Genomic DNA, 46,040 nt, shown 5'->3' with positions numbered 1-46,040 from the left:
CTCAGGCGTATCGGAGCCAGAACCTTCGACCAGATGTTCGACGCGCTTGCCGAAGTCTGCGACCTCTTCACCCCAGACGAATGCTACAACTACTTCTGCGATGCAGGATATGCCTCAACATAAGGGCTCAATGCATTAGGCTAACCGGTGTTTCTGGCGGCCCGGTGTTTATGACGGCTCTGTGCCGCCTGTCACTTTTCCAAAAAATACTCCCGCCCGATGCCCGGCAGGCGGCTTTGCCGCTGAGGGGGCAGCCGACGGGAGCAAATCATATGTGCCACGGCAATGGGCCGTGGCGGGAAAGACTTAGGCAGTCAGGCCTTCGGGCTCTTCCAGACCGTTGGCACGGCAGCAGGCGGTGACGGTGTTGGCCAGCAGGCAGGCAATGGTCATCGGACCAACGCCACCCGGCACCGGGGTGATGGCCCCTGCCCGTTCGGCGCAGCTTGCGAAATCGACATCGCCAACCAGCTTGTTCTTGCCGTCGCGTTCGATCCGGTTGATGCCCACGTCGATCACGGTGGCGCCTTCCTTGATCCAGTCGCCCGGCACCATTTCAGGGCGGCCCACAGCGGCAACCACGATATCGGCCCGGCGCACCACCTCTGGCAGATCCTTGGTGCGGGAATGCGCGATGGTCACGGTGCAGCTGTCGCCTAGCAGCAATTGCGCCATCGGCTTGCCGACGATGTTGGAGCGACCGATCACAACCGCATCCATGCCGGACAGCGACCCGTGGTAGTCGCGCAGCATCATCAGACAGCCCAACGGTGTGCAGGGCACCATGGACTTCTGACCGGTGCCCAACAGGCCCACGTTGGAGATGTGGAAGCCATCCACGTCCTTTTCAGGCGCGATGGAGTTGATGATCAGATCTTCGTTCAAATGGCCCGGCAGCGGCAGCTGAACCAGAATACCGTGCACCGCAGGGTCGTTGTTCAACTGATCAACAATCGCCAGCAGATCCGCTTCGGATGTATCCGCGTCCAGTTTGTGCTCAAAGGAGTTCATGCCCGCTTCAACGGTCTGTTTGCCCTTGGAGCGCACATAGACCTGGCTTGCGGGGTCTTCGCCCACCAGAACCACCGCAAGACCCGGGGTGATGCCGTGATCATCCTTCAGGCGGGCAACGTGACCTGCCACCTTGTCACGCACGCTGGCGGCAAACGCCTTACCATCAATAATGTTAGCTGCCATTGATTTAGTCCTCTTTTTGCGACCCGCTGCCGGTGACGCCTTACTCCTCGCGGATCACCCGTGCTTCACGGGCAATCGACCATTCCACCAGTTGCCGCCAGATCACTTCGATCAAATCAGGATCGAGCCCTTTGGCAGCTGCAGCGGTCCGGGCATTCATAACCACCTCTTCGACACGATCCGGGATCCGGGCTGGCCAGCCATTCTCCGTCTTCAGCGCGATGGCGCGATCGATATAGCTGGCCCGTTCAACCAGCAATGCAATCAAATCGCGGTCCAACCGGTCGATCTGTCGCCGCAAAGCCGCCATGTCGGCGCAGGCCTGCGGTGGGTGTCGTTCAGTCATCTCTCAAAACTCCTACGGCCCGAGGAACTCCCCGGGCCGCAGATTGCGCATATTGCGCTTTAGAACAAGCCTTCGATCTGGCCTGCGTCATTCAGTCGGATCGATTCCGAAGCTGGTTTGCGCGGCAGACCCGGCATGGTCATGATTTCACCGCAGACAACCACGATGAAGCCCGCACCAGCGGACAGGCGCACTTCGCGAACCGGAACCGAATGGCCGGTGGGCGCGCCGCGCAGGTTTGGATCGGTGGAGAAGGAGTATTGGGTCTTCGCCATGCAGACCGGCAGGTTGCCGTAGCCCGCGTCTTCCCATTCCTTCAGCTGGTTGCGGATTTTCTTGTCCGCCAGCACCTCGTCCGCACGGTAGATGCGCTTCGCGATGGTTTCGATCTTCTCGAACAGCGGCATGTCGTCCGGGTAGATCGGCGCGAAGTTTGCAGAACCGCTGTCGACGATCTCGACAACTTTTTCCGCCAGCGGCGCGGAGCCTTCGGAGCCCAGCTCCCAGTGACGGGACAGGACCGCTTCGACGCCGTGTTCGCCACAGTAGTCTTTGACCGCCTGGATTTCCGCGTCGGTATCGGTGACGAAGTGGTTGATCGCAACCACAACAGGCACACCAAACGACTTCACGTTTTCGATGTGACGGCCGAGGTTTGCACAGCCGGAGTTCACGGCTTCGACGTTTTCTGCACCCAGATCCGCCTTGGCAACGCCACCGTTCATCTTCATCGCGCGCACGGTTGCAACCAGAACAACCGCGTCGGGCGCGATGCCTGCCTTGCGGCACTTGATGTTCATGAACTTCTCAGCACCCAGGTCAGCACCAAAGCCCGCTTCGGTCACGACATAGTCAGCGACTTTCAGGGCGGTTTTGGTTGCGATGACCGAGTTACAGCCGTGCGCGATGTTGGCGAACGGGCCGCCGTGCACGAAGGCCGGGTTGTTTTCCAGGGTCTGCACCAGGTTCGGCTGCATCGCGTCTTTCAGCAGAACGGTCATTGCGCCTTCTGCTTTGATGTCGCGGCAGTACACAGGTGTTTTGTCGCGGCGGTAGGCCACGATGATGTCACCCAGGCGCTTCTCCAGATCCGACAGATCGGTTGCAAGGCAAAGGATCGCCATGACTTCGGAAGCCACGGTGATGTCGAAACCTGTTTCACGTGGGAAGCCGTTGGACACGCCACCCAGCGACGCGGTGATCTGACGCAGAGCGCGGTCGTTCATGTCGACCACACGGCGCCATGCAACACGACGGATGTCGATTTCGCACTCGTTGCCCCAGTAGATGTGGTTGTCGATCATTGCCGACAGCAGCGAGTGTGCGGATGTGATCGCGTGGAAGTCACCGGTGAAGTGGAGGTTCATTTCCTCCATCGGAACAACCTGTGCGTAACCGCCACCTGCTGCGCCACCCTTCATGCCGAAGTTCGGGCCGAGCGACGCTTCGCGGATACAGATCATCGCATTTTTGCCAATGCGGTTCAGACCGTCACCCAGACCAACGGTGGTGGTGGTTTTGCCTTCACCTGCGGGGGTCGGGTTGATCGCCGTCACCAGGATCAGCTTGCCGTCTGTCTTGTCCTGAACGGAGTTGATGAACTCCTGGCTCACTTTTGCCTTGTCGTGGCCGTAGGGCAGAAGGTTTTCGCTGGAAATGCCGATCTTTTCGCCGATTTCCTGGATGGGACGCTTCTGCGCCTCGCGGGCGATTTCGATGTCCGACTTGTAGCTCATGTCAGAGTTCCTGAATGTTGAGGTCGCAAATGATGACGGCACAGACGTGCCGGTTTCCCGCCAGACTTAGCCCTTCTGCGACATTCGGTGCGCGTGATTTCCGACATGATCGGTCATTGAAACGGCGTTCGATCACACTAGCACGGGGTTGTGATCGCCGATGCTGACGCTTTGACGCCTATTGGCTACACCGCCCGGCGACTCACGGAGACCAGGCTGGCTGGTCCGGCACAAACAGGCGCAGGCTCTGCCCCAGTTCGAGCCTGCCGGGCCGTTCAACCCAGGCCATGACACCGCGCCGCCCCTTTGCTGCGGGTTTGAATTTCGCACCGAAGCCTTTGTGATCCTTTTCAATTTCCTTGCCCGGAAAAATACAGGGACGGTTTTCCAGATCCACGGTCAGGGTCACCCCATCAGGCCCCTGCAAGCGGCTGGAGGGCGGCAGATGGCTCAGATCAGGGATGCCGCGCAGGACCAGCGTTGCCCCAAGATAGGTGGGATCCAGCTCTGCCATCCCCATCTCTTGCGCGATCAACTCCAGATCCTCTTGCGACAGAATGCTGAGCTGGCGCAGGTTGCGGATCTCCGTGCCGGCCGGATGCAGGTTGCGAACACGACCGCAGGCTTGGCGCTGTTCGCCATAATGCCGCTCACCTTCGATGCCCGCATAGGTCAGATCCAGGCGCGCCCCCGCCTTGGACCGCAGCCCAACCGTGGCCTCCGGCACATGGCCCAGCCAGACAATCTCGCCTTGGAAATCCGTTTCCTTCAAAATCGGCATCGCACCTCTCCAAACCTGAAATAACAGCCGTACCATAGGCCGCGGAGGCAGGCTCGCAACTGAAAAACCCGACCTCAGAAGAGATCGGGTTTCTCGCATGTCAGATGTGATCGGTCAGGATCAAGAGGACGGCTCCGGCTCCATCCCTGCCTCTGGCGGGGATTTCTTCGGCTTGGCCTTCGGGATCGCTGTCACCGAGGTCGCGCCGGTGTCGCTGTCGCCGCTTTCGCCATCGTCAAACTGCGGCGGCTCGCCCCGCATCACGCGCTTGATCTCGTCACCTGTGAGCGTTTCATACTCCAAGAGACCCTGGGCCAAACGCTCCCATTCCTCGTTCTTGTCCTTCAGGATCTGCAGCGCCTGATCATAGCCCTGCTGGATGAAGCGTTTCACCTCTTCCTCGATCAGCTCTTTGGTGTTGGCCGACACCGAGAACCCGGCGGTATTACCAGAATACCCCTCAGCTGCCTCGCGGTAGTCGATGTTGCCGACCTTGTCGGACATGCCCCACTGCAAGACCATCGCCCGCGCCAGAGCCGACGCCTGCTGGATGTCACCAGCGGGACCGTTGGACACGTGGTCTTCGCCATATTTGATCACTTCGGCCGCTTTGCCGGCCATGGTCATGGCAAGCTTCTGCTGACATTCATCACGGTGATAATTCAGGCGATCCATCTCCGGCAGGGACACAACCATACCCAGGGCACCGCCACGCGGGATGATGGTGGCCTTATAGACCGGATCACACAGCGGCAGCTCCAGGCCGACAACGGCGTGGCCCGCTTCGTGATAGGCAGTTTTTTCCTTTTGATCCTGCGTCAGCACCATCGAGCGACGCTCGGCCCCCATCATCACCTTGTCTTTGGCGGATTCGAAATCCTCCATCGTGACAAAACGACGACCAACACGCGCAGCCATCAGCGCCGCTTCGTTGACCAGGTTGGCCAGATCCGCACCGGAGAAACCAGGCGTACCACGGGCAATGATGCGCAGATCCACGTCCGGACCCAGCGGGGTCTTGCGAGCATGTACGCCCAGGATCTTTTCACGACCTTTGATGTCGGGGTTGCCAACGGTGACGTTACGGTCAAACCGGCCCGGACGCAGCAATGCCGGGTCCAGCACGTCTTTGCGGTTGGTGGCCGCCAGAATGATGACGCCTTCGTTGGCCTCGAAACCATCCATTTCCACCAGAAGCTGGTTCAATGTCTGTTCGCGCTCGTCGTTACCGCCGCCATAACCGGCGCCACGATGGCGGCCCACGGCGTCGATTTCGTCGATGAACACGATGCAAGGTGCGTTTTTCTTGGCTTGTTCGAACATGTCACGGACACGGGAGGCACCCACACCCACGAACATCTCCACAAAGTCGGAACCGGAGATGGTGAAGAATGGCACACCGGCTTCGCCTGCGATGGCCCGCGCCAGCAGCGTCTTACCTGTACCCGGAGGGCCCACCAGCAACGCGCCTTTGGGGATCTTGCCACCAAGGCGGCTGAACTTCTGCGGGTTGCGCAGGAACTCGACGATCTCTTCCAGCTCTTCTTTGGCCTCATCGATGCCAGCGACATCGTCAAAGGTCACGCGCCCATGCTTTTCGGTCAACATCTTGGCCTTGGATTTGCCAAAACCCATGGCGCCGCCTTTGCCGCCACCTTGCATGCGGTTCATGAAATAGATCCACACACCGATCAGCAGCAGGAAGGGCAGCAGCGTCAACAGGAACGACTGGAAGCCGGACTGCTGCTGCTTTTCTGCACGAACAGGAATGTTGTTTTCGATCAGCAGCGATGTCACCTCGGCGTCGCCAGGTTTGATCGTAATGAAGCTCTGATTGTCTGAGGTGGTGTAACGAACCTGTTCGCCATCCAGCGTCACCTGATTGACGTTGCCGTTCTCTACGGCCGCGACAAAATCGGAAAAGGTTCTTTCTCGGCTCTGCATCGTGTTGCTGGATCCGCTGAACAAATTGAACAGCGCCAAAACCAGTACGAACAGAACAACCCAGAATGCAATATTGCGTACGTTGCCCAAGGACAGTCTCCCAAAATGCAAGACGCAGCGAACCGGCGCCTTCGTTGTCCCTTAAAATAGGGATCCTTCGATAAGGTTCAATGCGATAAAAGTGATGCGAAGAACTCTTCTGCCTTGCGCACCGGTTCTGCGCGCCACCCATTGGCCTGCCCCGCCAACGGCGCGGCCACCAAATCATCGCCCCGCCACACCGCCGGTGTGGTCTCCAACACCGGGGTCGGAATGGTGCGATCACGCAGTGCGGCGCATGTTTTCAGCCCCGCGACACCCAGCGCGCGGATCTCGCAACCTGTCGCATCGCCACCATAAACACGCCACCGGCGGTCCCAAACCGCACCAGGCGCAACGGCCATCTTTGCCAGGGGCTTCAGCTCGCGGGTGATCCAGCTGCGTTTGGCGCGGGACACGATACGACACCCCGCCAAGGTGAAAGAGCCACCCTGCCGGATCGCCAGTTTCGCCAATCCCATCGGATCGCGCCGCGGCGGATGGTCGCCGCCTGCGATCCATTGGAACGCCCGCACCAGCAGGCGGTGGGCAATTTCATCCGGCAGCGTGCGAAACAGGCGCGAATCGACCACCAGGGCCTCGTCACGCACCTCCACCATGTCGCGAGCAGCCAGAAACGTGTACCAATCCAAGGCTTCACGGGCCGCACCAAGGTTGTGGGCAACCGATGCAAGCCGGTCCACTGTCAGCCCGATGGGGGCCAAAGCCTCCATCGCCTGACGGATGCGCACCCGTTCAAACCGGGTGTCACTGTTGCTTGGGTCTTCGGCCCAGGTCACGTTTTTGGCCCGCAGATAGTCGCGCAGCTGTGCCCGCGTAATGTCCAGCATCGGGCGCACCAGCGAAATGCCATCCTGCGCGCGCGACCGTGGCATCGCAGCCAGGCCTGACACACCGGCCGCACGGCCCAGGCGCATCAGCAGGGTTTCCGCCTGATCATCCGCAGTATGCCCAAGTGCAAGCGTGGTCAGGTCATGGCTGCGCGCCCAGTTGATCAACAGCGCATATCGGGCCCTGCGCGCCTCCTCCTGCAGATTGCCACCTGCGGGGTGATCGCGCCATTGCAGCACATCGTGGCGCGCACCAAGGCTCTGTGCTGCCTCGGCGACCAGCGCCGCCTCCTGCTGCACCTCTGGGCGCAACCCATGATCCACCGTCGCCACATAAAGACCAACACCGAGATCCGCAAAACAATCATGCAGCAGATACAAGAGCGCCATGGAATCGCCGCCCCCAGAGACGGCCACCCCCAGATGTTCCGGGAGATTGGAGCGAAACTGCCGCCGGATGAGCGCGTGGATATCGCTGTCTGCCCGGGCCAAGGCTCAGCTGCAGGCCAGTTTGCTGCGCTCGATCTGCGCCGCGCTCACCGCGGCCGAGCTGGGAAACCGGCTGGAGACTTCGGCAAGGGTGACGCAGGCCTGACTGGTTTGCCCCAATCGACCCAAGGCCGCACCCAAAGCAACCAGCGCATCTGGCGCGGTCTGTCCCGAAGGGCTGGCCGAAAACGCCGCCAGATAGGCCCGTGCTGCTTCGCGCGTGTCGCCCAATCCATCGAGGGATTTGCCGCGGTTGAACTCCGCCGCTGGGGTCAGGGGACTGCCGGGATACGCGAGGGTAAAGGCAATGAACTGATCTGCGGCCGCTTGGAATGAGCCAGCTTCAAAGGCTTCTTTTGCCGCATCAAAATCGCGCTGTTCGGCCACGGCAAGCTCCTGATCAGTCGGCAGGGTCGCAAGGCCGCTGTTGGCGGTGCCGCCCCCAGCCGCAGGATTGGTCGCGGCTGCCGTGTCAGCGCCCGCAACCGTGCCATTACCCGCCTGGCCATCACCCGCCTGCCCATCAACCACCTGGCCGTTTCCCGCCAGCCCAGTCTCCGCTTGCGTGCCGCCTGTCTGCGTCTCGCCCGATGCTGTGCCCGGCAGATCCGCCGCGCCAAGCGTTGTGGTCTCTCCCAGCTGGGAAATGTCGCCGCCTTCCAGCTCGACCAGACGGAACTCCAGATCCCCGATCCGATTGGTGCCATCCTGCACCACACGGTCGACCCGGAACGACAGTTGTTCGGTCTGCGCTGTCAGCCGTTGCAGCTCTGCCTCGATCGCGCCCACCCGATCCAGAACGCTGTTGCCGCCCAGGTTCGCCTGCGGGCTGCCAGTGGTCGACAATTCACGCTTCAGCCGTTGGATATCGACATAGAGCAGCGTCAGCTCCTGACGAATGTCAGCGAGGGTCTGCTGATCCGGCGTTTGCGCCTGCGCGCGCACAGGGGACAGCGCCAGCGCGGCAACCAGACCCAATGCAATCCATAGCGCCTTTGATGAAAACTTCACGGATCCAGCCCCTTTCATCATCGATTATCCAGTCCCAGTTTACCCGGTCAATCCGCCAGCCAGGACAGTCACCGCACGGCGGTTCTGCGCATAGCAGGCTTCGTTGGAGCAGATTTCAACCGGTCGCTCTTTGCCAAAGCTCACCACCTTGAGGCGGCTGCCAGCGATCCCTTGTGAAATCAAGAATTCCCGCGCGGCATTGGCGCGACGTGCGCCCAGAGCAAGGTTATACTCCCGCGTGCCCTGTTCGTCTGCGTGACCCTGAATGGTGACAATGAAATCGGGATTGGCCGTCAACCAGCGCGCCTGTCCGACCAGTGTGGATTTCGCCGCTTCCGACAGGCTGGACTGATCCACCGCAAACAGGACCCGGTCGCCGACTTCCTGCTGGAAATATGCAGGGCTCTGCGGATCCAATGCGCTGCCTGCGCCCAGCCCCGCGGCCCCAGGACCACCAACGCCCGCGGCATCGTCCCAGGGGTTGCCCGTGCATGCGCCAAGCGCCAAGAGCGCAGCCACCAAAATACCGTTCTTCAAACCACTCATGCTCTCTGCCTCATCCCATTCCCTGTTGTTGCACCAAAACTATCATAGGGCCGGTGCGGGTGCCACTTTGCTGTTTAGGCCGTTCTGCCGCTGGCCCTGCGTGCCGTATCCTGCTGCACAGATCCGGCGCTGGCCTTACTTCTGCAGCGGCGACCATGCCGGATCAGACGCCCCATCCGGCGTGCGCACCGGTTTCAGGTTGCGCCCTGAAATATCCACTGAATAGAGCAGCGCGCGGCCATTTTCGCCACGGGTTTCACGGGTGAACATGATCACCCGACCGTTGGGCGACCAGGTCGGCCCCTCATCCAGGAACGATGCCGTCAAAAGCCGCTCTTCGCTGCCGTCCAACCGCATGACACCGATGTGGAAGCGACCTTTGTTCTGTTTGGTAAAGGCCACCAGATCCCCGCGCGGCGACCACACCGGCGTGCCATAGCGACCCGATCCAAAACTGATCCGCCGAGCTTCCCCACCCGTCGCGGCCATCACATAGAGCTGGGGCGCGCCAGAACGGTCGCTTTCAAACACGATCTGACGGCCATCCGGTGAAAAGGAGGGTGCCGTTTCAATGGAGGGAGCGCTGGTCAGCCGCTGCCGTTGACCGGTCTCGATGTTGAGCGTGTAGATATCCGTGTTGCCGCCCTGCGCCTGCGAATAGACCACCGTGCGCCCATCAGGGGCAAACCTTGGCGCAAAGCTCATGATGCCCTCATCTGTGGACAACACCCGCCGTTGCACGCTGCCCACATCCAACACGTAGATCTGCGGCACTCCGCTTTCATAGCTGGTGTACAGCACCCGGTCGCCCGTGGGCGAAAAACGCGGCGCCAGCACGATGGCCGCGCTATTGGTCAGATACTGCACATTGGCGCCATCGTAATCCATAATCGCCAGCCGCTTGCGTCGGTCGTTTTTCGGCCCACTTTCAGAGACGAACACGACGCGGCTGTCAAAATAGCCGCTTTCGCCGGTGATGCGGCTGTAGATCACATCAGCCACCTTATGAGCCATGCGCCGCCAGCCATCTGTGGTGCCGGAAAACTGCAATCCCGTGCCCAACTCCCGCTCTGCAAAGACATCATAGCCTCGAAAGCGCACCGTCACCCGGTTGCCATTAACGCTCAGCCCGCCGGTGATCAGGGCCTGGGCGTTGATCGCCTTCCAGTCAGGAAAGCTGATCGGCGCGTCAAAGTTGTTGATCTTGGCAATCTGCGCCGAGGCCGGAATTTCGCGGAACAACCCCGTGCCGCTCAGGTCGGCGGCGATCACCCGGGACATCTCCCGCGCCAGCTCTGCCGCGGCGGGGGTTTCCGCCACAAAATCCGGCACTGCGTAGGGCAAAGGCTCAATGACACCATCCGTGATCTCGATCCGCAAAGGACCGTCCTGGGCCGCTGCAGTCTGTGCCGTTGCCATAAAGGCCGCCCCAACCAGGGCCGCGCCAATCGCGAGGCTCGCAAGATATGTCCTCATCTGATCCGCATCCTTTCGGGATTAAAGGTCATTTCGATATTACGCCACTGGGCGTATTTGTCAGACGGAAGTTGAAAACCGCTGGCACCACAGCGCAAAATCGCCCGTCGGGCTGCGCCAAAAGCCTGCGTCGCGGCTGCACCCGAACCGCCGGTGCTGGACAACAGGCGGATGCTTCCATCCTGCGGCCGCCCCTCCGGGCTGAGCGACACAGCCACAACAACCGTTGTGCGCAGCGCCTCAGACGACAGCGACCCCACGTTCCAGCATTTTTGCACCGCCAGCCGCAGCGCATCACGCTCGCCACTGGTGAGCGGCGGGCCAGAAGGCTCTGGCGCGATCACATCGGCACCCCCTGCGATGGCGGCAGCCAAGGCATCTTCGACCGCTGCAGCGCGATCCTCTGCGGGCTCTTCCGCAACCTCGGCCCTTGGTGGTTCGGGCGTCGGATCCGACACAGGCTCCGGGTCGGGTCGCCGTGGTCTGGATTGTGGGCGCAGGGAACGCGCAGGCGCGGCGCTGGCTCGTTGATCGTTCTCAGCTTCGATGTCTTCGGTCACGACCCGGTCATTCGCCGCGGCCTCTGCAGTCTGGTCCTGGGGCTGCTGCTCTGCCTCCTGGCCCTCGCCCGGTCCGATTTCGGGCTGCGCCACCTCATCGATGCGCACGTCCGGTTCTGGCGGCGCGATCGGTGTGGGCGCAACACGGTCAGCGGGACGCAACTGCGTGGTCTCGGCCACATCCGGCAGGATGGTCGCAGTATCCAGCGCATCCGACGGCACATCCAAAGGTGGTGGCGTTTCCGCAGGCTCCGCTGGAACCGGCTGTGGCGGCACTTCGGTCACTTCGCGATCAGGCGTGGGCGGCGCGACGGGCTCCGGTGGCTGCACGCTGGGTACTGCCGGATTTGCCTGCGGCCGCAACTCGGGCGAAGGTTCGGTATCGGGCGGGGTCAAGGCCGCGGCCTCCGCGCCGATCTCCGGTGCTGCGCGTTGCTGGGTCAGGCGTTCAAACGCCTGCTCAGAGATCAGCGACACTTCCTGAACCGTCACAGGTGGTGGCGCAGAAGAAAACCATCCGCCAACAGCCACCCAGCCTGCCAACAACCCGTGGCCTGCGAGGGAGATTTTGGTTCCGGTTTGCACGTCCGTGCCTCACCTACTGGTCGCTGCTAGGGGCAGAGCCATCAACAGCCGCGCCATCAACAACTGCACCATCAAGACTTGTGCCGTCAAAGCGCGGGCCACCCTGATCGGTGACCAAGCCGACACTGGAAAACCCACCGGCATTGAGCGCACCCATGACCTGCATCACCGCCTCATAGGCAATGGCACCATCGGCCCGCAAAAACACCTGATCTGATCGCCGCTCTGCTGCGATCGCCCGCAGCCGCACCACCAATTCCTCCGGATGCACCACCGTGGTCTGGATCTGGATTTCCCCGGTCGCCGTCATCGTAACGGTCAACGGCTCTTCTTCTTCGCCGGGCAAGGCGCCTGCCGCGGTCTTGGGCAATTCGACCGGCACGCCAACCGTCAGCAAGGGCGCCGCCACCATAAAGATGATCAGCAATACCAGCATCACATCCACAAAGGGAGTCACATTGATTTCCGACATGGGCCGCGCCCGGCTGCGCCGCCGCCCCCGGCGTCGTCCATTGGCCGCATTGGGTTGAACCGAGGCGCCCATGGGTCAGGAATCCAACTGCCGACTGAGGATGGTGGCAAATTCATCCGCAAAGGATTCATAGCTGCCGATGATGCGGTCGCTATCCGCGCTCAGCTTGTTGTAGAAAATCACCGCCGGGATCGCGGCCAGCAGGCCCAAACCAGTCGCCAAAAGCGCCTCGGCAATGCCCGGCGCCACAACGGCCAGGTTGGTGTTTTGCTGCTCGGCAATCTCGATAAAGGCGTTCATGATGCCCCAGACCGTCCCAAACAGGCCGACAAATGGCGTGGTCGAACCAATGGTCGCCAGGATCGACAGGCCACTGGTGATCTGATCGCTTTCCTTGGCAATCGCCACATCCATGGAACGTTCGATCCGGGACTGCGCCCCTGCAATCAACGCGCCATCCGTGCGGTGGCTGCGCCGCCACTCTGTCATGCCTGCCGCAAAAATCCGCTGCGACTGTCCCCGCGGCTGCGGCCCGATATCATCATAGAGCCCATCCAACGGCTCCCCGGACCAGAAAGCGCGATCAAACTCCGCTGCCTCGCGGCGCGCCTGACGATAATTGATCAGCTTCTGCACGATGATCCCCCAGGACCAGATCGAGGAGGCCACCAACATGATCATCACCAATTTCACGGTGAGGGTCGCGCGCTCGAAAAGACCCCACATGGAGAAATCAATCTCCTGCGCCAACGCCAGCGTTTCTGCTTCCATGGACCTGCTCTATCTTTTGCCCGCTCGACTGTGTCGCGACACGACGCCGCGCATCTCGGCCGGTTATTGTCGGTTTTATGGCTTTGATGTGGCAAAAGGCTAACGGAGTTCAACCGCAAAAGCCAAATGAAACAGGTGTGAACCGCGCAAATGTTACAGCAATGCGCGAATCTCTGCCGGCAACCGCAGCGGCGCGCCGCTCTCTGCGTTGACGCAAACAACCGTGACATTGGCACGAAACAGCACGGTTTCTCCACGCCAGACCTGCTGGTGCAGCATCAGCCGCGCAGGTGTCACATTGGTGATGTCGGTGGTGACCAGCAGATCTTCGTCAAACTTGGCCGGTGCGAGGTAATCGGCCTCAATCCGCCGCACCACCCAGATCAGCCCCGCCTCGCGCATGGCGTTCTGATCATTGCCCAGGTTGCGCACCCAATCGCTGCGGGCGCGCTCGATGAAGCGCAGATAATTGGCGTGATAGACGATGCCGCCCATATCGGTGTCTTCGTAGTAGACCCGCAGGGCAAAGCGATGCGCCGGTGTCGCTGCTGCGGCCTCCGCTGGGCCGCTCGTGGGATCCGACAGGTCCGACATCACGACCCTGACCCTGCCGATCCGGCATCTGCCGAGGACGCCGCAGATCCATCCTCAGAAGCTTCCGCCGCAGGGATTTCGATCGGCGACTGCAAGCGGGCAAACAGGCGCAGCGCGTGGGACGGGTCGACCGCCGCGACCGGCAACATTCGATCATAGGCGGCAGCAACTACTCCGGCGATATCGGGCCGCAAAATGGTCGCGCCACTCTCCGGGATCACAGCGAGCGGCGACATCTCGGCAAAAGCTTTGTCTCCCCACATCAGGATCGACTGCACCGCCTGGGTCAGCGCCAAGGTCTCCGCAGGCAGTTTTGCCATGGCACCAGACATCCGCAGAAAAACAAAACAGGCCTGGATCGCGCCATGATCATCAAATCGAAAGGCGCGGTACTGGCTCGCATCGGCCTCTTGCAAACGGGTCACCACATCGCCCAGATCCGGGATCAGACGATCCAGATCCGGCACCGCCAGCAGCTCATCCCACTCCCGGAAGAAAAAGAACATCAGATTGGAGCCCAGCTCCGGATCGGTCTCGGCCATCTGATGCCCCGCAAGGGTGACCACCGCCTCAATCGCGCCTTTCACAACGCCCAGCGTTTCATCTGCGACGCCAAACACAATCGGCGCAATCGGGCGACCCCAACGGGCAAACGCATAGGACCCATCAGGACGGGTGAACAGGGCTTCAATTTCACTCGGGCTCATCATGGTCTCCTCTGCGCGCGCCGCCTTCCGCTGCCGTTTAATGCCCGCTTGTCGTCCCGACAACAAGCCTGGTGGTTCTGCCACCGCCTCTCCGCATTTGCACGAGGATACACCCACCTCGGCCGACTTGGCTTGCCGGCGCCACCTTGGCGGTCATGACTTTCCGCGCCGGGCTTCCTCTTGCCAAAAATATCCCCGCTGGAGGCCGCGTCGCAGCTTGCTGCGGCGCGCATGACATTGGCAAAAATAGGTCAACCTATCTGACGGAATGTTTCGCGTGCGAAACATATGCTAAAATTGACTCTAATTTTTCAAATCAATCTTAACGCTTTGCACCCCTTTTGCCCTGTCAGCATAAAAGCAGCGCAACACGTCCGCGGCGGAGCCATCTCGCAACAATCATCGCTGTTTCCAACATCAGGCGCAGACCCGGCGCCCGAGGGCTGCCTCACAGCAACAGATCGCCCTGACTGCGCGGGGGTTGCAGGCCGAGATGCGCCCAGGCTTTATGCGCCAACATGCGGCCACGCGGCGTGCGCTGAATCAGACCCTGCTGCAAGAGATAAGGCTCAATCACCTCTTCCAGCGCATCTCGGCTCTCGCTCAAGGCCGCCGACATGGTTTCTATGCCCACAGGGCCACCGCCATAGTTCTCGGCGATCATCCGCAGATACCGCCGGTCCGCCCCATCCAGACCCAATTGATCCACCCCCAAACGGGTCAAGGCGCCATCAGCCAGCTCGCGGGTGATCTTACCGTCGCCTTCAACCACAGCAAAATCCACCACACGGCGCAGCAATCGGCCCGCGATCCGTGGCGTGCCACGGGCGCGGCGCGCAATTTCGCGGGCGCCGTCATCATCCGCGGGGGTGCCAAGTTTGCGGGCGTTGCGGCTGACGATCTCGAACAGCTCGTCCACCGTATAAAACTGCAACCGGGTCGGGATGCCAAAACGGTCCCGTAAAGGCGTCGTCAACAGACCCATACGAGTGGTCGCGCCCACCAGCGTGAAAGGCTGCAACTCGATCCGCACGGTCCGCGCGGCGGGCCCCTCACCGATCACCAGATCCAGCTCAAAATCTTCCATCGCGGGATACAGCACTTCTTCCACCGCAGGGTTCAGACGGTGAATCTCGTCGATGAACAGCACGTCGCGCGCTTCCAGGTTGGTGAGGATCGCGGCCAGATCGCCCGCTTTGGCCAGCACCGGACCAGAGGTCATGCGGAAATTCACCCCCAACTCCCGCGCCACGATCTGCGCAAGCGTGGTTTTGCCGAGCCCGGGCGGGCCATGAAACAACGTGTGGTCCATCGCCTCGCCGCGGCGACGGGCGCTTTCGATAAAGACGCGCAGATTGGCGCGGGCTTCGGCCTGACCGATGAATTCGCCCAGACCCTGCGGGCGCAGGGCGCGATCGGTGTCTCCGGCACTGTCTTCGGGCAACGGTGCAGGGCGAAGCGTGGGGTCGGCATCAATCATGGCAGCGTTTTCTCGCAATTGTTTGGTCCGGGCAAAGACCGGGCTGCGCCCAACCCGCTCCGTGATCCAGCGCGAAACAGGAAAGCGCTGCGCAGACAGCCATGCTCCGGTGCTGTTCTAATAGGTGCCATCATCACCCTTTCGGCGCCAGCAGACGCAGGGCGGCACGGATCAGCTCGGCCTCATTGGCGTCGGGATAGGTGGCCGCAGATTCGGCAACCGCCGCCGCCGCATCAGAGGAACCATAGCCAAGGTTGCCCAGTGCCGAAAGCGCCCCGGCAGAGGCGGCAGCCGCCCCTGTTGGTGCCTTGGGCGGGGCTTTGCGACGTGTGGGTTTCGCGGCTGTGGCTTCGGGCGCAGGCTCCACCACATCCAGATCCGGGCCGTCCATCGCGTCCGCCACTGTGCCGCCCATGGCCATCACGCCCGGTGCCTTATCCTTCAGGTCCAGCACGATGCGCTGCGCCGTTTTGGGGCCCACCCCTTTGGCCGCCTTCACCGCAGCCCAATCGCCAAGCGCGATGGCACGGCTGACTCCATCGGGGCCAAGTGCGCCGAGAATGGCCAGTGAGACCTTGGCACCAACGCCCTGGACCGATGTCAGAAGCCGATGCCATTCTTTTTCCACAAGCGAGGGGAAGCCATAAAGCTGCATCAGGTCTTCGCGCACCACCAGATCGGTATAGAGCGCCACAGCTTCGCCCGCGCCGGGCAAGGCCGCCAGGGTGCGTTCGGAGCAGAACACAATATAGCCAACGCCGCGCACATCGATCAGCACATGGTCGGTGCTGCGATACTCCAACCGCCCGGTGAGTTTTCCGATCACGCGCGTTTCTCCTTTAGTTGACGCTGCTGGGTGCCGCCATAAAAGGCATGGCAGATGGCAATGGCCAGCGCATCCGCCGCATCTGCGTTTTTGGGCAAACAACCGGGCAATTGCAACTTCACCATATGCAGGATCTGCTCCTTGGCGGCATGACCAACGCCCACCACGGTCTTTTTGACCCGGTTTGGCGCGTATTCCCCAACCGGCAGACCGGCCTGGGCCAGCGTCATCAGAGCAACGCCACGGGCCTGACCGAGCTTCAGCGTGCCGGCGCCATCCTTGTTCACGAATGTCTGTTCGATGGCGGCCTGATCGGGGCGGTAGGCGGCAATGATCTCGGTGACCTGATTGTGCAGCGACAACAGCCGCTCGCCCAGATCGTCGCCATCAGAGGTGCAAACCCCGTTGGCGACATGGCTGAGCCGACTGCCCTGTGATTCGATCACGCCCCAACCGAGGTTCCGCAACCCCGGATCGATGCCCAAAATTCGCATGTCTGCCCATTCCTCGCCCGTCCAGACCGATTGTCGGCCTGCACCCGGCGTATCTCCGGGTGGTCATCTTTGTCGCAGGGATAGCACAAAACGCGAACATATCCAACCGCTTTCCCGCCCCAAGGGGGCCGTGTGAGCTGCCCGAAGACCCGCAAAGGTAGCGTCTTTTCGGCGCGAACGGGCAAAACCTATTCTGAATACGACCACCCACAATATTGAAACCGACATTCCCGCCAAAAGGCGAAAAAATGGCGCGAATTCCCTTGTTTTTATGGGCAATCAGCCATGCAATTTCTGCATATGACACATGCATTTTCAGCGATTGTCGCCGTCAAATTCCAACTCTATGTGCCGTTCATCGCACAGAGCGAACGATTCATTACAGAACTCGAAAGGACGAGGACATGGCCGCTTTTGATACCACCCGCACCACCTATGGCTCCGGCAACCTGTTTGGCCGTGTCGCCGCAGTGATTGGCGCCGTTGCTTCCACCGTTGTCGATTGGAACGACGCACGGATGACCCGCAACACGCTGAACAAACTGACCGACCGCGAACTGGCCGATATCGGCATGATCCGCAGCGATATCGACGCTGTCGCGACTGGCCGTCCGCTTGGCTAACCCTCCCCTGGGCTAACCCTGAGCTAACCCTGAGCTAACCTCGGGCTAACGCCGGGATCCGGCCAGCTTCAGGATCGCGGGCCACAAGCAGCGCCTGCGCCGTCCGCTGGCTGATTTATAGCTCCCTTGTTTCCAGCGACCCTGGCCCGTTCTCCCACGGGCCACCTCCTCCCTCGGGTGCTGCTGGAAACGAAGAACGCCGCCTCTTTACAGAGAGCGGCGTTTTCTTTTGGGTCCTGACATGCTGGCCGTTGCGACCAGATCAGGCCAGGATGCTGGCGGCTGGAACCCTGCTGCGTCGGACATAGCTGCGCGGTCGATGATCTGCGGATGCCCCCCAGCGCCCACAGACTGACCCGACAGCCTGCCCCTCTACCGCAGCACAGGTCCGATCTTTTCGGCGATGAACTGCGATACGGGATCGCGCTCCATCACAAAGGCGCCTGCCCGTTCAAGGGCCGTGCCCTCGCGCAGTTGCGCCACGCGAAAATCATAGCTTCCAAATCCAAGGGTTGCCAAAAGGAACCCTTTGAACAGGAAGAAGGCCGCGACGAAGAGGATCAGCGAGCGCCCGGAAATCCGGGACTGGATCCGCTTGGGTTTGACAACCACCAAACCATCGGCGCGGACACGTGCTGTGTACCCGCGTGACGCCATGGCCTCGTGCTTTCGCTCCAAACGATCCAGGCGAGCGTAAAAAGAGTTGCTCTGTTCACCCATACCAAACCTCGCAATGGCTCCCACCATCCGCTGGTTAAAGCTTAGGTAGGTAATGCGTCGATTTTGGGGCGCATCGTTAAAATGCTCAACAAAGTTGAACGAATTACGGCGTTTTCTGCAAAATCAGCGTGGTCCAGTCACCAATGGAGGTGCTTCGCACCAGATTGGTTCCATTCTGTGCATAAACAGCGATGACCTCTTCGGCCTGATCGTTTAGCAAACCGGACAGAATCGCATATCCTTCGGGACGCAGATGCGCCGCCATATCCGGCGCCAGAGCCACCAGCGGGCCTTTCAGGATGTTGGCAAAGATCAGATCAAACGGCGCGGCAGCAGCCAATGCGGGCGCGTCAAAGCCTGCCGCTTCCAGACAGTGGACGCGGCCTTCCATGCCGTTGGCTTTCAGATTGGCTTCGGCCACATCCACAGCGACCTGATCGATGTCGCTGGCCAAGATCTTTGCGTCCCACACCCGCGCGGCGGCCATCGCCAACACCGCGGTGCCGCAGCCGATGTCTGCGACGGTGTCGGCCTTGAACCCTTCGGTCATCAATTCGTCCAGCGCCTTCAGGCAACCCAAGGTGGTGCCATGGTGGCCGGTGCCAAACGCCATCGCGGCCTCGATCAGCAGCGGGATCCGATCGTCAGGGACCTTATCTGCGTCGTGGCTGCCATAAAGAAAGAACCGACCGGCCTCCACCGGGGCCAATTCACGGCGCACATGGGCGACCCAATCGGTTTCGGGCAATTCGGAGATCACGAAAGGTTGGGCGTCAAACATCGTGGCCAACAGCGCCAGCCCCGCCTCATCCGGGGTTTCGAGGAAGTAGCCACCAACCTCCCACAGACCGGAGCCGTCCTCGACCTCGAAAACGCCAAGACCGGTGGGTTCCGGTGCCAGGCGTTCCATGGCCTCGCCGAGTGCTTCGGCGGCAGCTTTTCCGCTGAGGGTGGTGAGCGCTGTAAAGGTCGGCATGTTTGTCTCCGCACAAAGGTTGCCCTGCGGGTAGGCTGCTCTGCGCCTTAGGTCAAGGGGCAGAGGTGTCGTTGTTGGCCTGCCGTTCCGGGATCAGTTGGCAGGCTCGGCGCGGCGCCATTGCGCAAAGATCGTCTCATTCCCCGGTTCCGGGTGGCGCGGGATCAACAGCGCCAGACACAGCGAGCCAAGCGCCATACAGGCCGCCAGGGCAAACACCGCCGCCGGGGAGACGACCCACAAGAGCCCCAGAAACACCGGCAGGAAGACCGCAGCGATGTGGTTGATGGTAAATGCCACGGCCGCTGTTGGTGCAATATCCGATGGATCGGCGATCTTCTGGAAATAGGTTTTCAGTGCCAGCGCCAGGGCAAACAGAATGTGATCCACCACATACAACACACCCGCCAGCATCACGCCCCAGCTGAACCAGTACAGCCCGCCGTAGGCCGCAAACACGATGGCAAGCCCCGCGTATTCAAAGACCAATGTCCGCCGTTCACCAAAGTGACCAACCGCGCGCCCCAAGAGCGGCGCCACCAGAATGTTGATGACAAGATTGATCAGGTACAGACCGGTGAGCTCATGAACGTCGAAGCCGAATTTTTCGACCATCATGAAGCCTGCAAAAACGACAAAGATCTGCCGCCGGGCACCGGCCATGAATTGCAGCGCATAATACAGCCAATACCGCCGCCGCAGGATCAGTTTCTTGGTCTGCGGATGGGGCGCGTCGAATTGCGGATAAGCGACCATGCAGAACAGCGCCAGACCCACGGTCAACCCGCCCGAGAGCATGAAGACCATATTGTAAGTCAGCCCCAAAGGCTCCCACAGCAGCGCGATCAGCCCGTAGACCACCAGGGTCGCGCCCGATCCGGCAGCAACCAACCATCCCAGGATCTGTGGCGCCCTTGCCTTTGGCAACCATTGCAGCTGCAGCGACTGGTTCACCGTTTCATAGTAGTGAAACCCGATCGAGCTGAGCAGGGTAACCACAAGAATGCCACCGAGGCTGGGAAACCAGGCAGTCACGGCGGTTGCGGCGCCGAGCATCGCCAAAGAGACCAGCCCCAACACCTGTTCGCGCACAAAGAGGATCACGGCGATCACACCGATGGCGAGAAAGCCCGGGATTTCGCGCACTGTGTGCAACAGACCGATGTCAGCGCCATCGAACTGGGCGGCCTCAATCACGAAGTTATTCAGCAGGGCAGACCATGTGTTGAAAGCAATCGGCATGGTCAACGCCATCACAAACAACAGCGCGGTGGGTCGGCGCCAAAATGGCAGCGCGCCAGCGGACTCGGTGGAAACAGGTTTAAACATAGCTTCGCTCTACGCCGATTGTGGCAGAGTGGCGAGCATAAAATCCCGCTGCACATAAGATCTGCGCTGATGCACGGGGGCCTGCTGCGAGATCAGAGGAAACTTTGCGGATCGATATCGACGCTCAGCCGCATATCACCTTTCAGGCGGACCGGCCGGATCCATTTCGAAATCGCATCCTGCAGCGGCACGCCTTTGGCGGCTTTGATCAGCAGACGCAGACGATGGCGGCCGCGAATGCGCGCAATCGGCGCCGGAGCCGGGCCGAACACCTGCGCCCCGATCTGGCGCAGCGGACCATCGTTGCGGGCAAGCGAAATCCCCAGATCGGTGACCGCAGGCAGATCGGGCCCCGACAGGATGATGCCCGCCATACGGCCGTAGGGCGGCATGCCCGCGGCCTGGCGTTCACGCGCTTCGGCCTGCCAGAATGCCTCCTCGTCGCCAGACAGGATCGCCCGGATCACCGGATGTTCTGGCTGAAACGTCTGCATCAGCGCCTCGCCCGGCTTTTCGGCCCGCCCGGCGCGCCCAGCGACCTGTCGCATCAGTTGAAACGTGCGCTCGGCGGCACGCAGATCAGCGCCCTGCAGCCCAAGGTCTGCGTCAATCACCCCCACAAGCGTCAGCAGCGGAAAATTGTGCCCCTTCGCCACCAGCTGCGTGCCCAAGACGATGTCGGCCTCACCAACGGCAATTTCTTCGATACGGGCCTTCAGGGCGCGGGCCGAACCAAAGAGATCGGAGGACAGAACAGCGATACGAGCTTCGGGGAACAGGGTCGCCGCCTCTTCGCCGAGCCGTTCGATACCCGGGCCAACCGGCGCCATCTTGCCCTCGACATGGCAGGTTGGGCAGACTTCCGGGACCGGTTTTGTCTCCCCGCATTGGTGACACATCAACCGTTTCAGGAACCGGTGCTCGACCATGCGAGCATCACAATGATCACAGGTGACATGGCCGCCACAGGCCCGACAGATCGTCACCGGCGCAAAGCCGCGGCGATTGAGAAACAGGAGCGATTGCTCACCCTTCTCCAGACGGGTGGCCATTGCCGCACGCAGGGTGGGCGAGATCCAGGTGGAGGGCGCGAGCTGTTCGGCACGCATGTCGATGGCGCGCATATCAGGCAGCACCGACGCCCCGAACCGGGATTTGAGATCAAGACGGTTGTATTTGCCCGCCTCCGCATTGGCCCATGTCTCCAGCGACGGGGTCGCAGAGGCCAATACCACCTGCGCCGAACACATCGCCGCCCGCAACACCGCCATATCGCGGGCATTGTAGCAGACGCCATCGTCTTGTTTGTACGAGGTGTCGTGTTCCTCATCCACGATGATCAGGCCAAGGTTCTGATAGGGCAGAAACAGCGCCGAGCGCGCGCCGATCACCAATTGCGCCTGCCCCTGTCCCACCATGCGCCAGACCCGGCGCCGTTCGGTCATGGTCGCGCCTGAGTGCCATTCCGCCGGGGTCGCCCCAAAGCGTTGCTCCACCCGTTTCAGGAACTCCGCCGTCAGGGCAATTTCCGGCAGCAGCACCAGCGCCTGACGCCCGGCCCGCAGCGCGGCGGCCACCGCTTCCAAGTAGACTTCGGTTTTGCCAGAACCTGTGACACCTTTCAGCAGCGTTGTGCCATAGCGCCCGCTGGCCACGCCCTGATCCAGTGCCGCCGCCGCTGCCGCCTGATCTTCGGTCAGGGATTTGCCGGGTCGATCCGGGTCTAGGCGCGGATAGGGCAGATCCCGCGGCGCGTCTTCCTCGCGCAGCACATCCTGTTTCACCAGGCCTTTGATCACCGAAGTGGTGACACCGGCCAAATCAGCAAGCTCTTTGGCGGTGAAGGCCAGACCACCATACTCTTCAACCGCATTGAGCACCCGCTGTCGCGCATCGGTCATGCGATCGGGCAGCGTTTGGGTCGGGCGCAGCACCTTGCGCATAGAGACCGGATCAGACAATCCCGGCGCCCGTGTTGCCAGACGCAGCATCGCAGGCAGCGGGGTCAGGGTGTAATCCGCTGATTTGGTCAGAAACTGGCGCATCTCATCGCGCATCGGGGCCACATCCAGCACACGGTTCACAGGGCGCAGTTTGGCCGAATCGAAATCGCCTGCGCCCGGCCCCCAGATCACCCCAAGAACCCGGCGCGGCCCCAGCGGCACCTCGACATAGGCACCCAGATGGCAACCGCCTTCTGGCGCGCGGTAGTCCAGAACGCGATCCAGCGGCTGCGTGGTCAGAACGCCAACCCTTTCGCCTTCGTGAAAAAATGCCTGCTCCTGCACGCGGTTCGCCTTTCGTTGTTGCACCTGGAGAGCCCGGAGCCCACCGCAGCCCGCCCGCGCCCCCGCTACGGGTCCGCCACGGGACCGTCGCAGGGACGTCACGGGGGTTTTTAAACCCTGCGCCTTCAGGTAAAGGCTAGCGCAAACGAGGCCAACCCATCCAGAGGACCCTAGCCGATGAAATTCTTCGTAGACACTGCCGAAATCGACGCCATTGCCGAGCTGAATGCACTGGGCATGGTGGATGGTGTGACCACCAATCCCTCCCTGATCAAGAAATCCGGTCGCGACATCATCGAAGTGACCAAGGAAATCTGTGATCTGGTCGATGGTCCGGTTTCCGCAGAGGTCACCGCAACCGATGCTGAAACCATGATCGCCGAAGGGCGCAAGCTGGTCAAAATCGCCGACAACATCGCAGTGAAAGTGCCGTTGACCTGGGACGGGCTGCAGGCGTGTAAGACGCTGACCGACGAAGGGCATATGGTCAATGTCACCCTGTGCTTCTCTGCCAACCAGGCGCTGCTGGCGGCCAAGGCAGGCGCAACCTTCATTTCGCCCTTCATCGGCCGTCTGGATGACATCAACCTGGATGGTATGGATCTGATCGCAGACATCCGCACCATCTACGACAACTACGGGTTTGAAACGGAAATCCTCGCCGCGTCGATCCGCAACGCAAACCATGTTCTGGAAAGCGCTCGCATCGGTGCCGACGTGATCACCGCCCCGCCTGCCGTGATCAAGGCGATGATCAACCACCCGCTGACCGACAAAGGCCTGGATGCGTTCCTGGCCGACATCAAAGCGGCCAACATCAAGATCCTGTAACGGCCAGAAACCGACGGTCAGAAACCGTTTCGCAATTAGCAAAGGGCGGCCTGTTTGGCGGCCCTTTTTCATGTCTGCGGATGCCATCGTGGGTTTGGCCAGACGCGGCGCTGCCGCGGTCTGATCGCGGCCGTAAATTTTTGCCACCATTCGTGGTTTCACATGTTATAACGCTCGCAAAACCCAGCAGAGGTCAAACAGAGCAGAACATGACTAAGACGGCAGAACTCGACGATAGCCTGCGTCAGGCGATCCTGGCGAAACCCGATGCGTTGCTGGATGATCAACGCGTCATGAATGCGCTGGTGAGCGCAAACGAACGGTCCATGGGCTCCAATATTGTCGACCTGCGCGGCATCGCGATGGAACGCATGGAGGCCCGGCTGGACCGGCTGGAGGACACCCATCGTTCGGTGATTGCGGCGGCCTATGAAAACCTTGCGGGCACCAATCAGATCCACCGCGCAGTTTTGCGGCTGCTGGATCCGATGGATTTCGAAAGCTATCTGGCCAATCTGGGCGGGGAACTGGCCGAAATTCTCCGTGTCGACAGTGTGACGCTGGTGTTGGAAACCGCCAACGCTGAGCAGGACGCGGGTCTGCAGCGGCTGGATCAGGTGCTGAAGATCGTAGAACCAGGGTTTGTGGCCCAGCATTTGCAGAGCCAGACCGGATATGACAGGCCCGACCGATCCGATCGGCAGGTCACGCTGCGCCAGCTGCACAGCGGTGCTGCGCGGATCCACGGCGAAAAGGCCGATTTCATTCGCTCCGAGGCCTGCCTGCGGCTGGATCTGGGCGAAGGTCGCTTGCCGAGCCTGCTGGTTCTGGGATCGGAAGATCCCCATCAATTCACCCCACAGCATGGCACCGATCTGCTGGCGTTTTTTGCTGGCGTGTTCGAACGCTCCATGCGCCACTGGCTGTCGTGAGCCGCGCCAGCTCATCGGCGCAGGCCCTGATGATTTCACCCGCGTGCCGGGATGCGTTGGAACAATGGCTTGCGCATCTCAGCGCCCTGCGGGATGCCGCCGAGAACACGCTGACCGCCTATCGCGGGGATGTGGTGGAGTTTTTGGCGTTCATGACCCAGCATTTTGGCGGACCGCAAGGTCTGGGCGCCTTGGCGGAGATCCACACCGCTGACATGCGTGCCTGGATGGCGGCCTCTCGCGCCACCGGCACCAGCGCCCGCTCGCTTGCACGCAAACTCTCTGCGGTCAAAAGCTTCTACACCTGGCTGGCCGACAGGCACGGGTTCGAACCAACAGCGGTGCTGTCCGCCCGCAGTCCGAAGTTTCAAAAGAAACTGCCCCGACCTCTGGCGCAGGATGCTGCGCTGGCGATGATCGAAACCGTGGAACATCAGTCCACGACCGATTGGGTCGCCGCCCGCGATGTGGCGGTTGTGACCTTGCTCTATGGCTGTGGCTTGCGCATTTCAGAGGCGCTCGGCCTCACTGGGGGCGACACCCCGCTGCCCAATGTGCTGCGCATCACCGGCAAGGGCGACAAAGAGCGGATTGTGCCGGTTCTGCCTGCCGCCAAAGCGGCGGTCGAACGCTACCTTCAGCTCTGCCCGTTTCCGGTGGAGCAGGACAAACCCTTGTTCCGTGGCGTGCGCGGTGGCGCGCTGAATGGGCGGATGATCCGCACCGCCATGGCCCAGGCGCGGGCCCAGCTGGGTCTGCCGGCAACCGCCACGCCCCATGCGCTGCGCCACAGTTTCGCGACGCATCTGCTGGAGGCAGGTGGCGATTTGCGCGCGATCCAGGAACTGCTGGGCCATGCGTCTTTGTCCACGACCCAGGCCTATACGGCGGTCGATACCGCGCATTTGATGGATGTTTATGATCGGGCACATCCCAAAGCCTGAGTGATGCGGCCCGTGGTGCCTTCTCCAAAAGTCGGTCAAACGCCGGAACTTCTGCAACTTTTACGGTTCCAGCGGGCAGCGCACGCACGCCTTAACCCGATATCAAGGTTAATGCGGCATTGTTTCCCTTGCGTGAACAGAAAATCCAGAAGGATGTCACCATGACAAGCATTACCCAAACTGCCCGTATGGCAGGGGCACCGCTTGCGGCCCCTTACTCCCCTGTCACCTCTGGTGCGGCCCATGCCAGCACCTCTGATATTGGCGATCCCAATCGCGCGCCTGTACAGCCCGGGCGCATCCCGCCACACAGCACCATTGGCGCATTGTCAAACAGCGTCTCGGACTGGTCGGTCCAACACGCAGAACGCGCCGCCAAAGGTGAGTTTGCTCCGGTCGATGCGCAGTTGCAAAAGCCCCAGTCGACGGCACAGCAGGTGCCGCAGATGTCAGCACAAGACGCGCTGCGCCAGATCGAAACCAGAGCCATCACAGCAAGCCTGTTTCAGGACCGGCTGACATTTATGTGACAGCGGCCACTGGGCTGAGCGTTTTTTTGCGTCCTTATCTGAGACCGCTGGTTTGATCCCGCAACGTTGAGCACCCACCATCAACCTGCGGCGCGCAGATCCGCAAAGGGCAGATCAACACAGGTCAGCCCTGCACAGGCCAGCTCTGCACAGGCAAGCCTTGCACAGCCCGCCCTACAGTTGGCCCAGTCGGCACCATGGCCTATGCCGATCAGAGCCTGTGACACGACAGGCAGCGACGGCGTCAGAGTAACCGCGACACCCGCACTCGAAAAACCGCCGGTTTGTCGAGGTTTTCGGATTGAACGCTTGCGGGGGATCACGAAATTCGCCATCAGAGTGGTATGACACCTCAGTTTCGTGCCCTTTCTGTTCATCTGTTGACCGCCACTGGTGCTGTTTTTGCCATGCTGGCCATGCTGGCAGCCGTCGACGCGCAATGGAGCCTCATGTTTGTCTGGCTCGTCGTGGCCTTTGCCGTGGATGGCATCGATGGCCCGCTGGCCCGCCACTATGAAGTCAAACGCTATGCGCCGGAGTTTGACGGGGTTCTGCTGGATCTGATTATCGACTATCTGACCTATGTGTTCATCCCGGCCTTTGCGCTGTTTCAATCCGGACTGATGAGCGGCTGGACAGGTTGGTTTGCGATCATCGTCATCACTTTTGGCAGCGCGATGTATTACGCCGATACCCGGATGAAGACGAAGGACAACTCCTTTTCAGGTTACCCCGGGGTGTGGAACATGCCAGTCCTGGTGATCTTTGCGCTGGAGCCGAGCCACTGGACCAGCCTGATCCTGGTGACAACCCTGGCGGTGGCGATGTTCTTGCCGCTGAAGTTCATCCACCCTGTGCGCACCCAGCGCTGGCGCATGGTGTCATTGCCGGTCGCGCTCGCCTGGACCTTCTTTGCCGGATGGGCCGCATGGGTCGATTTCCATCCCGAAAGCTGGGCCCATTGGGGGCTGGTGATCACATCGGTCTATCTGCTGTTTGTCGGCATTGCCCAACAGATCATTCCCGAGCGGCGCAGCTGACTGGTAGCAACCGGGTCTGGTAAGGGCCAGATCTGACGCATCTGGATCGCTGTGATCTGCCGATCCCCGGTGACGGGCGCCTCAGTATCTATATCAACAGACCTGCCGCCCCTTCGTGACGCAGCAGCTGGACTTTGGTTTCCACACCGCCCTGCCCCGAAAAGCCACCCAGCCCATTGGCGCCCAGAACCCGGTGGCACGGGATCAGAATGGGGATCGGATTGGCCCCGCAGGCGGTTCCGACCGATTGGGCAGATCCCCCCACATCGCGGGCAATATCCCCGTAGGTGGTCGTGTGACCCAAAGGCACCGCCGACATTGCCGCACAAACCGCGCGTTGGAACGCACTGCCATGGACACGCATCGGCAGATCGAACACCTGCAGCCGCTTGTCGAAATATGCCGCCAATTGCTCGGCGGCGTCCTGCAACAGGTCCGTGGGCTCTGATGTATCGCTTGCGCCCCGGCTCCAGGTCAGCCGGGTGATCTCTCCACCCTCCTCCGTCAGGCAGAGGGGACCGACCGGGCTATCGATCACCAACTCCGGCATAGCGTGCTGTCTGTCATGGTTCCCCCAGGGGTCTTGCTGGCCATCTCGCGAGTCGGGCCGCTGGCGATCCGCTCCTCCCCGGCTGCGCCAAGCGCTGCGATATGCCTCTTACCATAGACACACATCACAGGATTTGCAGCGAAAACCTGTGATTTACCCCCAATCCGGTGGGGTCCTCCTACCCATTGGGATAGGTCAGCTATGCCGAGGACAGAAGGGCCTAGCCCGCCGCACCTCTCCCGCTGGGATTTGGATTTGATTAAACATTGAGGGGCAAGTCGGAAAGAGGAAGAAGCCAATGCAAATCGCCGGGATCGCTCAGCAAGGTGTGTATCGCCAACTCAATGGTCACCTGAACGGGCAGGTTGCTGCCCGCCTCTCCACCCAGGAAGCTGCCCCCCTCCAGGCAGCGCAAGGAGCTGGCACCAAAGCAAAGCTCGCTGAGCTGGAACAGGCCCGGCAGGCCGCATTGACCGGCCCGGCAGATGCCGCCAAGGCCACTTTGGGTCCGCAGTATATGCGCCGCATCATCCAACAGCGGCTCGAAGATTTGCAAGCCGGACATCTCGCGGCGGGTCCCCGCCCGGTGAGCGAGATGACAGCCCAGAATGGCTACCGCATGGCGCTGAACTCCTTGCGCTGATCTTTCTCTCCGACGTGTGTCTACTCCTATTCGCCTGCACACACTGAAAAGGCCGCCCTCCGATTTTGGAGAGCGGCCTTTTTATTCGTTGATCTTAGGTGTGAGCCGACGCTCAGCTCAGCGCATCTTCGCAGCGACCGCAGACCCCTTCGTGGCTGTGCTTGCCCACATCTGGCAGGATCTTCCAGCAGCGCTGGCATTTTTCGCCATCGGCTTTTTCGAACACGACAGAGATACCTTCGACCTCTGGCATGCGGAACGCCTCTGCCGGGGCCGGATCGCCTGACAAAACAATGTCGGAGGTGATGCAGACATCGGCAAAGTTCACAGATTTCAGGGCTGCCAGAACCTCGGGGTCGCGCACATGCACCACAGGCGCTGCCTCCAACGAGGCCCCGATGACCTTGTCGGTGCGCTGCACCTCTAATGCGGCGGTGACAACGCGACGCGCCTGGCGCACCTTGGCCCATTTGGCGGCCAGCGGTTCGTTCAGCCAATCCGCCGGGGTGGTCGGAATGTCCTGCAAATGCAGGGAGCTGTCATCACCTGGATATCTTTCCAGCCAGACCTCTTCCATGGTGAAGACCAGGATTGGCGCAAGCCAGCTGGTGAGACGGTGGAAGAGGATATCGAGCACCGTGCGTGCGGCGCGGGCATTCAGCGTGTCGCCATCGCAATAGAGCGCGTCCTTACGGATATCGAAATAGAACGCCGACAGCTCAACCGTGGCGAAATTGAACACCGCGGAGAAGACACCCTGGAAATCGAACGCCTGATAGCCTGTGCGCACCCGGTGATCCAGCTCTGCCAGACGGTGCAGGACCCACTGCTCCAGCTCGGGCATATCGGCGGGATCAACTCGCTGGGCTTCGTCGAAATCCCCAAGCGAGCCGAGCATGTAGCGCATGGTGTTGCGCAGGCGGCGATACCCGTCTGCAACGCCTTTCACGATCTCCGGCCCGATCCGCTGGTCCGCGGTGTAATCGGTCTGCGCCACCCAAAGACGCAGGATATCCGCACCATACTGCTGGACGATCTTTTCCGGCACGATGGTGTTGCCGAGCGATTTGGACATTTTGTTGCCCTTCTCGTCCAGCGTGAAACCATGGGTCACCACGTTGCGATAAGGCGCGCGCCCTTTGGTGCCGCAGGCCTGCAGCAGGGAGGAGTGGAACCAACCGCGATGCTGGTCGGTGCCTTCCATATAGACGTCGGCGATGCCGTCCTCGGTGCCATCTTCGCGGTCGCGCAGCACAAAGGCATGGGTGGAGCCACTGTCGAACCACACGTCCAAGACGTCGAACACCTGGTCATACTCATCAGGGTTCACGATGCCGTCGAGCACCTGTTCCTTGAAGCCATCGGTGTACCAGACATCAGCGCCATGTTCCTCAAACGCGGCTTTGATCCGTGCGTTCAGCTCTTCGTTGCGCAACAGGAATTCGGGATCGGACGGCAGCAGCCCCTTCTTGGTGAAGCAGGTGAGCGGCACACCCCAAGCGCGCTGGCGCGACAGGACCCAATCCGGACGACTTTCGATCATCGAATAGAGACGGTTGCGGCCGGTCTGCGGGGTCCACTGCACCAGCTGGTCGATGGAGTTGAGCGCGCGGGTGCGGATGGTGTCGCCCATTTCGCCCATGCCGTCATCCAGCTCGCGGTCCACGCTGGCAAACCACTGCGGCGTGTTGCGGAACACGATCGGCGCCTTGGAGCGCCAGGAGTGCGGGTAGCTGTGTGTGACACGGCCACGGGCGATGATGCCACCGGCCTCGACCAGTTTGGCGATCACAGCGTTGTTGGCTTTGCCTTCCTTGCCCTTTTTGTCAAAGACCTGAAGGCCCGCAAAAAACGGCACATGTGGCAGGAATTCGGATTCCTCGCCCACGTTGTGGGTCATGCGATCCAGCCAATTGCGCGCGACAAAGCACTCATAATCGTCAGCACCGTGGCTCGGTGCGGTGTGAACGAACCCGGTGCCTGCATCATCGGTGACATGATCCCCGTCGATCATCGGGACCTCATAGTCCCAAAAGCCATCCGCACCGTCGATGCCGTGGAACGGGTGTTTGCAGATCAAGCCTGCAAATTCCGACGCTTCGACATCGCGGACTTTGGTGAACTCGGTCACGCGGGATTTGCCGAGGGCGTCCTCGGCCAGCGCATCCGCAAACAGATAAAGATCGCCGGGTTTGGTCCAGCTTTCTTCTTCGGTGGCGTCCACACGGTAGAGGCCATAAGCAACCTTCGGGTTGAAGGCGATCGCGCGGTTGGACGGGATGGTCCAGGGGGTTGTGGTCCAGATCACCACACGCGCATCCGCCAGATCACCAGAGGCCCCGTCAAAGTCGAACGGCACCCAGATCGTGTGGGACTTGTGGTCGTGATATTCGATCTCAGCCTCGGCCAGCGCGGTCTTTTCAACCGGCGACCACATCACGGGTTTGGAGCCCTGATAGAGCGTGCCGTTCATCAGGAACTTCATGAACTCATCCGCGATCACGGCCTCGGCGTGATAGTTCATGGTCAGATAGGGATCATCCCAATTGCCGGTGATGCCCAGACGCTCGAATTCCTCGCGCTGGATGCCGACCCATTCATCTGCGAAGGCGCGACACTCCTGACGGAAGTCGACAACCGGCACTTCGTCCTTGTTCTTGCCCTTCTTGCGATACTGCTCTTCGATTTTCCATTCGATCGGCAGGCCGTGGCAATCCCAGCCCGGCACATAGCGAGCATCAAAGCCCAGCATCTGATGCGAGCGGACGATCATGTCCTTGATGGTTTTGTTCAGCGCGTGGCCGATGTGCAAGTGGCCGTTGGCGTAGGGAGGGCCATCGTGCAGCGTGAAGGGTTTGCGTTCAGCATCGGTGCCTTTTACGGCGGCGGCCTTTGCGCGCAGCTTGCCATAGACACCAATCTGCGCCCAACGCTCCAGCCAGCCGGGCTCGCGCTTGGGCAGGCCAGCGCGCATCGGGAAATCGGTTTTGGGCAGATTGAGCGTGTCTTTGTATTCGGGCGTCTGAGGCGTATCAGCACACATGTGCAGCGTCCTTTGGATGATCTGGTCGTTTTTTGGGATATTCGGTTCGGCGCGATCGCTCAAGCGCCTTTGCCCGGCAGCTCGAAATCAGTCAGAGCGCCGGGGATATAATTCGAATAATGATGGCCATAAATCGGGACATGCCCGCCTTATAGGGCGGGCTGGGCGGAGCGTAAAGCGACAGTTGCGCAGCATCCAACCTGCGTCAGATGCGCCGACCCTGTGCTGCGCGTCTGTTGCGAGGCTTTCGCATGACCTATGCAGGAGGCAGTCCGCCCATGATGGAACATAGCATGACAGATCCCAACCCATCCGCCGCGCCGCTGGCCCGGTTTGACATCACCGCCGACAGCATCAATCGGGTGGTCGCTGTGTTCTATCGTCAGGTCCGCGCACATCCGGTGTTGGGTCCGGTGTTTGCCGCCCATGTCGAGGATTGGCCGGAGCACGAAGAAAAGATCGCCCGGTTCTGGCGCAACGCCATTCTGCGCGAGCGGTGTTACAACGGCAATCCGATGCGGTTGCATGTCAGCAGACCCGATGTGAAACCGGAGCATTTCCTGATCTGGCTGGGTTTGTTCCACGAGGTGCTGCAGTCAGAGCTCGGCGCGCAAACGGCGCGGCAATGGGGAGCTTTGGCCGACCGCATTGGTGAAGGGTTCCGCGCTGGCGTCGTGTCGATGCGCCAGCCCAAGGATGCGCCACCAAAACTGTTCTGAAATCAGGTCTTGGCGCTCGTAAACAGGCCCGTCAGCGCACGTTGGATCACGCCGCGGGTGCTGGGTTTGCGTTTTGAGCCAAAGGCCATCGGGCGGCAGACCTCCATCGCGGCGATACCAACCCGCGCAGACAGGGCCCCATTGACCAGACCCTCGCCGAACCGGCGTGAGATTTTGGACAGGACCGACCCGCCCAAGACAGGTTCCAGCAGATCATCGCCCACTGCCACCGCCCCTGTGGCCACCAGATGAGACAACACGGCACGGGTCAGCCGCCACGAGCTCAGCGCGCCGGAGCGGCCACCATAGATTTCGGCGATCTGGCGGATCATGCGCACCGATGTGACCAATGCGGCCACCACATCCGCCAGCGCAAGCGGCACAAGCGCGGTGACGGTTGCAACTTGGCGTGCGCCGGTTTCCACCACAGATAGCGCGCGCGCATCCAGCGGGGCCAACAGCTCGGCCTCTGCCAGTTGCAACAGCGCATCTGCATCCAGCACCTCCGCCTTGCGTTCAGCCAGACGCGACAGCCCCCAGGCAACATCCTTGCGACCGCGATAAAACCGCTCCAGATCCGCCAGATAGGCCTGCGCGGCGACCAATGCATCCCCAGGATCATCGATATCAGCGATCTTTGGCTGCGCCTTCTGCAGGCTGTCCACACGGCGCAGACGCGCCACCGCGGCCAATTCACGGAGACACAAGGCCAGGGCCAGGATGGTGGCAACGGCAAACCCTGCCGTAACCGCGAGGCCCAGAAGCGGAAACCGCGTCAGCAATCCGGTGACGAAATCCCAGGCCGCAATAGACACCATCGCCGTGATCAATGCACCTAGGCTGGCGAGGAACCAGCGCAACAACCGGGAGGGGCGGCGCGCCGCGAACTCCGCAGCCTGCACCATGGAGGTTGCGGGCATCATCCCATCCGCGGTCGCACCGACCGGATCAGGCACCGGGGGCGCATCGGCCACATTGGGCGCCTTCTGTGCCGCGGAACTATCCGCGAGATCGAAGAGAACAGCATCCTTTTGCTGGCTCATTGCGCACTCCCCTGCACCGCTGCGGAGGACGCGCCCGGCCATCTGTAACGCATGTCCGGCAACTGTTCTTCGTTGCGTGCACCCTCCGTGCGCTCCTGCTCGTGAAACCCCTCGCGCTCACAGAAACGTTGTGCGCCGGTGTTGGCCTGGAAGGTCCACAACTCAAGCTGAGCACTGCAGGATTTGGCGTGATCCAACAGCGCCCGCCCCAGCCCGTGGCCACAAAAATCCGGGTGAATATACAGGGCGCAGATTTCCTGCTCATCGCGGGCCAAGAAACCTTTGACCTCGTGGTTGTGCTGGCCAATCATTACCCAGCCGCGGTCGATCATCTGCCCGCAAAATCCGATGGTTTCCGCCCCGGTATAGAGGTTGGGCATCCAAGGGGTGTCGGTTGCAAAACGGTGCAGGATCTCCCCGATCTTCCCCGCATCGGTGCTGCGCGCGGGACGGAGCTGAAACGCAGGGTTGGTCATGACAGGCAATCTCCGATCAGGAATTCAGCGGCCCGGTCGAGCCGAATGTGCGGCGGCCCGTCACCGGGGCGCAAGGTCAATAGCGCCGGTGCAAATGTCATCGCCTGATAATCCGCTTCCAGCCAAGCCTCTGCCCCTTGCCGGGCCGGTGTCAACAACGCGGAGGGATCCTGCGGCAGCGCCCCGGGATAAAACGCCGCTGGCTTGCCAGTTTCCAACAGGGTGCCGCGGACACAGGGCAGCTCTTCTCCGTTATGGCTGCGCAACTCTTCGGTGGTCGCGCGCAATGCGGCCAAGGACAGCGCGGCGGTTTCCGCCCCGGCAAAACGCGCCCGGTCCCGGGCTTCGCGGGTCAGCGCCTCGATGATGGCGGTCAGTTGCGGATGTTTCCGGTGGTGCAGGTGGTCGGCCTTGGTGGCGGCAAACAAGATCTTTTCCACCCGTTTGCCGCGCAGGATCTGCGACAGGAACCCATTGCGGCCAGGACGGAACACCGAGAGGATATCGGTCATCGCGTGGCGCAGATCCTCGACCGCGCGGGGCCCGGAATTGATCGCGCTCAGCGCATCGACCAGCACCACCTGCCGGTCGATCCGCGCAAAGTGGTCCCGGAAAAACGGCTTCACCACCTTGGATTTATAGGCTTCGAACCGGCGCTCCATTTCGCGCAGCAACGAACGTCGGGGCGCTTTATCACTAGGCGGCAGCGGTGCGAAGGTCAGCGCTGGGGATCCGGCCAGATCGCCGGGCAACAGAAAACGCCCTGGGGTGCAATCATAATACCCGGCCTGTCGCGCTGACTGCAGATAGGCGGCAAATGCCGCTGCCAGATCCTGCGCCTGCACCTCATCATGGGGGGCCGTGGCGTCTGTTGACGCGGCTTGGGCCAGATAGGGCTGTGCCTCCTCGCGGGCATCAATACGGCGGAGGACCTCCTCGCTCCACCCGCGGTAGGATTTGTCCAGCAATGCAAGATCAAGCAGCCATTCGCCGGGATAATCCACAATGTCGAGATGCACGGTGCGGGGGCCCTGAAAGCCGGACAGGAACCCACTGGGCTGCACCCTGAGACTCAGACGCAATTCAGACACGGCGCGCGTGCTGTTGGGCCAGAACGGACGCGGCCCGGTCAGCGCAGCGAGGTGGTTTTCAAAATCAAACCGTGGCACCGTGTCGTCCGGTTGTGGCTGCAGAAAGGCGCTGTCCAACCGACCATCGCGCACCGCAGACAGTTGCACCATGCGTCCCCGGTCTCTCAGATTGGCCACAAGGGACGTGATGAACACGGTTTTGCCCGCACGCGCCAGCCCGGTGACGCCCAGGCGGATCGACGGTTCAAACAGGCTTTCAGACAGCGAGGCGCCCGCCGTTTCGACACTGCGCATAACCCCGTCCGCCAGTGATGATAGTCCCAATCGCCTGCCCCGTGTTTCAGCCCTGTACTGCAGCCCATGTCCAAAACACAGGGCCTACAGAAATCCAATATGCCCGCAGAAGATAGGCACTGACGCACGGAGATACCAGAGCGGCGACCATGGGGCCTTGTGCCAAAGCAACAGGCGCGGTAGGTGGCCGGGCATGCCCCGCTTTGCTTTGAAAGTCGAATATCACGGTGCGCCATTTGCCGGATGGCAACGCCAAAAAGATCAGCCTTCCGTGCAGGGGGCGATCGAAGCAGCCTTGGCAAAGCTTGAACCCGGTGAGCACACCATCGCCGCCGCGGGGCGCACAGATACTGGTGTGCATGGTCTCGGCCAGGTGGCTCATTGCGATCTCGCCAAGGATTGGGTTCCATTTCGCCTCTCGGAGGCGTTGAACTTTCATCTCAAACCAAATCCGGTGGCGATTGTGGCCTGCGCCGCCGTGGAGCCTGACTGGCATGCCCGGTTTTCGGCGGTTGAGCGGCAGTATCTGTTCCGCATTCTGCTGCGCCGCGCGCCTGCCACCCATGATGCAGGTCAGGTCTGGCAACTGAGCCATGATCTGGATGTGGCAGCGATGCAGACAGCAGCGGACCATCTGATTGGCCAGCATGATTTCACAACCTTTCGTTCATCGATCTGTCAGGCCGCCAGCCCATTGAAAACGCTGGATGAGCTGCGGATCGAAAGGGTTGCGGGGGTTTCGGGCGACGAAGTGCATTTCCACGTACGGGCGCGATCATTCCTGCACAATCAGGTGCGCAGCTTTGTCGGCACGCTGGAACGTGTGGGCGCCGGTGCCTGGGAGCCTGAGCGGGTCAAACACGCGCTGGAGGCGCGGGATCGCGCGGCCTGCGGACCTGTGTGTCCCGGCCATGGCCTGTATCTTGCGCGTGTCGGCTACCCTACGGATCCGTTTGGTGCAGAACCGACGGGGCAAGGCTGACCAGCTGCCAAGCCTCACGCAATCATCGCGCAACCCACGTCAGCCATCATCGCGACAGCAAGATGGACCGCGCGGTAAACGCGCCATGATAACGCCCGACAATCAATTCAGCAGAAATTCCACCTCAGATCGGAACCCGCCGCGCAGCCGGACGTTGTATCCCTACGGGTGATGACCAGGCAACGCAGACACCTGAGCAGTGCGCGCGGACCAAGGGACTTGGTCCGCGCAATTGATATCTGAACTCTTGATCAGAGCCCTCGCCGAGCGGCCTGTTTTAAGGGGCACGTTTCAGAGGCTGGGGGACGCCGGGCCGCAAAACCCTGCGTCAGCCGCGGCCACGGTATGGGGGCACACCCTGATCCGGGATCCAGACGCCTTCTGGCATTGCGCCTGTCTGCCAGAACACATCAATCGGAATGCCGCCGCGTGGATACCAATAGCCCCCGATGCGCAGCCATTGCGGATCCAGGAAATCCACCAGTCGTCGCGCGATGGAGATGGTGCATTCTTCGTGGAACGCACCATGGTTGCGGAACGAACCCAAGAAGAGTTTCAGGGATTTGCTTTCCACCAGGTATTTCGCGGGCACATAATCGATCACCAAATGCGCGAAATCCGGCTGACCGGTCATCGGACAAAGCGACGTGAATTCAGGCGCGGTGAAGCGCACGTTGTAGGAGATATCTGCCTGCGGGTTTTCAACACGCTCCAGCTCGGCCTCTGCCGGATCGGTGGGCACCACAGTTGCGCCACCCAGCTGTTTCAGGTTTTGGTAGATATTGTCAGACATGGAATCCGTTCCTTATCCAGATGGTGCGGGTCAAACCCCACGTTTGTTTCCCCAGACCAGAACATGCAGCTGAGGCAACACACGCGGTGTGAACCAGCTGTCTGCGGTCACTTTCTCGATGAGCCATTCCAAACGGCCCACGGCTTCTGTCAGATCGACCGGCTGATCCGGATCAACGGTCGGATTGCCAGGCTGTAGGTAGAGCGGCAAATCCGGATATCTATCCGCAACGGCCCGGGCCCAGGCGTAGTCGGTGTCGTCAAAGATGACGATCTTCAGCACGACGCTCCCGCAGCCATCGGCGGCCGTCAGGCAGATGTTGAATTTGTGCCAATCGACCTGATGACCGCTGGAGGGCGGTTTGGGGCTCAAGACCAACGTGTCGAGATCCGCAAACCAATCTTGGCTGATGGAACCCTGTGTTTCACAGGCAAACCGGTAGCCCTGCGTTTTTCCTCGGGCGATCACACCGGTGAAGTCCTGGATCGCCGGATTGCCTCCCGATAGGGACACGGTGAGCGGTTTGCCACGGCTCAGCGCGGTGACCTCTGCCCAGACATCATCATCAGACATCGGCGTCCAGGTGTCGCGAAAGCTGCTGTCGACGGCATGGGCGCTGTCACACCAACTGCACCGGTAGTCGCAGCCACCTGTGCGCACAAAGACCGTTGGCTCCCCGATCAGCGCGCCTTCGCCCTGGATCGTGGGACCAAAGATTTCAGCGATGCGCAGGGTCATGGCCGATACTCAGCCCAGGTTTTCGGCGTTTCAGAAACCCGAACGGCAGCTGTTTCAGGCCAGCGGGCCGCGCACCATTCGTAGAAATGGCGTGCCATGTTTTCAGCGGTCGAGGGACAGTCCATCACGTCATTCAGGTGACGGTGATCAAACGTGCCGTCGATATAGGCCTTCAGCGGCGCCAGCTCGTGATAGTCCCGCACAAAACCGTCGCTGTTCAACTCTGCCCCGGCCAGTTCGATCACGACGATATAGTTGTGACCGTGCAGGCGAGCGCATTGATGATCTGCTGGCAGATGCGTCAGTTGATGGGACGCCGAGAAGTGGAACTCTTTGGTGATGCGAAACATCAGACGCCTCCCTCTTTGGTGGCTGTGAGCCAAAAATCAGGATCCTCATAGATGGTGGGATCCGCGATCTGGGCGAGATGAAACGCTTCGCGGCGCTCGACGCAGGTGCCGCAGCGGCCACAGTGGTGTGTGCCGCCTTTGTAGCAGGACCAGGTGTCTTCAAAGGGTGTGTTGACCGCTGCCCCATCGGCGACAATGTCGGCTTTGGAGCGATGCACAAAAGGCGTGACCAATGCGACATCGGCATAGCCATCCAGGGCCATCCGTTGCATTTGATCGAAAGCGTTGGTGAAGGCAGGGCGGCAATCGGGATAGATGAAGTGGTCCCCACCGTGCACGGCTGTGGCGACGGCATCGTCCCCTTTGGCCGCGGCAATCCCATAAGCAATCGTGAGCATGATGGCATTGCGGTTGGGCACAACCGTGACCTTCATGGTGTCTTCGGCGTAGTGACCGTCGGGCACGTCGATGTCGTCCGTCAGAGCTGACCCGCTGAGCGCGGCACCAATGGAGCGCATGTCGACGATGTCATGAGGAACCCCAAGACGCGCACCGCAGGCGGCCGCATAATCCAGTTCCTTACGGTGGCGTTGTCCGTAGTCGAACGAGACAAGCCGGGAGAGCTGCCCTTTGGCAGCAAGCACATGGGCAAGGGACACGGAATCGAGTCCGCCCGAGCAGATGACAAGTGTTTTCAAGTTTTCAGTCCTTGTTTTGATGTCCGGGTAGGCTGCGACCGGAAACCGTGCGTATAACGACAGCTGAACTATCCTGCAAGAGAGCTGTGACAGAATGACCGCGCCTCATGCCGAGGCGTCATGGCCGCACCTCGCCAGCGGGTCGGCAGCGGGTCATCGACGCGCTGCCGGACGCATTGGCAAGCGGGCGTGCCTGCGGCAATGACGTGGGTCAGGCCTAGCGGTAGGTGCGCAATTCGGCGCGCGCAACCTGACGCCGGTGCACCGCATCGGGCCCATCAGCCAGCCGCAGGGTGCGCACATGGGTCCAGGCGCGGGCCAGGGGCGTGTCCTGGCTGATCCCTGCCCCACCATGCATCTGTATGGCCTCGTCGATGACCTTCAGCGCGACGCGCGGAGCCACCACTTTGATCTGGCTGATCCAAGGCGCCGCGGCCCTTGCATCCCCCTGATCCATGTACCACGCAGCTTTCAGGCACAGCAGCCGGGCCATTTCGATGTCCATCCGCGCTTCGGCGATGATGTCGAAATTGGCGCCCAGATCGGCAAGCGGCTTGCCGAATGCCTGACGTTTCAGCGCCCGTTGGCACAGCAGCTCCAGCGCGGATTCTGCCTGACCAATGGCGCGCATGCAATGATGGATACGGCCGGGCCCGAGGCGACCTTGCGCAATTTCAAAGCCCCGCCCCTCACCAAGCAGCATATTTTCGACTGGGACGCGAACAGCCGTGAACCGGATATGCATATGTCCGTGTGGCGCATCATCATGACCATAGACCTGCATCGGGCGCAGCACTTCGATGCCGGGGGTGTCTGCGGGAACAACGATCATTGAATGGCGCTGGTGTTTCGGCGCGTCATCACCGCCGGTGCGCACCATGACGATGTAAACCTTGCAGCGCGGATCCCCAGCGCCAGAAGCCCACCATTTCTCGCCGTTCAGCACATAGTGATCCCCATCCGCGACGCAGGACAGGGAGATATTTGTGGCATCCGAACTGGCGCGATCCGGTTCTGTCATCAGATAGGCAGAGCGGATGTCACCCGCCAGCAATGGCGCCAGCCAACGCTGTTTCATCTCCTCGCTGCCGTAGCGGGCGAAGACATCCATATTGCCCGTATCCGGTGCAGAACAGTTGAACACCTCTGCCGCCAGAGGCGTCTTGCCCATTTCCTCGGCAAAATAGGCGTATTCGACTGTTGTCAGCCCTTTGCCCAACTGCGGATCAGACTGCCAGAAATTCCACAGCCCGCGGGACTTGGCCGTCGCTTTCAATCCTTCGAGGATCTCTGCCTGACGCGGCGTGTATTGCCAGCGATCCCCTTTGTCGATTTCGCCGTGATACTCTGCTTCCAGGGGCTGGATCTCATCCTGGATCATGGTTTTGACCTGATGCAGAAGCGCCTCGCTCTCGCTGCGCATACCTAAATTCATGTCCATAACCACCGATCCTCCTCTTGCCGGATGTGCAACCAGCATGGCTTGGCGGGGCCAGCGCTGTCTAGCCATCTGACGGCACGTCACATCGCAGACCCCAATTACCCTAGGTCGAAATCAGCCCGGCATTTTAGTGCCCGAAACTTTCATGCCGTGACCCGAAGACAGAACAGAAAGCCGTGCCTGCAAACACAAAAACGGGCCCTCAGGGGCCCGCTTGCGATCAACTGATCCTGCAATTTGCAATCGGCTCTGCCCAAGAGCAAAGCCCGCATAAAATCAGCCAATGAAATCTTTGTATCCGGCTTCATCCATGTAGTCGTCCATGGGCGACAGATCCGAAGGTTTGATCTTGAAGAACCACGCCTCGCCCTGCGGATCTTCGTTGACGGATCCGGGGTTGTCCGCCAGCGCCTCGTTGATTTCAACGATTTCACCGTCCAGCGGTGCCAGAATGTCGGAGGCTGCTTTGACGGATTCGATGACGACGATCTCGTCATCTTTGCTGACTTCGGTGCCCACCTCTGGCAATTCAACAAAGACCACGTCGCCCAGCTGCTCGGCGGCATGGGTGGTGATGCCGACGGTGATGATATCACCCTCGCTGAGCAGCCATTCGTGTTCTTCGGTGTATTTCATTGGTCACTTCCTTTGCAGGTGGCAAGATTGGGCGCGGACCTCTGCGGCCCTTGTCCAACCCGTTTAACCGCCGCTCAACGGGCGGCATCCGTGTTTCAAACGCGCCGGTCCGTCATGCTGTTTGGTTGCCCGGCATCAAAATGGGCGCAGAGCAAGCCTGCACCGTCGACGCCCCCTCTGTCCATCTGCCTGAGATCGCTATCCCTTCGGCGCCCGGCGCAGGCCGGATCTCTCCAGAGTTGTTGTTGCCCAAACGGTCCTGTGGCCTGAGAGTTTCCGGGGCGGTTGCTCCTTCGGCACCGAACAGGATTTTCCCTGTCCAGTTCTCCCACCTGGGCGAAAAAACGGTAGCAAAGCGGGGATGCGCGATCAATCACCATTTGCCGTTTCTGAGCCGCCTGCTGTCGCATCACCTGCGACCTCGCAGCAGGGGCCACAGCAACGCATCAATAGAGATCGAAGTACTCTGCCTGTTCCCATTCGCTGACCGTGTCGAGATATCGGTTCCACTCCATGTCTTTCAGAACTGTCAGATAGTCGACCACCTCAGTGCCCAGCGCCTGCCGCATGAGGTCTGATTGCGAAAAGGCGAGCAGCGCCTGCCCCAGTGAGCGAGGCAATTTGCGGGCATCATCGGAATAGGGTGCCACCGTTGGGTCAGGCGGCACGCGCCCGGACTGCACCCCTTCGTGACCTGCAATAATCTGCGCGGCGAGGGCGAAATACGGGTTTGCCGAACTGTCCGGCGCACGGTTTTCCACCCGGCTGTGGGGATTGTGGGGCCGCATCAGCGCGCGCAACATCGCACCGCGATTGTCCCGCCCCCATTGGATCCGGTTGGGGGCCATTTGATACGGAAGATACCGCTTGTAGCTGTTCACGGTCGGGGCCACCAAGAGCGACGTCGCTTCGGCATGCGCCAGCAGTCCGGCCATCCAACTGCCCGCTTGGGGCGTCAGACTGTGGTCGGCCTCCGGTTCAAACAGGTTGCGCCCGGTGCTTTGGTCGATCAGCGATTGATGGATATGCCAGCCGTTTGCCATGGCATGATCCTGCCGGGGCTTGGGCATGAAACTGGCGTGCAATCCGTGACGCGCACAGATCTCTTTTGCCAAAGTGCGGAACGTGATCATCGCATCCGCTTGTGTGATCGGGTCCGCAGGCTCGAAGGTGAATTCAAACTGGCTCGGTCCCATTTCGATTTCGACACTGCGCACAGCCAAGCCCATGGCCTGCGCGGCACGACGCAATCGATCCAGAATGTCTTCGGCTTCGCTGTACCGGGTTTCTGTCAGATATTGATAGCCATCGATGAGATTTCGGGTTTCGATCTCTGTGGCCATCGGACCCGGCGCAGACCCGACCTGCGCAGAGGGCACACGTTCGAAAATCTGGAATTCAACTTCAAGCCCGACGCGCAGCTCCATCCCCGAAGATGCCAACCTGTCCATTGCTTGCTCCAAGACATGCAGGGAGCCAAATGGCACAGGCTGCCCATCTTCGAAGGCAACATGGCAGAAGATCCACGCCGAATGCGGTGACCACGGCAAGATGCGAAAGGTCTCTGCGCGCGGCAACAGCAGGATGTCGCTTGCCCCTTTCATTGGCGATGCCGCTGCCTCCGGCCCCTCGCTCCAGACCGGAAACACCGTGCGGTGCGATGTGTCCTTCAGCAACAGAGTTGATGGGACGGCCAGCCCCTGCGCCAACACGCTCGGCAAAGCCGACGCCACGATTGTTTTGCCCCGCAAAATCCCGTGTTGATCGGCAAACAGGATCCGCACGGTCTCCAGCCTGTGGGTTTCCACTTGGGACAAGATGGATGCAATCTCATCTTCTGTCATGCGGCTCAGAGAGCTTACGCCTGCGCCTGGTGTTGATCTGCGCATACTACTCAGTGTCCCCCGGCTTCGGCTGCGCCCTCAAGAGCGGCGACAACCCGTTTCGATCTCGACTGTTTCGATCTGGCCTGTTTTGATCTGGCGTGTTTCGATCTAGCCTGTGCCCTGCACTTTCTGCAGTTCCACCGCAGAGGCTTGGGGCCGGTGATCAGATCAGGTCGCTTGTTGTTCAATCGTATAACGCCGAACCTGCGCGGAATAACTCATAAAGTCCACAACCTTACGCAAAAGGAACAATTCGGCGCGCCGCGATACACGTGAAACGGAGTGTGGCTCACGACAAAAACCCGCCAAGCCAGAAAAAGCCGGTTTTGGCGGTGCCCCAGACGGTGCAACAGGGTTGACGACCCTTATGGCTGTCCCCAATCATCCAGCGCAGATTTGACTTTACTTCGTCGGCCCGCACCCGCGCGGCATATGCGACATTTCCGAAAGACCAAAATGACTGAGCAAGACCGCAATATTTCGTCCAGCTTTGCCAAAGGGCTGGCTGTCTTGGCTGTGTTTGACGCAGCGACCCCGACACTGACACTCGCGGATATTGCCCGCCGCACCGGCCAGGATCGGGCCACTGCGCGCCGAGGTGCTCTGACATTGGTACAAGCCGGGTATTTGCGGCAGCAAGGGCGGGTGTTGTCTCTCACACCGAAGGTACTCGCACTATCGGGTGGGTTTTTGCAGGCCAATAACTTCGGTCGCAAGGTCCAGCCGGTGTTGAACCGTCATGCCCGCAGTCTGGGCGCAGAAATCACGCTGGCCACGTTGGACCAAGGCCGGGTGTTGCTGTTGGCGCAGTCCACAGTGGATCACGCGCCGGTCACATACGGGTTTACGGCAGGCGCGCATATCCCGCTGGCCCACACCAGCCTTGGCAGGATGCTGCTCGCCGGGCTGCCCACGGAAACGGCTGTCGAGACACTGGATCAGGCCGAGATACCACGCCACACCGATCACTCCCTCACCGAGCGGGGACAGATCATGGCCCGTGTGACCCTGGCGCGAGACCGTGGCTACGCGGTGACCGACAGTGAGTTTGAAACGGGGATCGTCGGCTATGCGGTGCCAGCATCCAAACCGGGAGAGACCCCCATTGTTGTGGGCAGCTCGTCGCCCCGTGGGGCCGACCCGGCACATGCAACGGAACTGTCTTTGCGCGCCTTGCAGCTCTGCGCCGCAGAATTGCGCCAAAACCAAGCCTTGTTGGAGCTGTAGGCAGCCCGCCGCTCGATATTCAAAAAATCACAGAGGATGCTACCTGCAGCCCGGCTCTAGGAGCCCAATGGCCGTTTGGCCATAAATTGGCAGGCAAGCAAAAGGAACGATCCATGACATCTTCGCGCTATTTCACCCCGACAGGGGGACATCCCGGCCAAGAGCAGTTGCTGACGGATCGCGCCATGTTCACGGATGCCTATGCCGTCATCCCGAAGGGGACGATGCGGGATATCACGACCTCGTTTCTGCCGGGCTGGACGGGCATGCGCATGTGGGTGATCGCGCGCCCGATGAGCGGTTTTGCAGAGACCTTTTCGCAATATATCGTCGAACTTGCGCCCACTGGTGGGTCCGATCAACCCGAAACCGATGCAGCCGCGCAATCGGTTCTGTTTGTGACAAGCGGATGTCTGTCGCTCACGATTGAAGGGACAGAACACCAACTGAACGACGGTGGCTATGCCTATATACCGGCTGGCGCCACATGGTCGTTGGCAAACACCTCGGATGCGCCCGTTGGGTTTCACTGGATCCGCAAGCGCTGGTGCGCGGCGCCAGGCGTGGACAAGCCCCAGCCCCTGATCGCAAACGAACGCGACATTGCCCCCACCCCCATGCCCGGAACAGATGGACGTTGGGCGACCACCCGGTTTGTAGATCCCGCTGATCTGGCCCATGACATGCATGTCACCATCGTGACCTTTGAACCCGGCGGCGTCATTCCATTTGCCGAGACCCATGTGATGGAGCACGGGCTTTTCGTGCTGGAGGGCAAAGCAGTCTACCGGCTCAACCAGGATTGGGTCGAGGTGGAAGCCGGCGATTTCATGTGGTTGCGCGCGTTCTGCCCGCAGGCCTGCTATGCGGGTGGGCCCGGACGCTTCCGGTATCTGCTGTATAAAGACGTGAACCGCCACATGCCACTGGCGCCCGTATCCAGCCAAGGCTAGACTAGATAGGGCCTGCCGCCCCGGCAGTGCGCGCGGCGGATCTGTCAGGAAAACACGGTTCTGTCCGAATTCCTGCGTGATTTGCCGCTCTGCCGGATTGAGCCGTCACCAAGGCCCTGTCATAGCTATGCTATGAAAATAGTCATCAACGGATTCGGCCGCATCGGACGCGCAATCTTGCGCCAGATTCTCACCACAGACCGGGGCGTGGGAATTGTGGTTGCGTGTATCAATGATATCGCACCTCTGGATATGTGCGCCTATCTCTTTCAATACGACAGCACCTATGGCCCATTTGGTCAGACCGTCTCGGTTGAGGGTGAGTGCCTTGTGATTGGGGACCGGCGTATCCCCGTGCGCCAAACGCCTGACCTGAGCACGCTTGATCTGTCGGGCGTCGATGTGGTGCTGGAATGTACCGGCATTGCCCGCACATCTGATGTTGCCAGCCGCGGGCTGAGTGCCGGGGCACGCAAAGTGCTCATTTCCGGTCCCTCTCCCGCCGCGGAGCGCACGGTTGTGCTGGGCGCAAATGAAGCTGACCTGCGTGATGGCACGATCATCTCCAATGCCTCCTGCACCACCAACGGGCTGGCCCCGCTGGTCAAGCTTGTTGATCAGGTGATCGGAATTGACAGCGGTCATATGACCACGATCCACTGCTATACCAATTCGCAACCGATGGTGGACGCCCCACGCGGGGATTTCGCCCGATCCCGCGGTGGCGCCCAGTCCATGGTGCCGACCACCACCTCGGCCATGCATTTGATCGATGAGGTGCTGCCGCATCTCGCCGGGCGCATCAGTGGCGCAGCCGTAAGGGTGCCGACAGCCAGTGTCTCTGCCGTGGATCTGATCCTGCGCACCAAGACCGCCATGCCCGCCGATTTTGTGGACACCCGCCTGCGCAGCGCCATCGCTGATTCCGCCGTGCTCGGGTGGACGGATCATCCGCTGGTCTCCTCCGATCTGCGGGCGCGCCCTGAATCCTTGATCCTCGCGGGGCCGGAAACCCGCCGCGTGGGCGACCATCAACTGCGCCTGTTTGGCTGGTATGATAATGAATGGGGCTTTTCAGCGCGGATGCTGGATATGGCCGCGCTGATGGGGCGCGCCGACTGACGCGCACCATCGCAGCCACGCAGATCAATCAGGCCGCTGCACCAGATCAAGCCACTCTGCTAAAGCGTCTTTCCTGAAGTCTGAATCGTTTTGGGTTCCCAAATTGGTGCTGGCGTGATTCAAGATATCCGGGAGGATGTCTTATGCCAGCACCATTGCCATCAGCGCTGCGGGCGCGTTTTGAAGAGTACATTGCCG

The 46,040-nt window shown here is 60.9% G+C and carries 45 protein-coding genes and 1 riboswitch; of the genes, 12 read left to right on the top strand and 33 right to left on the bottom strand.

Features of this window, described 5'->3' with window-relative positions; genetic code table 11:
* Positions 1–306: 306 nt before the first annotated feature.
* From folD to ruvC, 17 genes are all read right to left on the bottom strand, one after another.
* Positions 307–1,197 (bottom strand): bifunctional methylenetetrahydrofolate dehydrogenase/methenyltetrahydrofolate cyclohydrolase FolD, encoded by an 891-nt coding sequence (gene folD / locus Q0C28_RS03950; RefSeq protein ID WP_293573353.1) that lies wholly within the window; start codon positions 1,195–1,197, stop codon positions 307–309.
* A 40-nt stretch (positions 1,198–1,237) separates the two neighbouring features.
* Positions 1,238–1,543, bottom strand: coding sequence for a chorismate mutase (locus tag Q0C28_RS03945; protein ID WP_293573352.1), 306 nt, complete (start codon positions 1,541–1,543; stop codon positions 1,238–1,240).
* A 59-nt stretch (positions 1,544–1,602) separates the two neighbouring features.
* Complete coding sequence (locus Q0C28_RS03940) at positions 1,603–3,279, bottom strand: formate--tetrahydrofolate ligase (protein ID WP_293573351.1); 1,677 nt, start codon at positions 3,277–3,279, stop codon at positions 1,603–1,605.
* Between the two features lie 202 nt (positions 3,280–3,481).
* Complete coding sequence (locus Q0C28_RS03935; protein ID WP_293573350.1) at positions 3,482–4,060, bottom strand: sulfurase; 579 nt, start codon at positions 4,058–4,060, stop codon at positions 3,482–3,484.
* Positions 4,061–4,180: 120 nt separating this feature from the next.
* Positions 4,181–6,094 (bottom strand): ATP-dependent zinc metalloprotease FtsH, encoded by a 1,914-nt coding sequence (gene ftsH, locus Q0C28_RS03930; protein WP_293573349.1) that lies wholly within the window; start codon positions 6,092–6,094, stop codon positions 4,181–4,183.
* 77 nt (positions 6,095–6,171) lie between these two features.
* Positions 6,172–7,425 carry a tRNA lysidine(34) synthetase TilS gene (gene tilS / locus Q0C28_RS03925; RefSeq protein ID WP_293573348.1) on the bottom strand — a complete coding sequence of 418 codons (1,254 nt, stop codon included), beginning with the start codon at positions 7,423–7,425 and terminating at the stop codon, positions 6,172–6,174.
* Between the two features lie 3 nt (positions 7,426–7,428).
* Positions 7,429–8,433: a tol-pal system protein YbgF gene (gene ybgF / locus Q0C28_RS03920; protein ID WP_293573347.1), complete on the bottom strand. Its 1,005-nt coding sequence runs from the start codon at positions 8,431–8,433 to the stop codon at positions 7,429–7,431.
* Positions 8,434–8,472: 39 nt separating this feature from the next.
* Entirely contained in the window at positions 8,473–8,979 is a 507-nt protein-coding gene (gene pal / locus Q0C28_RS03915; RefSeq protein ID WP_293573346.1) for a peptidoglycan-associated lipoprotein Pal, read from the bottom strand.
* A 135-nt stretch (positions 8,980–9,114) separates the two neighbouring features.
* Positions 9,115–10,398, bottom strand: a complete 1,284-nt coding sequence (tolB, locus tag Q0C28_RS03910) for a Tol-Pal system beta propeller repeat protein TolB (RefSeq protein WP_293573354.1) — start codon at positions 10,396–10,398, stop codon at positions 9,115–9,117.
* 53 nt (positions 10,399–10,451) lie between these two features.
* Positions 10,452–11,600, bottom strand: coding sequence for an energy transducer TonB (locus Q0C28_RS03905; protein ID WP_293573345.1), 1,149 nt, complete (start codon positions 11,598–11,600; stop codon positions 10,452–10,454).
* 13 nt (positions 11,601–11,613) lie between these two features.
* Complete coding sequence (gene tolR / locus Q0C28_RS03900) at positions 11,614–12,144, bottom strand: protein TolR (RefSeq protein ID WP_293573344.1); 531 nt, start codon at positions 12,142–12,144, stop codon at positions 11,614–11,616.
* A gap of 3 nt (positions 12,145–12,147) precedes the next feature.
* The gene (gene tolQ / locus Q0C28_RS03895) at positions 12,148–12,843 is read right to left on the bottom strand and encodes a protein TolQ (protein ID WP_293573343.1); all 696 of its coding nucleotides are present in this window, start codon (positions 12,841–12,843) and stop codon (positions 12,148–12,150) included.
* A gap of 153 nt (positions 12,844–12,996) precedes the next feature.
* Positions 12,997–13,437, bottom strand: a complete 441-nt coding sequence (ybgC, locus tag Q0C28_RS03890) for a tol-pal system-associated acyl-CoA thioesterase (RefSeq protein WP_293573342.1) — start codon at positions 13,435–13,437, stop codon at positions 12,997–12,999.
* Positions 13,437–14,147: a hypothetical protein gene (locus Q0C28_RS03885; RefSeq protein WP_293573341.1), complete on the bottom strand. Its 711-nt coding sequence runs from the start codon at positions 14,145–14,147 to the stop codon at positions 13,437–13,439. The genes ybgC and Q0C28_RS03885 overlap by 1 nt, the downstream gene beginning before the upstream one ends.
* A 445-nt stretch (positions 14,148–14,592) precedes the next feature.
* The gene (gene ruvB, locus Q0C28_RS03880) at positions 14,593–15,624 is read right to left on the bottom strand and encodes a Holliday junction branch migration DNA helicase RuvB (protein WP_293573340.1); all 1,032 of its coding nucleotides are present in this window, start codon (positions 15,622–15,624) and stop codon (positions 14,593–14,595) included.
* A 133-nt stretch (positions 15,625–15,757) separates the two neighbouring features.
* Entirely contained in the window at positions 15,758–16,450 is a 693-nt protein-coding gene (ruvA, locus tag Q0C28_RS03875; RefSeq protein ID WP_293573339.1) for a Holliday junction branch migration protein RuvA, read from the bottom strand.
* On the bottom strand, positions 16,447–16,944 hold the full coding sequence (gene ruvC / locus Q0C28_RS03870) for a crossover junction endodeoxyribonuclease RuvC (protein WP_293573338.1): 498 nt from the start codon (positions 16,942–16,944) through the stop codon (positions 16,447–16,449). The genes ruvA and ruvC overlap by 4 nt, the downstream gene beginning before the upstream one ends.
* A 404-nt stretch (positions 16,945–17,348) precedes the next feature.
* Here ruvC and Q0C28_RS03865 point away from each other — a divergent pair, with 404 nt between their 5' ends.
* Positions 17,349–17,567 (top strand): DUF1127 domain-containing protein, encoded by a 219-nt coding sequence (locus Q0C28_RS03865; protein WP_293573337.1) that lies wholly within the window; start codon positions 17,349–17,351, stop codon positions 17,565–17,567.
* A 372-nt stretch (positions 17,568–17,939) separates the two neighbouring features.
* Here Q0C28_RS03865 and Q0C28_RS03860 read toward each other — a convergent pair whose 3' ends face one another.
* The 4 genes from Q0C28_RS03860 to Q0C28_RS03845 all read right to left on the bottom strand — a co-directional run bounded on the left by Q0C28_RS03860 (position 17,940) and on the right by Q0C28_RS03845 (position 22,880).
* Entirely contained in the window at positions 17,940–18,287 is a 348-nt protein-coding gene (locus Q0C28_RS03860; RefSeq protein ID WP_293573336.1) for a hypothetical protein, read from the bottom strand.
* A gap of 103 nt (positions 18,288–18,390) precedes the next feature.
* Positions 18,391–19,263 (bottom strand): 50S ribosomal protein L11 methyltransferase, encoded by an 873-nt coding sequence (locus Q0C28_RS03855; protein WP_293573335.1) that lies wholly within the window; start codon positions 19,261–19,263, stop codon positions 18,391–18,393.
* A gap of 93 nt (positions 19,264–19,356) precedes the next feature.
* Positions 19,357–20,592 (bottom strand): MFS transporter, encoded by a 1,236-nt coding sequence (locus tag Q0C28_RS03850; RefSeq protein ID WP_293573334.1) that lies wholly within the window; start codon positions 20,590–20,592, stop codon positions 19,357–19,359.
* A 92-nt stretch (positions 20,593–20,684) separates the two neighbouring features.
* On the bottom strand, positions 20,685–22,880 hold the full coding sequence (locus tag Q0C28_RS03845) for a primosomal protein N' (protein WP_293573333.1): 2,196 nt from the start codon (positions 22,878–22,880) through the stop codon (positions 20,685–20,687).
* Between the two features lie 177 nt (positions 22,881–23,057).
* Between Q0C28_RS03845 and fsa the strand changes: the two genes are divergently transcribed.
* The 5 genes from fsa (at position 23,058) to Q0C28_RS03820 (ending at position 27,157) form a co-directional block, all read left to right on the top strand.
* Positions 23,058–23,711 (top strand): fructose-6-phosphate aldolase, encoded by a 654-nt coding sequence (fsa, locus tag Q0C28_RS03840; RefSeq protein ID WP_293573332.1) that lies wholly within the window; start codon positions 23,058–23,060, stop codon positions 23,709–23,711.
* Positions 23,712–23,920: 209 nt separating this feature from the next.
* Positions 23,921–24,643 (top strand): DUF484 family protein, encoded by a 723-nt coding sequence (locus Q0C28_RS03835; protein WP_293573331.1) that lies wholly within the window; start codon positions 23,921–23,923, stop codon positions 24,641–24,643.
* Between the two features lie 29 nt (positions 24,644–24,672).
* Entirely contained in the window at positions 24,673–25,587 is a 915-nt protein-coding gene (locus Q0C28_RS03830; protein WP_293573330.1) for a tyrosine recombinase XerC, read from the top strand.
* 161 nt (positions 25,588–25,748) lie between these two features.
* The gene (locus tag Q0C28_RS03825) at positions 25,749–26,117 is read left to right on the top strand and encodes a hypothetical protein (protein WP_293573329.1); all 369 of its coding nucleotides are present in this window, start codon (positions 25,749–25,751) and stop codon (positions 26,115–26,117) included.
* Positions 26,118–26,461: 344 nt separating this feature from the next.
* A complete protein-coding gene (locus Q0C28_RS03820; protein ID WP_293573328.1) occupies positions 26,462–27,157 on the top strand; it encodes a phosphatidylcholine/phosphatidylserine synthase in 696 nt (231 codons plus the stop codon).
* 88 nt (positions 27,158–27,245) lie between these two features.
* On the opposite strand, the gene Q0C28_RS03815 is transcribed toward Q0C28_RS03820, so the two are convergent.
* The gene (locus Q0C28_RS03815) at positions 27,246–27,707 is read right to left on the bottom strand and encodes a methylated-DNA--[protein]-cysteine S-methyltransferase (protein WP_293573327.1); all 462 of its coding nucleotides are present in this window, start codon (positions 27,705–27,707) and stop codon (positions 27,246–27,248) included.
* Positions 27,708–28,005: 298 nt separating this feature from the next.
* Between Q0C28_RS03815 and Q0C28_RS03810 the strand changes: the two genes are divergently transcribed.
* Positions 28,006–28,350: a hypothetical protein gene (locus Q0C28_RS03810; RefSeq protein ID WP_293573326.1), complete on the top strand. Its 345-nt coding sequence runs from the start codon at positions 28,006–28,008 to the stop codon at positions 28,348–28,350.
* A 112-nt stretch (positions 28,351–28,462) separates the two neighbouring features.
* Here the strand turns inward: Q0C28_RS03810 and ileS are convergent, their stop codons facing one another.
* Complete coding sequence (ileS, locus tag Q0C28_RS03805; RefSeq protein ID WP_293573325.1) at positions 28,463–31,393, bottom strand: isoleucine--tRNA ligase; 2,931 nt, start codon at positions 31,391–31,393, stop codon at positions 28,463–28,465.
* Positions 31,394–31,686: 293 nt separating this feature from the next.
* Between ileS and Q0C28_RS03800 the strand changes: the two genes are divergently transcribed.
* Positions 31,687–32,112 (top strand): group III truncated hemoglobin, encoded by a 426-nt coding sequence (locus Q0C28_RS03800; protein ID WP_293573324.1) that lies wholly within the window; start codon positions 31,687–31,689, stop codon positions 32,110–32,112.
* Between the two features lie 2 nt (positions 32,113–32,114).
* Here Q0C28_RS03800 and Q0C28_RS03795 read toward each other — a convergent pair whose 3' ends face one another.
* From Q0C28_RS03795 to Q0C28_RS03785, 3 genes are read right to left on the bottom strand one after another with little or no spacing between them, the layout of a single operon-like run.
* A complete protein-coding gene (locus tag Q0C28_RS03795) occupies positions 32,115–33,155 on the bottom strand; it encodes a YcjF family protein (RefSeq protein WP_293573323.1) in 1,041 nt (346 codons plus the stop codon).
* Positions 33,152–33,631: a GNAT family N-acetyltransferase gene (locus tag Q0C28_RS03790; protein WP_293573322.1), complete on the bottom strand. Its 480-nt coding sequence runs from the start codon at positions 33,629–33,631 to the stop codon at positions 33,152–33,154. Before Q0C28_RS03790 ends, Q0C28_RS03795 begins: the two co-directional genes overlap by 4 nt.
* Positions 33,628–35,046, bottom strand: a complete 1,419-nt coding sequence (locus Q0C28_RS03785) for a YcjX family protein (protein ID WP_293573321.1) — start codon at positions 35,044–35,046, stop codon at positions 33,628–33,630. Before Q0C28_RS03785 ends, Q0C28_RS03790 begins: the two co-directional genes overlap by 4 nt.
* 163 nt (positions 35,047–35,209) lie before the next feature.
* Between Q0C28_RS03785 and truA the strand changes: the two genes are divergently transcribed.
* Positions 35,210–35,998, top strand: a complete 789-nt coding sequence (gene truA / locus Q0C28_RS03780) for a tRNA pseudouridine(38-40) synthase TruA (protein WP_293573320.1) — start codon at positions 35,210–35,212, stop codon at positions 35,996–35,998.
* A 328-nt stretch (positions 35,999–36,326) separates the two neighbouring features.
* Here truA and queF read toward each other — a convergent pair whose 3' ends face one another.
* The 7 genes from queF to Q0C28_RS03745 all read right to left on the bottom strand — a co-directional run bounded on the left by queF (position 36,327) and on the right by Q0C28_RS03745 (position 42,543).
* Positions 36,327–36,791, bottom strand: a complete 465-nt coding sequence (gene queF / locus Q0C28_RS03775) for a preQ(1) synthase (protein ID WP_293573319.1) — start codon at positions 36,789–36,791, stop codon at positions 36,327–36,329.
* Positions 36,792–36,821: 30 nt separating this feature from the next.
* Positions 36,822–37,529: a 7-carboxy-7-deazaguanine synthase QueE gene (gene queE, locus Q0C28_RS03770; protein WP_293573318.1), complete on the bottom strand. Its 708-nt coding sequence runs from the start codon at positions 37,527–37,529 to the stop codon at positions 36,822–36,824.
* Positions 37,526–37,879, bottom strand: a complete 354-nt coding sequence (gene queD / locus Q0C28_RS03765) for a 6-carboxytetrahydropterin synthase QueD (protein ID WP_293573317.1) — start codon at positions 37,877–37,879, stop codon at positions 37,526–37,528. The genes queE and queD overlap by 4 nt, the downstream gene beginning before the upstream one ends.
* Positions 37,879–38,577 (bottom strand): 7-cyano-7-deazaguanine synthase QueC, encoded by a 699-nt coding sequence (gene queC, locus Q0C28_RS03760; protein WP_293573316.1) that lies wholly within the window; start codon positions 38,575–38,577, stop codon positions 37,879–37,881. The genes queD and queC overlap by 1 nt, the downstream gene beginning before the upstream one ends.
* Before the next feature lie 217 nt (positions 38,578–38,794).
* Entirely contained in the window at positions 38,795–40,018 is a 1,224-nt protein-coding gene (locus Q0C28_RS03755; RefSeq protein WP_293573315.1) for an acyl-CoA dehydrogenase family protein, read from the bottom strand.
* A 276-nt stretch (positions 40,019–40,294) separates the two neighbouring features.
* Complete coding sequence (gene gcvH, locus Q0C28_RS03750; RefSeq protein ID WP_293573314.1) at positions 40,295–40,654, bottom strand: glycine cleavage system protein GcvH; 360 nt, start codon at positions 40,652–40,654, stop codon at positions 40,295–40,297.
* A 244-nt stretch (positions 40,655–40,898) separates the two neighbouring features.
* Positions 40,899–40,995: riboswitch (glycine riboswitch) on the bottom strand.
* Between the two features lie 105 nt (positions 40,996–41,100).
* The gene (locus tag Q0C28_RS03745; RefSeq protein WP_293573313.1) at positions 41,101–42,543 is read right to left on the bottom strand and encodes a glutamine synthetase family protein; all 1,443 of its coding nucleotides are present in this window, start codon (positions 42,541–42,543) and stop codon (positions 41,101–41,103) included.
* 453 nt (positions 42,544–42,996) lie between these two features.
* Between Q0C28_RS03745 and Q0C28_RS03740 the strand changes: the two genes are divergently transcribed.
* The 3 genes from Q0C28_RS03740 to Q0C28_RS03730 all read left to right on the top strand — a co-directional run bounded on the left by Q0C28_RS03740 (position 42,997) and on the right by Q0C28_RS03730 (position 45,842).
* Complete coding sequence (locus Q0C28_RS03740) at positions 42,997–43,767, top strand: helix-turn-helix domain-containing protein (protein WP_293573312.1); 771 nt, start codon at positions 42,997–42,999, stop codon at positions 43,765–43,767.
* 113 nt (positions 43,768–43,880) lie between these two features.
* Positions 43,881–44,720, top strand: coding sequence for a bifunctional allantoicase/(S)-ureidoglycine aminohydrolase (locus tag Q0C28_RS03735; protein ID WP_293573311.1), 840 nt, complete (start codon positions 43,881–43,883; stop codon positions 44,718–44,720).
* A 132-nt stretch (positions 44,721–44,852) separates the two neighbouring features.
* Entirely contained in the window at positions 44,853–45,842 is a 990-nt protein-coding gene (locus tag Q0C28_RS03730; protein ID WP_293573310.1) for a glyceraldehyde 3-phosphate dehydrogenase NAD-binding domain-containing protein, read from the top strand.
* Positions 45,843–46,040: the final 198 nt, after the last annotated feature.

This window comes from Phaeobacter sp., from assembly GCF_022825805.1.
Taxonomy (GTDB): Bacteria; Pseudomonadota; Alphaproteobacteria; order Rhodobacterales; family Rhodobacteraceae; genus Phaeobacter.
This window is presented reverse-complemented; position numbering and strand designations above follow the sequence as displayed.

Bases quoted from the DNA above. Each gene is read 5' to 3' on its own strand.
- folD (WP_293573353.1), bottom strand. From the start codon at position 1,197: ATGGCAGCTAACATTATTGATGGTAAGGCGTTTGCCGCCAGCGTGCGT.
- Q0C28_RS03945 (WP_293573352.1), bottom strand. From the start codon at position 1,543: ATGACTGAACGACACCCACCGCAGGCCTGCGCCGACATGGCGGCTTTG.
- Q0C28_RS03940 (WP_293573351.1), bottom strand. From the start codon at position 3,279: ATGAGCTACAAGTCGGACATCGAAATCGCCCGCGAGGCGCAGAAGCGT.
- Q0C28_RS03935 (WP_293573350.1), bottom strand. From the start codon at position 4,060: ATGCCGATTTTGAAGGAAACGGATTTCCAAGGCGAGATTGTCTGGCTG.
- pal (WP_293573346.1), bottom strand. From the start codon at position 8,979: ATGAGTGGTTTGAAGAACGGTATTTTGGTGGCTGCGCTCTTGGCGCTT.
- tolB (WP_293573354.1), bottom strand. From the start codon at position 10,398: ATGGCAACGGCACAGACTGCAGCGGCCCAGGACGGTCCTTTGCGGATC.
- tolR (WP_293573344.1), bottom strand. From the start codon at position 12,144: ATGGGCGCCTCGGTTCAACCCAATGCGGCCAATGGACGACGCCGGGGG.
- tolQ (WP_293573343.1), bottom strand. From the start codon at position 12,843: ATGGAAGCAGAAACGCTGGCGTTGGCGCAGGAGATTGATTTCTCCATG.
- ybgC (WP_293573342.1), bottom strand. From the start codon at position 13,437: ATGTCGGACCTGTCGGATCCCACGAGCGGCCCAGCGGAGGCCGCAGCA.
- Q0C28_RS03885 (WP_293573341.1), bottom strand. From the start codon at position 14,147: ATGATGAGCCCGAGTGAAATTGAAGCCCTGTTCACCCGTCCTGATGGG.
- ruvB (WP_293573340.1), bottom strand. From the start codon at position 15,624: ATGATTGATGCCGACCCCACGCTTCGCCCTGCACCGTTGCCCGAAGAC.
- ruvC (WP_293573338.1), bottom strand. From the start codon at position 16,944: ATGCGAATTTTGGGCATCGATCCGGGGTTGCGGAACCTCGGTTGGGGC.
- Q0C28_RS03865 (WP_293573337.1), top strand. From the start codon at position 17,349: ATGGCCGCTTTTGATACCACCCGCACCACCTATGGCTCCGGCAACCTG.
- Q0C28_RS03860 (WP_293573336.1), bottom strand. From the start codon at position 18,287: ATGGGTGAACAGAGCAACTCTTTTTACGCTCGCCTGGATCGTTTGGAG.
- Q0C28_RS03855 (WP_293573335.1), bottom strand. From the start codon at position 19,263: ATGCCGACCTTTACAGCGCTCACCACCCTCAGCGGAAAAGCTGCCGCC.
- Q0C28_RS03850 (WP_293573334.1), bottom strand. From the start codon at position 20,592: ATGTTTAAACCTGTTTCCACCGAGTCCGCTGGCGCGCTGCCATTTTGG.
- fsa (WP_293573332.1), top strand. From the start codon at position 23,058: ATGAAATTCTTCGTAGACACTGCCGAAATCGACGCCATTGCCGAGCTG.
- Q0C28_RS03835 (WP_293573331.1), top strand. From the start codon at position 23,921: ATGACTAAGACGGCAGAACTCGACGATAGCCTGCGTCAGGCGATCCTG.
- Q0C28_RS03830 (WP_293573330.1), top strand. From the start codon at position 24,673: ATGATTTCACCCGCGTGCCGGGATGCGTTGGAACAATGGCTTGCGCAT.
- Q0C28_RS03825 (WP_293573329.1), top strand. From the start codon at position 25,749: ATGACAAGCATTACCCAAACTGCCCGTATGGCAGGGGCACCGCTTGCG.
- Q0C28_RS03820 (WP_293573328.1), top strand. From the start codon at position 26,462: ATGACACCTCAGTTTCGTGCCCTTTCTGTTCATCTGTTGACCGCCACT.
- Q0C28_RS03815 (WP_293573327.1), bottom strand. From the start codon at position 27,707: ATGCCGGAGTTGGTGATCGATAGCCCGGTCGGTCCCCTCTGCCTGACG.
- Q0C28_RS03810 (WP_293573326.1), top strand. From the start codon at position 28,006: ATGCAAATCGCCGGGATCGCTCAGCAAGGTGTGTATCGCCAACTCAAT.
- ileS (WP_293573325.1), bottom strand. From the start codon at position 31,393: ATGTGTGCTGATACGCCTCAGACGCCCGAATACAAAGACACGCTCAAT.
- Q0C28_RS03800 (WP_293573324.1), top strand. From the start codon at position 31,687: ATGACAGATCCCAACCCATCCGCCGCGCCGCTGGCCCGGTTTGACATC.
- Q0C28_RS03795 (WP_293573323.1), bottom strand. From the start codon at position 33,155: ATGAGCCAGCAAAAGGATGCTGTTCTCTTCGATCTCGCGGATAGTTCC.
- Q0C28_RS03790 (WP_293573322.1), bottom strand. From the start codon at position 33,631: ATGACCAACCCTGCGTTTCAGCTCCGTCCCGCGCGCAGCACCGATGCG.
- truA (WP_293573320.1), top strand. From the start codon at position 35,210: ATGCCCCGCTTTGCTTTGAAAGTCGAATATCACGGTGCGCCATTTGCC.
- queF (WP_293573319.1), bottom strand. From the start codon at position 36,791: ATGTCTGACAATATCTACCAAAACCTGAAACAGCTGGGTGGCGCAACT.
- queE (WP_293573318.1), bottom strand. From the start codon at position 37,529: ATGACCCTGCGCATCGCTGAAATCTTTGGTCCCACGATCCAGGGCGAA.
- queD (WP_293573317.1), bottom strand. From the start codon at position 37,879: ATGTTTCGCATCACCAAAGAGTTCCACTTCTCGGCGTCCCATCAACTG.
- Q0C28_RS03755 (WP_293573315.1), bottom strand. From the start codon at position 40,018: ATGGACATGAATTTAGGTATGCGCAGCGAGAGCGAGGCGCTTCTGCAT.
- gcvH (WP_293573314.1), bottom strand. From the start codon at position 40,654: ATGAAATACACCGAAGAACACGAATGGCTGCTCAGCGAGGGTGATATC.
- Q0C28_RS03745 (WP_293573313.1), bottom strand. From the start codon at position 42,543: ATGCGCAGATCAACACCAGGCGCAGGCGTAAGCTCTCTGAGCCGCATG.
- Q0C28_RS03740 (WP_293573312.1), top strand. From the start codon at position 42,997: ATGACTGAGCAAGACCGCAATATTTCGTCCAGCTTTGCCAAAGGGCTG.
- Q0C28_RS03735 (WP_293573311.1), top strand. From the start codon at position 43,881: ATGACATCTTCGCGCTATTTCACCCCGACAGGGGGACATCCCGGCCAA.
- Q0C28_RS03730 (WP_293573310.1), top strand. From the start codon at position 44,853: ATGAAAATAGTCATCAACGGATTCGGCCGCATCGGACGCGCAATCTTG.